The following is a 55,166-nucleotide window of genomic DNA, read 5'->3' on the forward strand; positions in this document are numbered from 1 at the left end:
GCCACCCTGATCAAGTCGGCCGACGACGCCACCGAGAACGACAAGGGCCCCTACTTCAAGGACGCCGACGGCAAGGTCGTACGCACCCTCAGCGGCCTCCAGACGGACGCCAAGGGCCTGCTCACGCTGCCGAAGCTGTACGCGGACGACGTCACCGGCACCTTCCTGCTCCGCATCACCACCACCGGCGGCGCGACGATCACCGTCGAGCTGAACGTAGCCGCGGCCGACGCCTCGGCCAGCCCCTCGCCGAGCCCGTCCGTGACCCCCTGACGGCACGGACTCGACTCAGGGCCACAGGGCGCCTCCTCCGCCTCGGCGGAGGGGGCGCCCTCGTCTGTGTGCGCGACGTGTTCTCATCTCGCGCGCGCGTTGCTACGGTGCCGCACCTGACGATCCATCAGGAACTGTCCGCCGGGAGGCCCCGCATGCGCGCCCTGATCGCCGCCGCGACCGGTCTCGCCCTCGCGCTCGCCCTGGTCCTCGCGATCACCGCCATGGGCGCGCCGACGGGCCGGACATCCCCCAAGCCGCTGCTGACGACGGTGCCCGCGCACCCGTAGCAGCGCCCGTCCGGGAGGGAGGCCGGAATGCGCCGCAAGGCAAGCCTGGTCCTGCTCGCCTGCGCCGTGTTCTTCGCGGCGCTGTCCCCGCTGCTGCGCTGGTACGCCTTCCCGCGCCTGGCCAGGATCCCCGCGAACCAGTACCAGGACATGGTCCTCGAGGCCAGGGACGCGACCCTCCTCGACTACGGCACCATGCGCGCGAAGAAGGTCTCCAAGGTGACCGTCGTGCAGACCCTCAAGGGCGACGTGGAGGCCGCCGAGCAGATCGAGAAGAGCGCGGGGCGGCCCGTCGTCGTCTGGGACGGGCTGTCCTACCTCCAGGGCCCCGACGGCAAGATGATCTCCCGGATCCCGGAGCGCTACATCTTCGACGCCCACAGCCAGGACCCCGTCCACGCCACCGGCGAGTCGGTCGACGGCGACCCGGTCGAGCGGGACGGCATCGAGTTCAAGTGGCCCTTCCTGACCCAGAAGCGCGACTACGAGTACTTCGACGCGCAGACCCGCACCACCAGCCCCATCCACTACAAGGGCACCCAGACCTTCCGCGGTCTGAAGGTCTACTACTTCGAACAGACCATCCCCTGGACCAAGGTCGCCATGCCCAAGACCATGCCGGTCCAGGGCATCACCCCCGAGTCGGTGGCCAAGACCGGCACCACCCGCTGGTACAGCACGGTCCGGAAGTTCTGGGTCGAACCCGTCACCGGAGCGCCCGTCTACGGCGAGGAGCTCCACAAGGAGGAGCTGCGCGGCGGCACTCTGCTCGGCGGCCGCGCCAAGGTGACGGCGTTCGCCGGGGACGTGAAGATGCGCGAGGACTACATCGAGCACACCGTCGCCCTGGTCGACCACAACCGCACCCTGGTCCTGCTGATGACCTCCTACCTGCCCTGGGGCTTCCTCGGCCTCGGCCTGCTGCTCCTCGCGCTCTCCCTCTACCTGGAGGCACGCGGCCGCCGCCCCGAGGACCCGGCACCCGCACAGGCGACGGAACCCGAACCGGTCAGCGCCTGAGCCGCGCGTTGGTGTGCCGGGTGGGCTCGGCGGTCGCCGGGTCCTCGGGCCACGGATGCTTCGGGTAGCGCCCGCGCAGCTCCGCCCGCACGCCCTTGTAGCCGTCCTTCCAGAAGGAGGCGAGGTCGGCCGTGACGGCGGCGGGCCGACCGGCGGGGGAGAGGAGGTGGACGAGCACCGGCACCCCGGCCACCGCCGGGGTCTCCTGCAGCCCGAACATCTCCTGCAGCTTCACCGCGAGGACGGGCCGCTCCGGGTCCCCGTAGTCGATCCGGATTCTGGACCCACTGGGTACGGCGATCCGCTCGGGCGCCAGCTCGTCCAGCCGGACGGCCTCCCCGCTCGCCCACGGCAGCAGCCGCGCGAGTGCCTGTCCGGCGTCGATCCGCCCGAGATCGGTCCGCCTCCGGGCCCGCCCCAGCTCCGGCTCCAACCACTCGTCCACGCGCGCGTGCAGCGCTTCGTCCGACACGTCCGGCCACGGATCCCCGACATGTGCACGCAGAAACGCCAGCCGCTGCCGCAGCACCTCCGCCTCCGGGGACCACCGCAACAGCCCGAACCCCTCCAGCCGGAGCCCTTCCAGGAGGGCGCCGCGCACGAGCCCGGGATCGACGTCCTTCAGGGGCCGTACGGCCAACTCGATGGCCCCGAGCCGTTCGACACGCCGGGCCACGACATCCCCGTCGGCCCAGTGCACCTCGTCCCGCTCCTCCAGCAGTGCCCCGGCCGCCGCTCGCGCCACGTCCTCGTGCACGCCGACTCCGAGCCGTACGCGCGCGTGCCCCTTTCCGCCGGGCCGGTCGGCGACGGCGACGACGATCCAGGGTGCGCCGCGCAGCGCCGACCCCTCGGACAGGTCGGCCCGGGTCCCGGACGCCATGAGATACGAGCCACCGTCGAGCTTGGCGACCCGCTCGGGGAAGGCGAGAGCGGCGACGAGCCCGGCGATCCTGTCGTCACCGGCGCCCGGTCCGGCCTGGGACCCCACTCCCAACCGACGGTCAGGGACGACCGGGTGGGAAGACCCCTCCGATGCGGCCCGCAGCCGCCGTACTTCACCGGTCCACCGCCCCCCATAGGCGTCACCCCCACGCCGAGCACGCCGCAACGCACCCGCAAGATCATCCCCGTAGTCCCGAGGCACCTCTTCGGAGAGCAGAGCGACAACCGGGGCACCCTCGCCGGAGGTGTCCAGCAAGGCCCGCCCCAGCCGAGGGTGCACCCCCAACCGCCCCAGCCGGACACCGACCTCAGTGGCCCGACCGACGGAGTCCACCGCACCCACTGCTGTCAGCGTGGAGCGCGCCGCAGCCATGGCCCCACCCGGCGGCGGGTCCAGCAACGCCAGTCCGGAGGCGTCCGGATCGCCCCAGCAGGCCGCCTGAAGGGCGAACGCGGTCAGGTCGGCCACCTTGATCTCCGGTGCCGGAAAGGCCGGCAGACGGACGTCCTCGGCCTCCGTCCAGCACCGGTACACCGCACCCGGCGCCTCACGTCCGGCCCGCCCCGCCCGCTGCCGCCCGGCCGCCCGGGACGCCCGTACGGTCGCCAGCCGGCTCAACCCGCGCGCGTGGTCCACACGAGGCTCCCGCGCCAGCCCCGAGTCGACCACCACCCGCACCCCGGGCACCGTCAGCGACGACTCCGCGACGGACGTGGCCAGCACCACCCGGCGCCGCCCCCCAGGGGCCAGCACCGCGTCCTGCACGGCCGCCGGCGCCCGCCCGTGCACCTGCAGCACCTCGACCTCACCCGGACGGCCCAGCTGCCCGGCCACCCGCGCGATCTCGCCCACGCCGGGCAGGAAACACAGCACGTCCCCCTCCCGCTCGGCCAGCGCCTGCCGCACCACCGACGCCACATGCCCCAGCAGAGCCGGATCGACCCACATGCCGTGCGGAGGCCGTACCGCACGCGCGGGCGGCGCCCAGACGACGTCCACGGGGTGCGAGACCCCCTCGGCCTCGACCACCGGGGCATCGCCCAGCAGCCGGGCCCAGCCCTGCGCGTCCGTGGTCGCCGACGCGGCCACCAGCCGCAGCTCCGGCCGCAGCGTCTGCCGTACGTCCCACAGGAAGGCGGCCACCGTGTCGGCGTCCAGATGGCGCTCATGGCACTCGTCGAGCACCACCACGTCGACGCCGGCCAGTTCCGGATCCCGTTGCAGCCGCTGCAACAGCACACCGGTCGTCACGACCTCCACGCGCGCGCGGCGCCCCACGACCCGCTCGCCGCGCACCGTGAAGCCGACGCTCTCGCCGGGCTTCTCGCCCAGCAGCCACGCCATCCGCCGGGCCGCCGCCCGCGCCGCGATCCGCCGCGGCTCGGCCACCACGACCCGCCGCGCCGGACCGCCGCCGACCAGCCCCGCCAGCACGAGCGGCACCAGCGTCGTCTTGCCGGTGCCGGGCGGCGCCACGAGCACGGCGGTGCCGTGCCCCTCCAGGGCGTCGCTCAGTGCGGGCAGGGCGGCACGGACGGGCAGCGCGTCCAGGGCGTCGTAACGGATCACGCCCCCAGTGTCGTACGGCGCCGAAAACGCCCCGCACGCGTGCGTGCGGGGCGTCGGTGAGCGAGGCCGCTCAGTCCCGTTCGCAGACGAAGATCGCCGTCCCCGGGATCAGGTTCCCGCGCAGGGGAGACCAGCCGCCCCACTCCGAGGTGTTCCAGGCCGGCCACTCCGGCTCCACCAGGTCCACGAGCCGGAAGCCCGAGACCGCGATGTCCCGGACCCGGTCGCCGAGCGTCCTGTGGTGCTCGACGTACACCGCGCGGCCCTCCTCGTCCTGCTCCACATAGGGCGTGCGGTCGAAGTAGGACGCGGACACCGACAGACCCTCGGGGCCGGGCTCGTCCGGAAAGGCCCAGCGGATCGGGTGCGTCACCGAGAAGACGAACCTGCCACCCGGCCGTAGCACCCGCCGCACCTCGCGCAGCACCAGCCGCGGGTCCGCCACGAACGGCAGCGCCCCGTACGCGGAGCACGCCAGGTCGAAGGAGCCGTCCGCGAAGGGCAGCGCGCCGGCGTCGGCGCAGACAAGGGGAAACGATCCGCCGATGCGCAGGGCGTGCTGGAGCTGGCGGTGCGAGAGGTCCAGGGCCACCGGATGCGCGCCCTGGGCGGCCAGCCAGCGCGCGCACTGCGCCGCGCCCGCTCCTATCTCCAGGACCTCCTTGCCCTTCAGGTCCTCCGGGGCGCCGAGCAGCTCGGCGCCCACCTCGTCCAGGCCCTCCGGGCCCCAGACGAAGCGGTCGTCACCGAGGAACGTGCCGTGCTCGACCTGGTACGCGTCGGCGTTGCGGTCCCACCAGCCACGGTTGGCCCGGGTGCTCTCCGCGACCCCGGAGTCACGTCGGGTGGCTTCCGGCTCGAACCCCTCAGGGTCGAGTGCTTCGGACTCTTGGATGATCGGCTCCCTCGTCGTACTCTTCCGTGCAACCCGCCCGGGCGAGTGCGTCACGGAAGGGGTCCCACGGCCCTGCGTGGCCTCCTGGGACGTTTCTTGTGCCGGGTATGCGGTGATCCGCCCCGGGTGTGCGCCTTCGCGCATTGACCATGTCCGGCTGCCCCCGTATGCTACAAGTTGCGCTGCGGGCCTGCGCACCTCAGACGTAGCAGGCTGCGCTCGCATCTGTTGTATGTCCCCTCGGTTGTCGAGGCGCCATCACCAGTCTCTGGTGGGGCGCTTCCTTGGCTGTCCGGCTTCTTCAGAGCGATACGGGCTCCCGGCGTAGCAGTACCTACGACTCAATGTCCGTACCGGAGCCCTTTCCCACATGACGAGCAGCACCGAGACCACCGCCACCACCCCGCAGGTTGCGGTCAACGACATCGGTAACGAGGAAGCTTTCCTCGCCGCGATCGACGAGACGATCAAGTACTTCAACGACGGCGACATCGTCGACGGCGTCATCGTGAAGGTCGACCGGGACGAGGTCCTGCTCGACATCGGTTACAAGACCGAAGGTGTCATCCCGAGCCGCGAGCTCTCGATCAAGCACGACGTCGACCCGAACGAGGTCGTGGCCGTCGGCGACGAGATCGAGGCCCTGGTCCTCCAGAAGGAGGACAAGGAAGGCCGCCTGATCCTCTCGAAGAAGCGCGCCCAGTACGAGCGTGCCTGGGGCACCATCGAGAAGATCAAGGAAGAGGACGGCATCGTCACCGGTACCGTCATCGAGGTCGTCAAGGGTGGTCTCATCCTCGACATCGGCCTCCGTGGCTTCCTCCCGGCCTCCCTGGTCGAGATGCGCCGCGTTCGCGACCTCCAGCCGTACGTCGGCAAGGAGCTCGAGGCCAAGATCATCGAGCTGGACAAGAACCGCAACAACGTGGTCCTGTCCCGCCGTGCCTGGCTCGAGCAGACCCAGTCCGAGGTCCGCCAGACGTTCCTCACGACCCTCCAGAAGGGTCAGGTCCGCTCCGGCGTCGTCTCCTCGATCGTCAACTTCGGTGCCTTCGTGGACCTGGGTGGCGTCGACGGTCTGGTCCACGTTTCCGAGCTGTCCTGGAAGCACATCGACCACCCGTCCGAGGTTGTCGAGGTCGGCCAGGAGGTCACCGTCGAGGTTCTCGACGTCGACATGGACCGCGAGCGCGTCTCCCTGTCGCTGAAGGCGACCCAGGAAGACCCGTGGCAGCAGTTCGCCCGGACCCACCAGATCGGTCAGGTCGTCCCGGGTAAGGTCACCAAGCTGGTTCCGTTCGGTGCGTTCGTCCGCGTGGACGAGGGCATCGAGGGTCTGGTCCACATCTCCGAGCTGGCCGAGCGCCACGTGGAGATCCCGGAGCAGGTCGTCCAGGTCAACGACGAGATCTTCGTCAAGGTCATCGACATCGACCTCGAGCGTCGTCGCATCAGCCTCTCGCTGAAGCAGGCCAACGAGGCCTTCGGCGCCGACCCGGCCACGGTCGAGTTCGACCCGACCCTGTACGGCATGGCCGCGTCCTACGACGACCAGGGCAACTACATCTACCCCGAGGGCTTCGACCCCGAGACCAACGACTGGCTCGAGGGCTACGAGACCCAGCGCGAGGCGTGGGAGCACCAGTACGCCGAGGCGCAGACCCGCTTCGAGCAGCACCAGCAGCAGGTCATCAAGTCCCGCGAGGCCGACGCTGCCGCTGCCGCCGAGGGTGGCGAGGCTGCCGCTCCGGCCGCGTCGGGTGGCGGTTCGTACTCCTCCGAGGGTGCGGACACCTCCGGTGCCCTGGCCTCGGACGAGGCGCTGGCCGCGCTTCGCGAGAAGCTGGCCGGCGGCCAGAGCTGAACGCTGCCGCTGAGGCTTAGCCGATAGCTGGCTGAGGGGCCGCACCTTTCGAGGTGCGGCCCCTCGGGCGTCTCCTGGAGGCTTGCGGTCACCCATCGCGGGTGCAGGCCGTCCGTGGCTTGTCGCGCCCACGCGGCGGAGCCGCATAGCGATACGGCCCCGCGCCCCTAGGGAGTCACCGTGATGTTGGTCAGGCCCTTGCCGCCCGTCACCGTGTTGCTGCCGTACACCGTCGTCCTGCAGGCGGTGCTGTAGTTCGTCACGTCGACGGCCAGCCGGGTCGAGCCGGTGGCGCCGGTCAGAGCCGACTTGTTGTTCTTGAAGACCGTGCCGCAGCCCCAGCCGGACTGCTGGGTGTGGGTCTGGTAGCCGTCGTTGCTGGTGTTCCGCCCTGTGTTGTCCTGGACGAGGACGTCGTCGCCCTTCACGTCGACCCAGGAGTCGTCGTAGTTGGCGCCGGTCAGCCCGCTGCCGTCGAACGTGTTGCCGACGATCTGTGCGCCGGTCGTGCCCTCCTTGATGTCGACGTTCTCGCCGCCGACGCCGGGGCCGATCGTGTTGTCGAGGATCTGGATGCGGTCGCTCCTGTCGGAGGGCGTGTTCGCGGTCCCCACGTAGACGCCCTCGCCCATGCCTCGGCCGTCGTTCCCGGTGTCGTAGATCCTCGAGTTCCTGATCACGCCGTCCGTGCTGGAGTTGCGGAAGTGCACGCCCTCCATGTCGAGCCCGTGCACGGTGACGCCGTCCACCACGACACCCTTGGCCGAGTCGATCATGATGCCCTTCTGGCCGCCGGTCACGGTCAGCCCGCTGACCGTCCAGTAGGACGCGCCGTTCAGGTGCAGGCCGTAGCCGCCGCTCGCGGTGAGTACGGCCTTCGGTGAGCCGGTGAGGGTGATGCGGGCCGTGGCGCCGGCCGGCGTGGTCGCCTTGAAGTTGCCGGTGTACGTGCCGTCCGCGAGATGGATCGTGTCGCCCGGCTTCGCGCTGCTGAGCGCGGCCTTGAGCTGGGCCGCGGTGCCGACCTCGATGGTCGGGGCGGCCGGGGCCGGACTCGCGGAGAGGAGCAGGCCGCCGGTGGCGGTGGTCGCGGCGAGCAGGGAGGTGAGCAGTGTGCGCGTGCGCATGGGGGGTGCCTTCCTGTCGTACGGGCACTGGATCTCATACATGAACGCTGTGCGTGAATGTGAACTTCGGTCTTCGTGAAGGTACGGACCAGTTGACGGGGCGTCAAGGTGTGCGGAGCGAGGCGCCTGATCAGCGGCCCGACGCGGGAATGCCCATGCCCCAGGGGACGTTGTCGAAGAGGAACACGAGGAGGAGCGGTCACAGTGCTTGATCCGCAGGGTTTGTACGCATGGGAGCCGAAGGGCCTGGCCGTCGTCGACATGGCGCTCGCCCAGGAGTCGGCCGGACTTGTCATGCTCTACCACTTCGACGGATACATCGACGCGGGTGAGACCGGCGACCAGATCGTCGACCGGCTCCTCGACTCACAGCCCCACCAGGTCGTGGCCCGCTTCGACCACGACCGGCTCGTGGACTACCGGGCCCGCCGCCCGCTGCTGACCTTCAAGCGGGACAGCTGGACCGACTACGAGGTGCCCGCCATCGAGCTCCACCTCGTCCAGGACGCCACCGGCGCCCCCTTCCTGCTGCTGTCCGGGCCCGAACCGGACGTGGAGTGGGAGCGGTTCGCGGCCGCCGTACGGCAGATCGTGGAGCGGCTCGGCGTCCGCCTGTCCGTGAACTTCCACGGCATCCCCATGGGCGTCCCGCACACCCGCCCCGTGGGCCTCACCCCGCACGGCAATCGCACCGACCTGGTCCCCGGCCACCGCAGCCCCTTCGAGGAGGCCCAGGTGCCCGGCAGCGCCGAGTCGCTGCTGGAGTACCGCCTCATGGAGGCCGGACACGACGTCCTGGGTGTCGCCGCGCATGTCCCGCACTACATCGCCCGCTCGCCGTACCCGGACGCCGCGCTGACCGTCCTGGAGTCCGTCACCGCCGCCACCGGGCTGGTGCTGCCGGGCATCGCGCACTCCCTGCGCACGGAGGCGCACCGCACGCAGACCGAGATCGACCGGCAGATCCAGGAGGGGGACGAGGAGCTGACCTCCCTCGTCCAGGGCCTGGAGCACCAGTACGACGCGGCCGCGGGCGCCGAGTCCCGGGGCAACATGCTCGCCGAGCCGGTCGAGATTCCGTCCGCGGACGAGATCGGGCTGGAGTTCGAGCGGTTCCTGGCGGAGCGCGAGGGAGAGAGCTAGGCACGGTCCACCGGCCCGGCCGCGGGGCCGACGCCGGGGGTCGCCCTGTCAGCGGCAGGGCCTAAGCTTCCGCTCATGCTGAAAGTGGGCCTGACCGGCGGCATCGGTGCCGGCAAGAGCGAGGTGTCGCGGCTGCTCGTGGAGCACGGGGCCGTGCTGATCGACGCCGACCGCATCGCGCGCGAGGTCGTGGCGCCCGGGACGCCCGGGCTCGCGGCCGTGGTGGAGGCCTTCGGCGAGGAGATCCTCGCCCCGGACGGCAGCCTGGACCGGCCCCGACTCGGCTCCATCGTCTTCGCCGACCCCGAGAAGCTGGCCGTCCTCAACTCGATCGTGCATCCCCTCGTGGGCGCCCGCTCCCTCGAACTGGAGAACGCCGCGGCCGAGGGCGCCGTCGTGATCCACGACGTGCCGCTCCTCACCGAGAACGGCCTGGCGCCGCTGTACGACCTGGTGGTCGTCGTCGACACGAGCCCCGAGACCCAGCTCGAGCGGCTGGTCCGGCTGCGCGGGATGACCGAAATCGACGCACGCGCGCGTATGGCCGCGCAGGCCACCCGTGAGCAGCGCCGGGAGATCGCGGACATCGTGATCGACAACGACGTACCCCTGGACGCGCTGCACAAGCGCGTGGCGGAGGTCTGGGACGACCTCGTGCGCCGGGCGCGCGAGCCCCGGGCGGCATCCGGGGGCGGGCGGCCGCGCGACGGTGGCGCGGAATAGCTGTTCGCGTCGGGGCGTTGAACCGCCGCAGTGAGGGAAGGACTTTGCCGTGCCCGAGACCAGCGGTTCCACCGGACGTACTCCGGAGACGCATGTCATAGACTTCCGCGCCGCCGAGCAGCTGCTCAACGCGCGGGACCCGCGGGGTGCGGTGAAGCTGCTGGACGGAGTCATCGCCGCACATCCCGAGAACACCGCGGCCCGGCTGCTGCGCGCGCGTGCCTTCTTCGCGGCCGCGCAACTGCGGCCCGCCGAACTCGAGTTCACCATCGTGCTGGAGCGTGAGCCGGACAACGCGTTCGCGCACTTCGCGCTCGCCCGCACCTACGAACGCCAGGGCCGCGCCGACCAGGCCAAGCGTCACTTCCGGCTGGCCGCGGCGCTCGACCCCAACCCGCAGTACCTGAAGGCGGCGGGCTTCGAGTCCTGACCGTCGACGGGGCTGCGCCGGGGCGTCTGCGCCGATGGGGCCGAGCCGGGTCCGCCCCGACGGCTCCGCGCTGCGGGCGCGCCGAGGGGCGAGCCCGCGCCGAGGCGTCCGCAGGCCGCCGTCACGGGTGCCGGGGCCGGGGCGGGCGGGTGTAGGGCCGGCTGCTCGGCCGCGGGTAGGGCGGGCCGCTGTCCACCGGCCGGTACGGCGGTACGTCCCGGCCCGGCTGGTAGTGCGGACCCTGCCGGATGTGCCTGAGGATCATGGTCATGTCGACGGTGGCCACCAGCCACAGCACCCCGCAGGCGGCCGCCCAGCCGGGGCGCCCGACGAGCGCGAACACCGCCGTGCCGAAGATCGCCCAGACCAGCCCCCACACACTCAGCCAGAAGCGCGCTCGCAGCGCACTGCGCGCGGTCGCCGGTTCACTGCCCGTACGCATCGGATCACCACTCCTCCTTGCAACGTACTCTTCGTCGGGGACGTTCATCAACGACGTTCGTCGAAGGGGGATACGTCGTGCTGCCGGACGCGGACGACCTGCCCGAAGTGCTCCTCGACCTGGCCGTGCCGCACGAGGAGATCAACGAACTGGTCGCGCTGCGGCGCACGGTGACGGGTGACCCGGGGACGCGCCGCCTCCTGGAGGAGGGCGTCGAGGAGCTGCTCCGGGACCTCGGCGAGACGGGCCGCACACCCGACCTGGCCGAGCTGCTCGCGTCCGCTCCGCCGACGCTGCACGGCACCCTCGCCGTGTACGTCTTCGTCGCCGCGCTCCCGTACACCCTCGCCTACCACCGGGAACGCGGCATCCCGGCCGAGATCTCCCGGCGCACCCTGGCCGACCTGGGCCGTCATCTGGCGGTGCACCGCGGACGGCACGGCAGGGCCGGGGTGCAGTCACCGCGCTGGCTCGCCCTCCACTTCCGCGGGGAGCTGTACCAACTGGGGCGGCTGCAGTTCGAGCGGGCGCGAATCGGGCAGCACAGCGCGCCGGTGATGGCGGCGGCCGGTCTGGACGCGGTCCCGGGCACACCTTGCCTGAACCTGCACATACCCGACTTCCACGGCCCGCTGACGCCGTCCGCCTGCGACCGTTCCCTGGAGCTGGCCCGGGAGTTCTTCGCCCTGCACTTCCCCGGGGAACACGCCGAGGCGGTGCTGTGCCATTCCTGGCTGCTGGACCCCCAGTTGAAGCGGTACCTGCCCGCGCAGTCCAACGTCGTCCGTTTCCAGGAACGCTTCCGCATCGCCCGCGAGGACACGGAACCGGCCGACACCGAGCCCGTCCAGTTCGTCTTCGGGGACCCGGACCTGCCGGTCGACCAGCTGCCGCGGCGCACGTCCGTGGAGCGGGCCGTCGGCGACCATCTGCGGGCCGGCGGGCACTGGTACATCGGGCACGGCTGGTTTCCGCTCCAGGAGTTCCCGCTGCGCGGTGAATGACTCGAACGAGTGAACCGGGGTCGGACGGGAACGGGCGTGCGGAGGCCGCCCGTTGTTCGGGCATGACAGTCGAAATGCGTGAGGGACACGACGGAACCGGACCCGGTGCGATCACTCCGGACGGCTGCGCGGTCGAGCTGTACACGCGGCTGCCGGTGGGCGACGAGCCGGACGTCATCGCCGCGGCGGGGCCCGCAGGGGCGCACATCCTGGAGCTGGGCAGCGGAGTGGGCCGGATGACCCACCCCCTGCTGGAGCGGGGCTTCACGGTCACGGCGGTGGACGAGTCCGCCGAGATGCTCGCCCACGTCCGCGGAGCGCGCACGATATGCGCCCCGATCGAGAAGCTGGACCTGGACGAGAGGTTCGACGTGGTGATGCTCGCGTCGTTCCTCGTGCACAACGGTGACGTCGAGGTGAGACGGGGCATGCTGCGTGCCTGCGCCCGGCATGTGGCGGAGGGCGGCTGCGTGCTCATCCAGCGGGAGGGCGCGGACTACCACACGAACGTGCCCAGGGAGCGGGACGACCCGAGCGGCTTCACCGTGCGGATCGCGTCGTCGGAGCCGGTCGGCCACGGAGTGAACTCGGTGCGCGCCGAGTACGTGTTCCGGGACGCGGTCTGGACCCAGACGTTCCTGGCCCGACCCCTGACGAAGGAGCAGTTCGAGGAGGCACTGGCGGAGGCGGGACTGGAGGTGGACGCCTATCTGACTCCCGACGGGATGTGGGTGAGGGCGGTACCGGCCGCGTAGGAGCGATGAGTTTTTGGACAGTGGGCGGTCTACCTCGGTGACAGCAATCGGGACCGCTTCACCCAGGAGACCCCATGTCCGAGACCACCGCCCCCGCCACTTCCGCCACTTCCGCTCCTTCCGCCGCTTCCGAGACCGCCCGCGGTCGCCTCACCCGGATCGCCCTGCGCGTGGTGCAGGTGCTGCTCGCCCTCTTCTACGGGATCGCGAGCGCCCTGCCCAAGCTGATCGCGCACCCGTCGGCCGTCGAGTCCTTCGACAGGATCGGCTGGGGCAGTGTGGGCATGTACACCATCGGCGCGCTCGAACTGGCCGGTGCGGTCGCGCTGTTGGTGCCGGTGCTGCAGTCGGTGGCGGCGATCGCGCTGAGCGCGCTGATGGTGGGTGCGTTCGTCGTCCAGCTCACCGTCTTCGACGGTCAGTACGCGGCGACCCCGCTGATCCTGATCGTGCCGCTCGTCCTGATCGCCTGGTCCCGGCGCGGGCACAACGCGGAACTGCTGCGGCTGCTGCAGCGGGCGGGGCGACGGGCGTGACCCGTGCGGGACACCGCAGGTGACGTCGGCCGGGGCGCGGGGGCCCGGCCGGCGTCACCGTGTGCGGACACGGTCACCGGTGTGCTGGGACGGTGTGCCGGGACATGGGGATGATGCACACGCGGGCGGCGGCTCACCGGCCTCGGGGCCGCCCGCCCCGCCCGCCGGGCCCTTGCGCCCTGTCCGACCCGTCCGACCCGCCCGGGCCGTCCATCCCGCTCGCTTCGCCTGGTCCACTCGGCCCAACGAGTCCGCCCATGCCACCCAGTCCGCGCAGGCGGTCCATCTCGCGGCGGTCCCGCTTGGTGGGGCGCCCGGCGCCGCGGTCGCGGAGGCCGACGGGGGCCACGGCCTCGCGGGGCGGGGGCGGAGGGGAGTTGTCGATGTAGCACTGGGTGGCCACCGGGGCTCCGACGCGCTTGCGGATCAGCCGCTTGACGATCACGACCCGTTCCCGGCCCTCGTTCCGCAGGCGCACCTCGTCGCCGACGCGCAGGGAGTAGGCGGGCTTCACCCGCTCGCCGTTGACGTGGACGTGCCCGCCACGGCAGGCGGTGGCGCCGAGCGAGCGGGTCTTGATCAGGCGGACGGCCCAGATCCAGCTGTCGATCCGTACGGTCTCGCCGTTCGCCGGCCCGGCGGCCTCGGCGGCAGCCACCGCGGCGGCGATCTTCGGGTCGACCGGCTGGGCACCGGCGGCTCCAGAACCCTCGGCGCCCTGGGCGGGGGCCGCGTCGCCCGATCCGCCGGAGTCACGCTGCACGTTCTCGTCCGCATCCTCGGAAGCCATGTCCTGACCTTAACCCGGTGGGCCGGGCGATCCTGAGGCGTTTTCCGGGGAGCGGCTGTCCCCCGAGGGAGCGCCGAAGCGCGCCACGTGAACCGGGCGGGCCGGGGCGAGTCGGGGCGTTCTCCGGGGCGCCGGGCCCAGTGAGTGCTGAAGGGCGGGTGTCGAAGGGCGAGTGTCGAAGGACGCCCGCCCCCGAGACCCCGGCGGCCCGGAAGCCCCACCCGCCGGCCCGCCCCTCCTGCAGGGGGTCCCACCCGGATCACGCAGCCTCAGCGCCGGCGAGCCGGAGGCGCTGTCCAGGTCCGGGCATACGGTGGCCGTATGGATGACAGCTGTGCCCTTGCGCGGCTCGACCGGCGCGTTGCGGAGTGCCGGGCCTGTCCACGGCTGGTCGAGTGGCGTGAGGAGGTGGCTCGGACGAAACGGGCCGCGTTCGCCGACTGGACGTACTGGGGGCGGCCGGTGCCCGGCTTCGGGCCGGCCGACGCCCGCCTCGTGATCATCGGGCTGGCCCCCGCCGCGCACGGGGGCAACCGCACGGGGCGCATGTTCACCGGGGACCGCTCGGGCGACGCGCTGTACCAGGCGCTGTACGACGTGGGGCTCGCCGCGCAGCCCACCTCCGTGCGCGCCGACGACGGCCTGGAGCTGTACGGCGTGCGTGTCACCGCGCCCGTGCACTGCGCCCCGCCCGCCAACAAGCCCACCCCCACGGAACGCGACACCTGCCGCCCCTGGCTGGTCCAGGAGCTGAAGCTGCTGCGCCCGACGCTCGGGGCCGCCGTGGTGCTCGGCGCCTTCGGCTGGCAGGCGGCACTGCCCGCGTTCGCCGAGGCGGGCTGGCCCGTGCCCCGGCCCCGCCCCGTCTTCGCCCACGGCACCCGAGTCGCCCTGGGCGGCCTGGACGTCTTCGGCTGCTTCCATGTCAGCCAGCGCAACACCTTCACCGGCCGGCTCACCCCCGAGATGCTGCGCGAGGTGCTGCGCACGGCGGCCGACGCGGCCGGACTGCCGTAGTGCAGACTCAGCCGGCTTCGTCCGGCTCGGTTCCGAACAGGTGCCGTACCGTCGAGCGGTAGTTGGCGCGGACGTGGCCGAGTGCGTGGGCGCGAGCGCGGTCCGGGTCGCCGGAAGCGATGGCCTCGTACAACTCGCGGTGTTCATCCAGGAGTTGGGGCCACTCCTCGTTCTGCCGGGTGAGCCAGCGCAGCCGGCCGTCGACCGGTTCCATGACGGAGATCAGCAGGCTGTTGCCGGCCATGGCCAGGATGCGGTCGTGGAAGCGGGTGTTGATGTCCGTGATCGCCTCGCCGTCCCCGTCGTTCGTCGCCGTCGCGGCCTCGGCCAGCAGTCCCCGCAGCTCCGCCAGCGCCTCGGGCGTCACCCGTGCCGCGGCCAGTCCCGCCGCGTACACCTCCAATGCCTCGCGCAGCTCGAAGAGTTCCTGCACATCGGTCGGGGTCAGCCGCCGCACGACCGTACGGCGTGCCGACTCGAACAGGACGAAGCCCTCGGCGACCAGGGCGCGGATCGCCTCCCGCACCGGCACCCGCGAGACGCCGAACCGTTCGGCCAGCTCCCGTTCGACGAGCCGTTCACCGGGCCCGAGACGCCCCGCGATGATGTCCTGCCGCAGGGTCGCGAGGACCCGCTCGCGCACCGCGCCCAGGGGTTCGGTCTTCGTCGTGGTGGGGCTCATGGGGCCATCCTCGCCGACCCGGCGGTGCTTTTACGGAGAAGTAACAGCGATGACATCGGTCCGAACGCTTGACGGCGGGACCATGAGGCAGTTTGGTATACCAAACGAATCGCTCGGCACACCCCCCGCAGTCCGGTACTCCGGACAACCAGCCGTCCTCCTCCGTCCCCTCGCCCATGGAGGCCCCGTGTCCCTCGCCGACCGCGCCGAAGCCACCGGCGCCCCAGCGTTCGTCCCCGACCCACGCCTCACCAACGAGGATCTCGCCCCCGCCGAGCAGCGGAACTGGAAGGTCTTCGACCTGTTCGCCATGTGGATGTCCGACGTCCACAACCTCGGCAACTACACCTTCGCCGCCGGCCTGCTGGTCCTCGGCATGAACGTCTGGCAGGTCTTCACCTCCCTGCTCGTCGGCTTCGTGCTCATCTACGTCGGCATGAACTGGATGGGGAGGATCGGCCAGCGCCACGGCGTCCCCTTCCCCGTCGTCAGCCGCATCAGCTTCGGCGTCTGGGGCGCCAACATCCCGGCCCTGATCCGGGCCGTGATCGCCATCATGTGGTACGGCATCCAGACCTATCTGGCCTCCGTCGCCGTCAACGTGATGCTGCTGGCGGCCTGGCCGGGCCTGGAGTCCCTCACCCACAGCTCCTTCCTCGGCCTGGACGCCCTCGGCTGGATCTCCTTCGTCTCCCTCTGGCTGATCCAGGCGCTGATCATCAGTCAGGGCATGGAATCGGTACGGAAGTTCCAGGACTTCTGCGGTCCGGCGATCTGGCTGGTGATGATCGCGCTGGCGGTCTGGGTCCTGGCCAAGGCCCACTGGAGCATCTCGCTCACCTCCACCCCGCACCCGGTCTCCGTCGGCGAGCAGTGGCGGCAGTGGTTCGGCGCGATCGGCCTGATCCTCGCCACCTACGGCACGCTGATGCTCAACTTCTGCGACTTCTCGCGCTTCGCACCCGACTACAGGACGGTCCGGCGCGGCAACTTCTGGGGCCTGCCCATCAACTCCACCGCCTTCGTCGTCGTCTCCGTCATCGTCACCGCGGGCTCCCTGGAGGTCTGGGGCGAGGCCATCACGGACCCGGCGGAGCTGGTCGCCAAGGTCGGCAACACCTGGGTGCTGGTGCTGGCCGCGCTGATGTTCGCCATCGCCACCATGGGCGTCAACATCGTCGCCAACTTCGTCTCACCGGCGTACGACCTGGCCAACGTCTGGCCTCAGAAGATCACCTTCAAGATCGGCGGCCTGATCAGCACGGTGGCCGCCCTGGTCGTCACCCCCTGGAACCTCTTCTCCAACCCGACCGTGGTCAACTACTTCCTCGGTGGCCTCGGCGCCTTCCTGGGACCGCTGTTCGGCGTGATCATGGTCGACTACTACGCGGTCAAGCGCGGCCGGGTCGACGTGAACCAGCTCTTCGACGCCACCCCCGGCTCCCGCTACTACTACCGCAAGGGCGTCAACCCGAAGGCTCTGTGGGCGTTCCTGCCCTCGGCCGCGGTCGCCGCGGTGCTGGCGCTGGTCAAGGCCTTCAGCGACGTGGCGCCGTACTCCTGGTTCATCGGCACGGCGCTGGCCGCCGGGCTGTACGCGGTGCTGTGCCGCGGCGAGCGGGCCCGGACGGCCGGGGCGGAGGTCTGACGGACGTGCGGATCGTCGTCACCAACTGCAACACCACGCAGGAGATGACCGAGGAGATCGTCCGAGGTGCCCGGGCCGCCGCAGGCCCGGGCACCACCATGGCCGGGCTGACCCCCGCGTGGGGCCCGGCATCGGCCGAGGGCTGGCTCGACAGCTACCTCTCGGCCGCGGCCGTCCTCGACGCACTGCGCACCTACGACGGCCCGTCGTACGACGCCGTCGTGCTGGCCGGGTTCGGGGAGCACGGCCGGGAGGGCGTACGGGAGCTGGTGGACGTGCCCGTCGTGGACATCACCGAGGCCGCGGCCCACCTCGCCTGCCTCCTCGGGCGGCGGTACGGCGTCGTCACCACCCTCGACCGGTCCCGAGGCCAGATCGAGGACAGCCTGGAGACCGCCGGCGTGGCCCGCAACTGCGCCGCCGTGATCGGCACGGGCCTCGGTGTCCTCGACCTCGCCGACGACCCGGCCCGCACCGAGGCCGCCTTCCTTGCCGCCGCCGAACGGGCCCGCGAAGCCGGCGCCGAGGTCCTGGTGCTGGGCTGCGCCGGGATGACGGGACTGCAGCGGGCGGTGGGGGAGAAGCTCGGGCTCCCGGTGGTCGACGGGGTCGGAGCGGCGGTGAAGCTGGCGGAGTCGCTGGTGTCGCTGGGGCTGACGACCAGCCGGGCGGGCACCTATGCGAGGCCACTGCCGAAGGGGAGGACATGGGGAGCACGCCCGAGGAGGTGAGGGACGCCCTTCATGTGGACGTCCTTCACATGGACACCCTTCGCGTGGACGCCCTTCAGGGTCGCCACACGTACCGCACGTCCGGCTCCCGCTCCTCGTTGCCGCGGCCGTCCGTGTGCTCGACGGCGACGAATCCGTGCCGCTCGTAGAAGCGGTGGGCGGGCTCGTTGACCTGGAAGGTCCACAGGCCGAGCCCGCCCGGACTGCGTTCCTTGGCCAGCGCGACGAACCGGTCGCCGAGGCCACGGCCGCGCCAGTCGGGGTCGAGGTACAGCTGGGACAGCTCGTCCCCGGCGAGCACCATCATGCCCACGATCTCGCCGCCTCCCGCCGCGGCGACCCAGGTCTCCCGCGACGGCACCACGACCTCCCGGAAGTAGTCGCGCACCTCGTCGTCGGAGCGCGGCCGCACGACCGTGGGCAACGCGGCGGTGTAGGACCGCAGCCACACGTCGGCGACGGCACGGGCGTCGGCCGCCACCGCCCGGCGAAGGACGATCTCCACCGTCCCCCGGCCCTCCTCCCGCTCCGGCACCACGGCCGTCGCCGTGATCTCCACGAGTTGTCCGGTGTACCCGAGGCAGGCGACACCGAGCAGCGTCGACGAGTGCGGCCCCCGGCTCAGCCCCGAGGCCTCGACGACCTCCCACACCGCGGACAGCACCGACGGCTCGCCGCTCACGACGTACACGTCGGTCGAGACGACATGATCCAAGTCGCTGCCCACCGCGCACAGTTGCTCCCGAAGATTGGCCACCACCTGCTCCGCCTGCCGCACGGGATCCCCGACTCCCACCACCTCCCCCTTCTCGTCGAGCGGCACGGCTCCCGCGAGAAACGCGAGCTTCGTCCCGGCCTCGACGACGGAGGCGTGCGCGTAGGTGGGCGGCGGGAAGAGCCCCGGTACGGTCACTCGGCGAATCATGGCGGCCCCTGGGGTGGTGGGTGGACAACCTGCTGATCATCCGGCGCCCGCCCGGGCCTCCGCACCCGAATTTCCGGCTCGGCAACGGCCCCGGACGGCCGGTCCGACGTTCCGGCGCCCGCCTCCCGTCGTGCCGCCGCGACCCTCGCCGACACCTCCCGCCGTCGGCGCCGTACGGCGGCCCTCACCCCGATGGACCGCCGTACCGCGGCCGCCGCCACGGCCCTGAACTCGGCGCTCTGCTCGGCCGCTTCGACCCGTTCGACGCCGTAGAGCCGGGTCCGTGGGGCCGTCGCCGAGTACGGATTGACGCGCAGCAGGTCGGGCTCGCCCAGCAACCGGCGCACCAGCTCGGCCGTCCACCCGCGAGCCCGCAGCCCGGCGATCGACACATGACCGCGCCGCGCCTTCGCACCGCTCTCCCCAGTCGTCACCATGACCTCCCCCGTCGTGACAATGAGTGACGACTTCCTTGATAGCGCGCCCCACTGACAATCGGGTCGCCGCGCGCCCCACACCCGGCCTACGCTCCCCGCACCGAACCCTCACCCAGCTGGAGCCCCCACCCATGCCCACGCTCCCCGACCCCGACTTCCTCACCACCACGGCCGACCGCCTGGCCACCCTCCCCACAGTCCGAGCCGTGGCCCTCGGTGGCTCCCGAGCCCAGGGGACGCACACCCCCGACAGCGACTGGGACCTCGCCGTCTACTAACGGGGCCCCTTCGACCCCGCCGACCTGCGCGCCCTCGGCTGGGAGGGCGAGGTGTCCGAGATCGGCGGCTGGGGTGGCGGTGTCTTCAACGGCGGGGCCTGGCTGACCATCGACGGACGCCGGGTCGACGTGCACTACCGGGACCTGGACGTGGTCGAGCACGAGCTGGCGGAGGCGGAGGCGGGACGGTTCCGGGTGGAGCCGCTGCTGTTCCATCTGGCGGGGATCCCCAGCTACTTGATCGTGGCCGAACTTGCCGTCAACCGGGTACTGCGCGGCGAACTGCCGCGCCCGGCTGCCTACCCGGAGAAACTGCGCCGGACCGCGGCGGAGCGCTGGTCCGGCACGGCCCGCGCGACCCTGGACTACGCCAAGGCCAACCACGCCCCGCACGCGCGCCTCACCGAGGTCGCCGGTGCGCTGGCCACCGCCGCCCTACAGGCCGGCCACGCGGTGCTGGCGGCACGCGGGGAGTGGGTGACGAACGAGAAGCGGCTGCTGGAGCGGGCCGGGCTGCGGCGGATCGACGACGTGGTGGGCGCGCTGCGGGCGGAGCCGGAAGCGCTGGCGGGTGCGATCGGACAGGCCGAGGAGATCCTCGGGCTCGGCCCCGAGAGGTGAGGGGCGACCGTGGCCCCAGGACCCCGAGCGCATTGCGTTCATAAAGAAACCCCCCACCCCGCCACCTTTCACCTCCCCGAAACGTGAACGTCCCGTTTGCTCGGCGAACGCGATCTACCGTGGGACACACACCAGCAGCCCGGCCGCCGTCGTCCGAAGGCCCACCCCCGCCCTCGAACGAACAGGAGCCCCGTGCACCGCCCCGCCGTACTGTCCCTGCCCCCTTGGCTCGCGCATGCGTTCCGCACCCAGCGCGGGCCCGTCCCCTGGAGCGCGGTGACCCGGGGTGCGCTCGCCGCCGGGCCGCTGCTGCTCGCCGGTGTCGTCGCGGGGCGTGTCTCCGACGGGGTTGTCGCCGCCATCGCCGCGATGCTCGCCGGCATCAACGACCGGCCCGGCAGCAGGCGGGCCTCCGTCCGGCGGCTCGGGGTGCCCGCGCTGGCCGGCGCCCTCGGGCTGCTCGTGGGGACGTACACCGGGCAGCTGCTGTCCGCCGTACCGCTGACGGTCTTCCTCACTCTCCTCGGGCTGGCCGCCGGAGGCATGAGTGCCGTCGGGCCCGTCGCCTCCGCCGCCGGTACCCAACTGCTCGTCGCCGCCGCCATCGGCGCGGGGATGCCGGCGGCCGAGAGCGGCTGGCAGCGGGCCCTCGCCTTCCTCGCCGGCGCCGGCTGGCTGCTCCTGCTGCGGCTGGCGCTGCCCACGCCGGGTTCGCTCGCCGGGGACTTCCGGTTCGACGGCGAACGGGAGGCGGTCGCCGACGTGTACGACGCCGTCGCCGCGCTGCTCGACGCCGTGGGCGGCGACGCCGCCACCGCCCGCCGGGCCGCGCTCACCGCCGCCCTGGACCACGCCCAGGATGCCCTCGCCGGACCCCGGCTGCGCCGGTACGCGGGCTCCGCGGCCGAGCGCAGGCTGCACACCCAGTACGCCGCCGCGCTGCCCCTGGCCGAGGCCGCCACCGCCCTCGCCTGGGCGGGCGAGTCCCTCTCCGCGCGCGCGGTGGAAGGACCCCGGCGGCTCGCCGCCGCCGTCCGTGGCAACACCGACACCGGCCCGCTGCCCGCCCCCACTCGGTCGGCACCCGCCCTGCGCGCCCTCGACGACGCCCTGTTGCGCGCCGCGGAGACCTTCGACCGGACCGCGGACGGCGCACACCGGCCGCTCGCCCGGCGACGCGGCGCCGGGGCCGCCGTCCGGGCCGCGCTCGGCACCGGCGGGCGGGAGTACGGGCTGCGCGTCGCCCTCTGCTTCGGGGCCAGCGCGGCCGTCGCCCAGGCCCTGCACCACACCCGCTGGTACGGGCAGCACCAGCACTGGTACTGGCTGCCCGCCACCGCCGTCTTCCTCGTCAAGCCCGACCTCGGGCCGCTCGCCTCCCGCGTGCTGAGCCGGGCCGCCGGGACCGTGCTCGGTGCCCTGGTGTTCGCCGGGCTCGCCGCGCTGCTGCCGCGCCCGGAGGGGCTGATCGTGCTGGTGGCGCTGTGCGGAGCGCTCGTCCCCGTCGCCACCCGGAACTTCGGCGCCCTCACCACCGTCGTCACCGTTCTCGTCCTGGCCCTGGTGATGGTCGGCGGCGAGCCGCAGGCCTCCGTCAGCCGGATCGGCGAGACCCTGCTGGCCTGCGTGATCGTGCTGATCGTCGGGCATCTGCCGATGCCGGGGGAGCGGGGCGGCGGGGTACGGGCCCGGCTCGCCGCCGCCGCGAGCGCCGCGCACGCCTATCTCGTGCACGTCCTGAGCGAGTCCGGCGACCGCACCGAACGGTGGGCGCTGCGCCGCGAGGCCTACCGCGCCCTCGCCGAGGCCCGTACCGCGATCGCGCTCGCCGCCGCCGAACTGCCCGCGCTCGCCCGGCACACCGAGGGCACGGACGCCGTCGCCGCCGTACTGGAACGCCTCGTCGACACCACCACGGCCTGCGCCGTGCACCTCGACGACACCGGCCGCCTCACCTCCCGGCACACGCGTCAACTGCAGGAACTGCTCGACGAGTTGGAGTGCGGCCGGGAGTGGGTCCGGCCGCCCGCCGCCGCACAGCGCCGGATGGGCGGTTCGGCCCACCTCGCGGTACCGGAGCGTCGTACGTTGGGCCCATGAGCGCCTCTCCCGCCGACCTGGTCGTCACCGGCTGCACCGTCCTCGTGCACGACGAGAAGGAGCGGATCGCCTTCCGCGAGGACGCCGCGATCGTCGTACGCGAAGGCGTGATCGAGGCGGTGACCACCGCGGCCGCCGCGGAGGGCCTGGCGGCCGCGGAGCGGATCGAGGCGCGCGGGCAGGTCGCGATGCCCGGACTCGTCAACTGCCACACGCACGCGCCGATGGTCGCCCTGCGCGGACTCGCCGAGGACCTGCCGACCGAGGAGTGGTTCAACGACGTCGTCTGGCCCGTCGAGTCCAACCTCGCCGAGAAGGACGTCGAGCTGGGTGCCCGGCTCGCCTGCGCCGAGATGATCCGCGGCGGGGTCACCTGCTTCGCCGACCACTACTTCCACATGGACGTGGTCGCCGACGTCGTCACCGAGTGCGGGCTGCGGGCCCACCTCGGCGAGGCCTACTTCTCCTCGCAGGGTCCGCAAGGACGGGAACGGTCACTGGAGTTCGCGCTGGGCCGGCGGGGCGCCGCCGGCGGGCGCATCACCACCGCCCTCGCACCGCACGCCCCCTACACCGTCACGGACGCCGACCTCACCGCCACCGCCGAACTCGCCCGCACCCACGGCCTGCCCGTCCACCTCCACGCCGCCGAGAACCGCGACCAGACCGACACCAGCCTCGCCCGGCACGGCCTCACCCCCGTCGAGGTCCTCGACCGCACCGGACTCCTCGACACCGACCTGCTCATCGCCCACGGCACCGGCATCATCGAGCGCGACCTGCCGCTCCTCGCCCGCACGGGCGGCCGTACGGCGGTGGCGACCGCACCCCGCGGCTACCTCAAGTTCGCGTGGCCCGACACCACCCCGGTACGGGCCCTGCGCGCGATCGGCGTCCCCGTCGGCCTCGCCACGGACGGCGCCGCCTCCAACAACTCCCTCGACGTGTGGGAGTCGATGGCGCTGACCTCCCTGATCCAGAAGTCCACCGAGGGCGACCCGCGCTGGCTGACCTCCCGTCAGGCCCTGCACCACGCCTCGCTGCAGAGCGCCCGGGCGGTCGGCCTCGGCGGCAGCATCGGAACCCTCGCCCCCGGCCGGCGCGCCGACCTCATCCTGGTCGACCTCACCGGCCCGCACACCCAGCCGGTCCACGACCTCGCCGCCACCCTGGTGCACAGCGCCCGTTCCGCCGACGTCCGCACCACTGTCGTGGACGGCCGCGTCCTGATGCGGGACCGCGAGCTGCTCACCCTCGACGTGCCCGCCGTCGTGCGGGAGTTGGACCGGCGCCTGCCCGCTCTGATCGACCGGAGCCACGGACGGCGCATCCAGGAGTACGGCACCTGAGTCCGTCCCGGGACGCGTGGGTCTGCTCCGGGACACGTGAGCCTGCTCCGGGACGTGTGATTCCGCGCCGGGATGCTGAGCGGTGCCGGAAAAGTCTTGGAATCCGGCGCCGTACTCCGATGAGTTCCGCTCCCGCCGGCGGTCACCACCTCGAACCGACCGGCGGACAGGAGAGCTCATGTCGCTTCCGGAGATCGTCTCGCGTGAGCAGTGGCGCGCCGCGCGCGAGGAGTTGCTGTGCAAGGAGGAGGCGGTCAGCAGGGCGCGGGACATGCTGAGCGCCGAGCGGCGGCGGCTGCCCATGGTCGAGGTCGACCCGGAGTACGTCTTCGAGGGCGGCGACGGCAAGGCCACCCTCCTCGATCTCTTCGAGGGCCGGGCCCAGCTCGTCGTCCACCACTTCATGTTCGCGCCGGACTGGGAGGCGGGCTGTCCGTGCTGCGCGTCCTTCCTCGACCAGGTCGGCCACCTCGCCCATCTGCGGGCCCGGAACACCTCGTTCGCGGCCGTCTCCCGGGCGCCGTTCACCCGGCTCCTGCCGTTCAAGGCGCGGATGGGCTGGGCGGTGCCGTGGTACTCGTCCTGCCACAGCGACTTCAACCGGGACTTCGAGGCGACCGTCGAGCGGGGCGGGGAGCTGGTCGAGCGCCCCGGCATCAGCTGCTTCCTGCGGGAGCGCGACCAGGTCTTCCACACCTACTCGGTCCACGACGACGGCCTGGACGGCCTCGGCGTCACCACAGGCCTGCTCGACCTCACCGCGCTCGGCCGCAACCCGACGGGCAGCGACCGGCTCCGGTACCACGACGCGTACGAGGAGTGACACAGAGCGTGGTGAAACTGTCGCCGAATGTGCCGTTCCTGTCGGAAAGTGAAGGGATCCTCACGGTCCGCTCTGACTCGGTGTCAACAATGTCTCAGTCCCGTCACCGAGCGAGCCGTCGGCCTTCTCCAGGGCGTTAACTCCAAGAAGTACGACGCTTTCTGGAGGTGCGAGATGGTGAACGGGCGAACCGTGCTCGAGTGCTTTCCCGCAGGTGGCCCGCGAGGATCTTGGCCGGCGGAGGAGTTCGCGCACGCCCGGCGGCTCGAAGGCCTGCCCGCCGAGGTCGTCATGGACCTCGCGACGGACACCTTCCTGGTCATCGTGCGCGGCGACGCCACGGAGTGAGACGGCTCAGGCCGGCTTCGGGGCCGGCACCTTCGCCGTGAACTGCTCCGCCTGCAGCGCGTACAGCTCCGCGTAGACACCGCCCCTGGCCAGGAGTGCCTCCGGGGTGCCGGACTCCACCAGCCGCCCGTGCTCCAGTACGTGCACCAGATCGGCATGGCGGACCGAGGCCAGCCGGTGGGTGATCAGAACGACCGTCTGACCGCTGCCCGCCAGCGCCCGGATCTTGTCGAAGACCTCCAGCTCGGCCCGCGCGTCCAGCGCCGCCGTCGGCTCGTCCACGATCAGGATGCGCCCGCGCCGGTAGGCCGCCCGGGCGATGCCGAGGCGCTGCCACTGGCCGCCGGACAGCTCGTGGCCGCCGCTGAAGTTCCGCGCCAGCAGCGTGTCCAGACCGCGCGGCAGATCCGCCACCACCTCCTCGGCCCCCGCCTCGGCGATCGACGTGGCCAGGCGATCCTCGGTCAGGGGCGCGGAGGAGCGGCCGACCGCCACATTCACCCGCGCGGTGAACGGCCAGCGCTTGAAGTCCTGGGCCACCATCGCGACGCGCTCGGCGAGCAGCCGCCGGTCGGCGCTCGCGGCGTCGACACCGTCCCACAGGATCCGGCCCCGGTCCGGTGTGTACAGCCCCGCGAGCAGCTTGACCAGGGTGGTCTTGCCCGAGCCGTTCTCGCCGACGAGCGCGATGATCCGGCCGAGGGGGAGCGCGAGGCTCACGTCGTCGAGGGCGGGATGGGCCGCCTCACCCGGATAGCTGAACGTGACGTTCTCGAACCGGATCTCCCGTGGCTCCTCGGGCAGCGGCGTGCCCCCGACCGGGATCGCCCGCTCGGCCGCCTCGGTGTACAGCCGCTGCAGATCGCCCACGAACAGGGCCTCCTCGTGCAGCTCGTTGATCTCCAGCACCAGTGTGTCCAGGCTCGCCGACCCGGTACGGATCGCGATCACCGCCGTACCGGCCACGGACAGGGCCATCGCGCCGCCCAGCAGCAGCGCGCCCAGCGTGGCGTACGTCGCGACGGTCGCGAGCCCCGTCCAGGCGGCCGCGATCAGACCGGTCCGGGCGGCCAGCCGGGACAGCCGGGCCTGCTCCGCCTCGGCGGTCTCCGACATGGAGCGGAAGTGCCGCAGCAGGAACGGGCCGACGCCGTGCACGCGGATCTCCGGTGCCGCGGCGGGCTCGGTGAGCAGGTTGCCGATCAGATGGCCGGCACGGGCGTGCTGCACCCAGGTGTGGAAGGACTCGTAGCGGCGGCGGGCGTTGATCAGGGCGCCCCAGGCGCTGGGCAGGGTCATGGTGACCAGCAGCGGCAGCAGCGCCGGATGCAGCACGGTGAGCACACCGGCCGCGGCGATCAGGGAGATCACCGCGTTGACGACCCGGGCGCCGATGGAGATCATGCCGCGGGCGGACCGGGCGCCGTACTGGGCGGTGTCCAGCAGCTTGTGGAAGGCGTGGTCCTCGATCGCGGCCAGCTCCACATTGGCCGCCCGGTCCAGATACAGCTCGGTCGCCACCCGCTCCACCTTGGGCTCCAGCCGTCCGGTGGCATAGATCGACGCGGCCCGCAGCAGCGCCGCGACCAGCATCACGGCGGCCATGACGGCCAGGGCGGGGGCGGCCGCGCGCAGCCGCAGCGCGATGTCGGGCCCGGCGAGCAGCTTCCCCAGGGCGCTGTTCACGGCCAGCAGGCTCACCGCCTGGGTCACGCCCCGGCCCAGCTCGGTGACCAGCACGATCCGGGCCGCCCGCGGGTCCGCCTGCCGGGCCAGCCGCAGGCTGGACGCCAGCATGCCGGGCAACCGGACCACCATCGCCCGGAAGCTCAGCTCGAGAAAGGCGTCCGCATGCTCGTTCCACCCCATGTCGTACCGCAGCGGTCCCCCGAACAGCAGCTGCTCCGACCCCGAGACCTCGGAGCCACCCGCCTCGCGCTTCTTTCGCACCGCGCCCCTCCACCCCGGCTCATGACCGAACGGCCACTATCGCTGGCGGACCGGCGGTGGGGCAGGGCGCGAGAGGTGGCACCGGGGGCGCGAAGGGGGTGCGGCGGTGGAGGGGTGGCGGGTGTGGGCCGTCGGGCTGTGGGGCCGGCTGAGCGAGGGGCCCGGGCGCGTGGTGGCCGTCGGACCGGGGCAGCCGGGACGCGGGGCAGCCGGGACGCGGGGCAGCCGGGACGCGGGGCAGCCGGGACGCGGGGCAGCCGGGACGCGGGGCTGTCGCGCTGGGCGAGCGAGGAGTACCCACGGCTACGGCGTCCGCCGGGCGAGGAGTACGCACGGCTGCTGCGTCCGCCGGGCAAGGAGGCGCCGGTGACGAGGAGGTGCCGGTCAAGAGTCCCGTACCTCACCCCGCCCTACCGGCCGGGGCCGGCGCAGCCTCACGCCGGGACGGCTCGGGACCAGTCCGGGGTGGTCCCGGTCACCCGGCACAGGGCCAGGTACAGGGGGATCGGCGGGGTGTAGGGGACCGTGCCCTCGGGGCGGTGGATCAGGCGGGCGGTGGCGGGGACCAGGGCGCCGGGGGCGTACTGGGCGGGGGCCGGCCAGGGGAGGGCGTAGTCGGAGTCCGACGGGACGATCCACCACCAGTGCGTGCCGTCGGTGTACACGCAGCCCACCCGCGGCAGCCGCGGGACGATCAGTGGTCCGAGGCGGTCGGGTACGGCCACGGCGTCACAGCCCAACGGTGACGTCATGCCTTCGGGGACCTGCAGGCGACGGACCGTGGCCGGCGTGTGCTGCCGGCGTCCGAGGCGGACCAGGGTGTCCAGGCCGAGCGGCCGGCCGGACTCGTCGGCGCCGCTCACGGCTGCTCCCACGCGCGCCGCTGCTCCGGGGGCCGGTGCCGGGCCTGTGCCTCGTCCTCCTCGCCCGGACCGGGCGGCGGGCCGTCCGGCTTGGGGCGGGCACCCCAGCCCAGGTCGTTGCGTGGTTCCACGGTGCCGCGGGCCGCGTCGGTCTGACGGGCCAGCTCGGCCCAGACCAGCAGCCCCGGCCCGTGTTCCTGCGCACCCCAGGCCTGACACAGTGCATCGACGAGGAGCAACCCCCTCCCGTGCTCCTCGTCGGGGCGCTGCGGGGAGGGGTGGGGCTCGCCGGGCGCACAACCCTCGTCACGCACGGCTATGCGCACCATGTCGTCGTGGTCGTGCAGCTCGCACACGACGCGACTGCTCGCGGTGTGCACGATCGCGTTGGTGACCAGCTCGGATATGACGAGGGCCGCGTTGTCGCAGGTGTCCGCACACACCGACCAGCCGGTCAGCCGGGCACGCGTCAGGCGCCTCGCCTGGGCGGGGGAACCCGGATGTGCGGCCAGCTCGAAGCGGAACCGGCGCTCGGCAGCGCCCCCACCAGGGGCTGCTCCCGTTGCCGTACCTGGACCAAGGCGGTCAGCGGCGGCGTCTGTTCCTAAGGGCGCGGGCGGAATCACGCTTGCCACTATCTCCCCGGCGTGGACACTTGGCAAGTGTCACTCTGAAAATTGCAGAGTGCTGTGTGACTCGGTCAACGGCCGTGGCACACTGCTCGCAACAGCACCTCGAGCGGCGCCAATTGGGACCGTCGTCGATCCGGCCGGATCTTCGAATGAGTCTTCGAACGGCGCCGCAGGGCTGTCGGGATTCTTTTGCCGGAGCGGACTCTTGTGTCGGAGGTGGGAGCGTGAGCGAGCCGCGGTCCGCGCCGACCGTGGGCCAGGTGGTCCTCGGCCGACGCCTGCTGGACCTGCGGGAGCGCGCCGGGTTGAAGCGCGAGGAGGCCGCCCGTGTGCTCCGCGTCGCCCCCGCCACCATCCGCCGTATGGAGATGGCCGAGGTCTCCCTCAAGATCCCGTACCTGCAACTGCTCCTGAAGGCCTACGGAGTTCCCGAAGCCGAGGCCGACCTCTTCGTCCAACTGGCCGAAGAGGCCAACAAGCCCGGCTGGTGGCAGCGGTTCCACGACATCCTGCCGGGCTGGTTCTCGATGTACGTCAGCCTGGAGGGCGCGGCCGGCCTCATCCGCTCCTACGAGCCGCACTTCGTCCCCGGCCTGCTGCAGACCGAGGACTACGCGCGCGGCGTGCTCAAGTCGGGTGCCATCGGCCAGACCAGCCCCGACGACATCGAGCGCCATGTCGCGCTGCGCATGCAACGCCAGGAACTGCTCACTCGTACCGACGCCCCCCGTTTCTGGGCGGTGATGGACGAGACGGCCCTGCGCCGCCCGGTCGGCGGCCCGGAGGTGATGCGTACGCAGATCGAGAAGTTGCTCGAGGCCACGACGCTGCCGAATGTGACGCTCCAGGTCGCCCCGTTCGCCAACGGGCCGCACCCGGGGACGTACGGACCCTTCGTCCTGTTCCGATTCGCCATGCCGGAACTCCCGGACATGGTCTACAGCGAGTACCTGACCGGCGCGGTCTACCTGGACGCGCGCTCCGAGGTGGCGACCCACCTGGAGGTCATGGACCGCATGGCGGCGCAGGCCGCCACGGCACAACGCACGAAGGAGATCCTCCAGGATCTCCGCAAGGAGCTGTGAATGGATCACATAGAGCCGCGCACTCGCGTCTACAACGGCATGCCCGCACGGGAGTTGGGCAGCGAGGGGTGGCACAAGCCCTGGAGCGGCGGCAACGGCGGAAACTGCCTGGAGGCGATGAAGCTCGCCGACGGCCGGATCGCCGTACGGCAGTCGACCGACCCCGACGGACCGGCGTTGATCTACACCACGGACGAGATGACCGCGTTCATCGAGGGCGCCAAGGCGGGGGAGGCCGACTTCCTGCTCTCCTGAACTGCCTGATGGTTATTGCTTCTTGCTCGACTTGCCCATGACTCTCACCCGGGTGGCAGCAGCCCGCACAACGCCTCGAGCGCCGCGCCGTAGGCGTGTTCCGGCGGCGTGGCGTACCCGACCGCCAGGCCGTCGGTCGCCGGCATCCGCGTCTGCGGATGCCGGAACGCGGCCAGTCCGCCCAGGGTGACCCGCTGCCACGCGGCCGCCTTCACCACCGACCGCTCGGTGCCGGGCGGCAGCCTGAGCACGGCGTGCAGCCCGGCCGCGATGCCGGTCACCCCGATGTGCGGCGCGGGCGTCCCCGACGAGGTCTACGCCCAGGCCGCCGCCCGGTCCGGGCGAGGCGGGACCGGCCCAGGTCCTGGCCCTGATGGTCACGATCAACACGTGGGACCGGGTGGCGCCGGCCACCGGGAAGGTGGCGGGGACGGACGAGAGGCGCCGCTGACGCCCACAACTCCCGCTTCCTCACACAGCCATCGGCCGGTCATGCGCGGATATCGGCGCCGGCAGCCGTGAACTCCCCGTCAGGTAACGGTCCACGGCTGCCGCCACCGCCCGCCCCTCCGCGATCGCCCACACGATGAGCGACTGCCCACGCGCCGCGTCCCCGGCGGCGAACACACCGGCGACATTGGTCGCGAAGCCGCCGTCGCGGGCGATCGTGCCTCGCGGCTCCATCAACAACCCCAGCTGGTCGACCAGCCCGTCCTCCCGGTCGGGCCCGGAGAAGCCGAGGGCGAGCAGCACCAGGTCGGCGGGCAGCGTCCGCCCGGTGCCCTGCACCGGCTGCCGCCGCTCGTCCACCTCGACCAGGTGCAGCGACCGTATGTGCCCGCTGTCGTCCCCGACGAAGCGGAGCGTGGACGCCGCGAACAACCGCGCGTCCGCGTCCGCCGCCGGAGCCGTCCGCAGGTCCCGCGCCTCCTCGTGCGCGGCGGACAGCCGGTAGAGCTTCGGGTACGTCGGCCAGGGCTCGGCCTCCTCGTCGCGCTCGGTACCCGGCTGCGCGTAGATGTCCAGCTGGGTCACCGACGCGGCCCCCTCGCGCACCGCGGTCCCCAGACAGTCCGCCCCGGTGTCGCCGCCACCCACGATCACCACATGCTTTCCGGCCGCGGACAGCGGCGAGGCCTCCAGATCCCCCTCGCACACCCGGTTGGACAGCGGCAGGTACTCCATCGCCTGGTGGATCCCGGTCAACTCCCGTCCCGGCACCGGAAGTTCCCGCCATGCCGTCGCACCCGTGGCCACCACCACCGCGTCGTAGCGGGTCCGCAGAACGTCCGCCGGGACATCCCGCCCGACCACCGTCGACGTACGGAACCTCGTCCCCTCGGCCCGCATTTGGGCGAGCCGCCGGTCCAGATGCCGCTTCTCCATCTTGAACTCGGGGATGCCGTACCGCATCAGCCCCCCGATCCGGTCGTCCCGCTCGTACACGGCGACGGTGTGCCCGGCCCTGGTGAGCTGCTGCGCCGCGGCGAGCCCGGTCGGCCCGGATCCGATCACCGCGACGGTCTTCCCCGACAGCCGGTCCGGAGGCCGTGGCGGGGTGAAACCCTCCTCCCATGCCCGGTCGGCGATCGCGCACTCGACGTTCTTGATGGTGACGGCCGGCTGGTTGATCGCCAGCACACACCCGGCCTCGCAGGGCGCCGGACACAGCCTCCCGGTGAACTCGGGGAAGTTGTTCGTCGCGTGCAGCCGGTCGCTCGCCGCGCGCCAGTCCTCGCGGGACACCAGGTCGTTCCACTCGGGGATCAGGTTGCCCAGCGGGCAGGCGTCGTGGCAGAACGGGATGCCGCAGTCCATGCAGCGGTCCGCCTGCTTGCTGATGATCGGCAGCAGCGCTCCCGGGACGTAGACCTCGTCCCAGTCCCGGACCCGTTCCTCGACGGGCCGCCGCGGCCACTCCTGGCGCGGCGTGGTCATGAACCCCTTGGGATCGGCCATGGTCGTCTTCCTCGCGTACGCGTACCGGAGGTACTCGATGTACGACGGGCCGTGCGTCATCGGGCGGCACTCTTTCGGCCACGATACGTCCACCCCGACACTCACGCAGAGTGGCGGACAGCGCTTTCTGAAGGGATTCCCTCGGCGCCCGGCCCGCCGGCTCCCCGATCCCGCACAGGGGAGGCTCAGGCGAGGGCCAGCACGTACACGACGGCGGCCGCGGCGGAGGCGACCGTGCGGACGTGGTTCCAGAACGTCCACTCGCGCACGTACTGCGGCCAGTACGCCGTGGCCTCGGGGCTGCCCGGGGCCATTCGGGCCAGCCTGTCGTTGCGGGGCACGTTCGCGACCATGGTCAGCCCGAAGGAGCCGAACAGGTACAGCGCGCTGCCCAGCAGCAGCTCCACCTTCCCGTCGTCCGGCCACACCACGAACGTCACCACCGCGGTTGTCGCACACAGCACCGCCGAGCCGATGAACACCAGCATGAAGGCGGGCCGCACGGCGGCCACGTTGATCGCCCTCATCGCGGCGACGCCCTGCGCCGGAGGCAGCGCGGCCAGCCCGCGCATCACGAAGGTCGAGAACCCGCAGAACACCCCGGCCACCAGCCCGGTCCCCAGCACACCGAGCACGGCCAGCACGAAGAACGGCCCATCGATCACGGTCACACCCCACTTCGAGCTCGTCCCGAGCCGAGACCCGGCTTCAGTGCTCCCTTCCAGTGAAGGGGCAGGGCGCCGAGGCGACCATGGCCGAGGGACGCGGGGGCATACGCGAGCGTCCAGCCCCCGCCCTGCCGCCGGCGTCCTCAGCCGACGTCGGCCTCCGCTGCCCACCCCCGCAGCACGCTCTCCACGGCCGCGGCGATCCGCCGCCGCGCCTCGAACCTCGACGCCCCACTCATCAGCAGCTGGTCGTACGGCGTGTCCACATGCCGTACGGCCGCCACGACCGCCGAGATCACCGCCCCCTCCGACAACGCCCGCCCGGCCGCACCGCGCCCGACCCGCCCGCTGCCCCGCACCGACGCGTGCGCCGCGATCGCCCGGGCCCGCTCGGCAGGGCACCCCGGAAACAGCCGCAGGATCTCCGCCGCGAACGCCGCCACGAACTGCTCGTCCTCGGCCGCCCTGCGCCGGGCGTCCCGGGCCCGACGCCGACGCCGCACCTCCCCGTCCGCCAGGCACCGCGCCTCGGCCCGGGCCAGCGCCGCCTCCTCCACGAGAACGCCCTGCCGCTCGTATCGACTCCGGCGCCGGTTGAACCGCACGACCACCACCGACAGCGTGCTCTCCTCCCTCGCCCGGCGGGTCAGCGCGGTGTCGCCGCGCGGCAGGAACACCAGGTGCCCCAGGTCGGCGCAGTGCAGGCAGCGCGGCGCCCCGTCCTCCAGCACGAGCAGCGAGAGCGGCCCGCGCCGGCACCCCGCGCAGCGCTTGCTCCGCAGCGGCTGGACGGCGACAAGTCCACTGGGGACCCGGGGAGTTGAAGAAGGTGCCATACGCGCTTCTTTCCCCGTCTCCGCCCACCGCTCCCACACCCGACCTGCCGCACCCACACCTCCCTCCCGGAAGCCGAACACCGACACCCGCGCCCGGTGCCGCACCGGCGTGGCGACCTCCTCCACCCCGGCCACCACGAGGTCCGCGTACGACGGCCAGGACTCACCGCCCGAGCCCGGCTCTCCGCCCACCCGCGTCACCGGCCGGTCCGCACCCCGCCGTGCTCCACGTGCCCAGCGGGCGTGAGCATCGCCCGGCCGGCTGTCCCGCCACCGCGTTCCGGCAACTGTCGGAGTTCGGTGGTGTGCGCCGGCGCCGCCCCTGGGCGTGGGGCCGGTCGACTGTCCCGGTGGCCGTCGTCCGCCCTGCCGCCTCGCCTCCGGGTTTCGGCATCCGTCGGCGACCGGGGTGGTGTGGGCCGGCGACCTGGGTCTGGGGTCGGACGGCGGTCCCAGTGGCCGTCGCCGTCCCTGCCGACCCCGCCCGCCGGCCCCTCCCGGCATCATGGGGCTGTGCGACTCGAAGCGATCACCTGGGACCGGCTCGCCGAGCTGCTCGCCGACCGGCTGCTCGAGCTGGAACCGGCGGACGGGGGTGCCTGGCCGCGCGTCGGCTTCGACGGGGCGCCGGCCGCCCGTCCGGTGGACCTCGCCGAGCGAGTCGCCGAGGCGCTGCGCGTACGCGGTCGGCCGTCACTCGTCGTCGGCGCCGAGGGCTTTCTGCGCCCTGCGTCTCTCCGTCTGGAACACGGGCGACGGGACGCGGAGTCGTACTACGGCGGCTGGTTCGACACGGGTGCGCTGTGGCGCGAGGTCTTCGGCCCACTCGACCCCGGTGGCAGCGGCCGCGTCCTGCCCGACCTGTGGGACCCGGTCACCGACCGTGCCACCCGCAGCCCGTACGTCCAACTCCCGCCCGGCGGGATCCTGTTGCTCCACGGCCCCCTTCTCCTGCGGCACTGGTTCCCCTTCGACCTGACCGTCCACGTCCTCCTCTCCCAGGGCGCCCTGCGCCGCCGTACCCCGGAGGCCGACCACTGGACGCTCCCCGCCTTCGAGCGTTACGAGGGCGAGACCGACCCGGCCGGCACCGCCGACGTCCTCGTGCGCGCCGACGATCCTCGCCACCCTGCCTGGAGCGGCTGATCCCAGCGGTCTGTCCAACCGACGAGGTCCGCGTGATCATCGAGGTCGTCCCGCGGAAGGTCGTGGCCTTCTCGGCGTGAGAGGTCACAGCCAGCCGTTGCGCCTGAAACCCCGGTAGAGGACGAGACAGGCCGCCGCCATCACGCCCATCACGAGCGGATAGCCGAACCGCCAGTGCAGCTCCGGCATGTGGTCGAAGTTCATGCCGTAAACCCCGCACACCATCGTCGGTACGGCGATCACCGCGGCCCAGGCCGTGATCTTCCGCATGTCCTCGTTCTGCGCGACCGTCACCTGTGCGAGATGCGCCTGCAGGATGGAGTTGAGCAGTTCGTCGAACGCGGCTATCTGCTCCTTGGCCCGCATCAGGTGGTCGAACACGTCCCGGAAGTACGCCTGTATCTCCGGGTCGATCACCCGGATCGGCCGGGTCGCCAGATCCTCCACCGGGCGACCCAACGGCACCACCGCCCGCTTCAGCTCGAGGAGTTCACGCTTCAGCTGGTAGATGCGCCCCGGGTCGGCCCGTGCGCCGTTCTCCGAGAACACGTCCGTCTCGACCTGGTCGATGTCGGCCTGCACCGCGTCCGTGACGGTCAGATAGTCGTCCACGACGTGGTCGGCGATCGCGTGCAGCACCGCCGCCGGCCCCTTGGCGAGCTGCCGCGGATCCGCCTCCAACTCCTCGCGCAGCGGGCCGAGTGAGCCGTGCCGCCCGTGCCGTACCGTGATGACGAAGTCCTCGCCGACGAACACCATGATCTCGCCGGTGTCGACCACCTCGCTCGTCGCCGTCAGCTGCTCGTGCTCCACGTAGCAGACGGTCTTGAACACGGCGAAGAGCGTTTCCCCGTACCGCTCCAGCTTCGGGCGCTGATGGGCCTCCACCGCGTCCTCCACCGCCAGCGGGTGCAGGTCGAACAGCTCGGCGATGCCCGCGAACTCGCTGTCCGTCGGCTCGTGCAGCCCCAGCCAGACGAACCCCTCGCGACTCTTGCGCACCATCTCCACGGCATGCACCAGGTCGGTGCACCCCGGCACCCGGGTGCCGTCCTGGTACGTCACGCAGTTCACCACGGAGGAACCCAGCGGTGACCGGGCGGGGTGGCTCAGGTCCACGCGCGGCCGCCGCCGGGCCAGCCGCGCCACCTTGCGCAGGCTGCCGACCCTGCCCAGCCCCGTGACCTTCCGCAGATTCCCTGCCATGGACATCTGGATCTCCTCGCGTGGATCTCCTCGCACAACGCCTTCGCGCCTTGCCCGGCAAGTGTGCCAGCCCGGTGCAAAGTGCGGGTAAGCCTGTGGGAACAGTCCGTTCCGCTTTGTTCCCGCCTGTGGACGGAGCGTCGGCCGGTGCAATCGGTTCGGGCCAACCGGGCGACTGGGATGATCGCGCTATGACGCCATCCGACGGGTATCTCCTGAACAACCGGCAGAACGAGGCGGGGGAACGCTTCGACGCCTTCGCCTCCCTCTTCGATCCGGTGACGTTCCGGCACCTCGAAGGACTCGGGATCGGGCCCGGCCGGCGCTGCTGGGAGGTAGGGGCCGGCGGCACCTCCGTGGTGTCCTGGCTCGCCCAGCGGGTCGGACCCACCGGCCAGGTCGTGGCGACCGACATCGACACCACGCGGCTCGCCGCCGCGGCCCGCCCTCCGGTCGAGGTCCGCGTCCACGACGTGGGTACGGAGGAGCCGCCGGGGGACGGCTTCGATCTGGTGCACGCCCGGCTGGTCCTCGTCCATGTCCCGGACCGGGAAAGGGCGTTGCGCTCCATGATCAGTGCACTGCGGCCCGGCGGAATGCTGCTGATCGAGGATGCCGACCCGGCTCTTCAACCCCTGATCTGCCCCGACGAGCACGGCCCCGAGCAGCGGCTCGCCAACCGCCTGCGGCAGGGCTTCCGCAAACTGCTCGCCGACCGCGGTGCCGACCTGTCGTACGGCCGCAAGCTCCCGCGTCTGCTCCGTGAGGCCGGGTTGCACGACGTGGCTGCCGACGCGTACTTTCCCGTCACCTCGCCCGCCTGCACAGCCCTGGAGTCCGCCACGGTCCGCCAGATCCGCGGCCGGCTCGTCGCCGCCGGCCTTGCCACCGACGAGGACATCGACCGCCACCTGGCCAATGTGGAGGCGGGCGGCATGGACCTGGCCACCGCACCGATGATCTCCACTTGGGGACGTAAGGGCTGATCTCTGACATGACGTAAGGGCTGATCACTGACATATGGGTCAGAAACTGATGTCCGAGTCATAAGGTGCCTTCTTGGTCAGGTCGGCCAGAAGGCACCCCACTAGCCGCCGTTGCCCCGGTGCGGTGGCCTGCCGCCCACCCGTTCCACCGCTCGTGCTCCCGCCCGGCAACCCTGTGCCGCCGCCTCCTCCGGATCCGCGCCCGCGAGCAGGGCGGCCAGGAACCCTCCGGTGAAGGCGTCGCCGGCGCCCGTGGTGTCCAGCGGGTTCGCCGACACGGCCGGAACCCGAGCGACCACGGCCCCGGAACGGGCCACCAGCGCCCCGGCCACACCCGACTTGGCCACCACCAGCGGGACGAGCCGGCTCAACTTGGCCGCCGCGTCCGCCGGTTCGGGCAGTCCGGTCAGCAGACACGCCTCGTCCCGGCTGGGCAGCAGGACGTCCAGCCCCTCCGCGAACGCCAGGAAACGGTCCACGCCGAAGTCCATCAGGAAGCCCGCCGACGCCGGGTCCAGACTGACCGGCACCCCACGCCCGCGTGCTGCGGCGAGGGCCACTGCGGCGAGCGCCCGGCTCGGCTCGGAGAACAACAGATAGCCGGACAGGTGCAGCCGGGCGACCCCGTCGAGCAATGCGTCGGACCAGTCGGCGGGTTCGAGCCGCAGGGACGCCCCGCTGTCCGTGAGAAATGTGCGCTCGGCCGAGGCGCCGGTGTCGACGAGGCAGATCACCGTCCCGGTCGTCGCCTCCCGGTCGACCACCAGCCGGGGCTGCACCCCGGCCGCCATCAGCTCCCGCTCGTGCCACTCCACCGCGTCCGCGCCCACCCGCCCGAGCAGCCGTACGTCCGCACAGCCGGCATGGGCCGCCCAGCAGGCCACGTTGGCGCCCGCGCCGCCCGGCAGGGTCCGGATCGCGGCGGCCGTGTCGGTGCCGGTCGCGAGCGGCCCCCGGTGCCGGGCGACGACATCGGTGACGACGTCCCCGACGACCAGCAGCGCCCCGTCCCCGGGTGCGGGCACTACCTGGTCCACGCCGTTGCGACCCGCGCCGCCAGCCGTACATTGCCGCGCACCGCCGCCAGGTTGGCGTCCAGCGAGGCCCCGTCCGTGTGCCGGACCAGGAAGTCGAGCAGGAACGGCGTGACCGCCTGGCCGGTGACACCCTCCTCGTCGCAGGCGCGCAGCGCGTCGGCGAGCACGCGCGCGTGCAGCCCCGGATCGAGCTGCTGCTCCTCCGGGACGGGGTTGGCGACGATCAGCGCCGACTCCGGCGCGTCCAGCGCGTCCTGCGCCCGCATGACCTCGGCGACCTCTTCCGGACTCTGCAGCGTCCAGTCGACCGGATGCCCGGAGTCGGACAGATAGAACCCGGGGAACCGGTCGGTGCGGTACCCGGCGACGGCCACGCCCAGCGTCTCCAGTCGCTGCAGGGTCGCCGGCACGTCGAGGATCGACTTCACGCCCGCGCACACCACCGTGATCCGGGTCCGTGCCAGCAGGCCCAGGTCGGCCGACTCGTCCTGGGTCACCGTCCATTCCCGGTGCACACCGCCCAGCCCGCCCGTGGCGAACACCCGGACGCCCGCCAGAGCCGCCAGTTGCGCCGTCGCCGACACGGTCGTCGCTCCGCTCGCCCCCGCCGCCACGGCCAGCGGCAGGTCTCGGTGGCCCAGCTTGCGGATGCGGTCCTCGTTCGCGACCCGCTCCAGCTGCTCCTTGTCCAGGCCGACGTGCGGGCGCCCGTCCAGGACGGCGACGGTCGCGGGGACGGCGCCCTCCTGCCGCACCACGTGCTCCAGCTCCAGCGCCACCTGGAGATTGCGCGGACGCGGCAGCCCGTGCGCGATGATCGTGGACTCCAGGGCCACCACCGGCCGCCGCGCGTCGAGCGCTTCCCGGACTTCTTCCGACACCACCAGCACCACGTGCCCGCCTCCTGTCAGTCGGTCCTTCCTCATCTCTGGCGGGCGCCACATCCCGCTAAACGCTTGCCGTCTGTGGGGGACACCACCAGCCTGGACCGCATGACTGACCACACCACGCGTCTCGACCACGTCGTCCTGTGGGTGGCCGATCCGGTCGCTGCCGCAGGTTTCTACGAGAACGCCGTCGGCCTGGAGCCGCTGAAGGTCGCCGAGTACACCGAGGGAAAGGTGTCGTTCGTCTCCGTACGCGTCAACGAGGAGACGATCCTGGACCTCGCGCCGCACAGCCTCGTGGAGCGCATGAACATGCTTCCCGGCTCCGTCGAGAGCGCGGGCCATCCCGTCAACCACGTCTGCCTGGCCCTGTCGTCCGCCGGCTTCGACACCCTGCGCGCCCGCCTGGCCGAACACGACGTCCCGATGTCCGACATCGGCCACGACTCCTCCGGCGCCCGTGGGAACGCCACGCGGAACTTCTACTTCCGGGACCCGGACGGCAACGTCTTCGAGGCCCGGCACTACGCGTAACCGTAGTCGGGGCGTGCGGACCCGCCGCCGTCAGAACAGCGGCTCGGGCAGCACGCCCTCCAGGGCGAGCAGCTTCCGCTTGGTCTCCAGACCTCCACCGAAGCCGCCGATGCCGCCGTCGCTCTCCACCACCCGGTGGCACGGCACGACGACCGGCAGCGGATTGGCGCCCATCGCCGCACCCACCGCCTGCGCCCCGCCCGGCTGCCCGACCCGGCCGGCCAGATCGCCGTACCCCACCACCGTGCCGTACGGGACCCCGGAGGCCAGCTCGCGCAGCACCTGCCGGTTGAAGCCCGAGATGAGCGACCAGTCCAGGGGCAGGTCGAAGTCGTGACGCTCGCCCGCGAAGTACGCCTGGAGCTGCCGTATCGCCTCGGTCAGCAGCGGCGAGTCCGGGTCCTCTACAGGGGCGGTGCCCAGCCGGGCCGCCAGTCGCTCCAGGGTCCGCTCGCGCACGACGTCCGTGGCGTGGAAGACCACGTTGACCAGTCCCTCGCGGGTCGCCGCCAGCATCAGCGGGCCGATGCCGCTGCCCACGACGGCCCACACGACCCGCTGCTCGTCCTGCCCATGGCTGTCCATGCGCCAACCGTACGACCCGCCACTGACAACGCCCGCCGCACTACGGTCCCGGCTCAGCCCGTGCTCAGCGCCGTCCGGACCACGTCGGGCTTGTTGCTGATGAGCCCGTCGACGCCGTAGCCCGCTGCCTTCCAGGCGGTGGCCGCGTCGTCCACCGTCCAGGCGAACACCCCGAGCCGCCTGCCGTGCGGCCCGGTGACGGCATGCACCGCGGAGACGTACTGGGCGGAGATCGACCCGTACGAGGGATTGATCAGGTCGCTGAAACGCGCGTACTGGCGCAGCTGCGCCACGGGCGGTGTGCCGAGGTAGGCGATGGTGAGCGCCGGCTTCAGCTTGTGCACGGTACGCACACTGTCCGCGTCGAAACTCTGCACGATCAGCCGCCCGAGGTGCCGCCGGTCCAGCCAGCCCTCCTCGCCGAGCAGCCGCACGGTCTGCTGCTCGATGCCGGGGTACAGCTCCGGGTTCTTGACCTCCAGGAGCAGCTTCTCGTGGTTGTGCTCGACCCGGCGCATGTACTGCTTCAGGGTGGGCACCCGCGTGCCCGCGTACGCGGGGGAGAACCAGTTGCCCGCGTCCAGCCGGGCGATCTCGGCGGCGGTGAAGTCCTTCACCTTCCAGGGCGCCCGGCCCGGGAAGACGTCCTCGACGTTCGTGGTGCGCTGCAGGCTGTCGTCGTGGATGACGACCAGTTGGCCGTCCTTGGTGCGCTGGACGTCGTTCTCTACCCAGGAGAAGCCCAGCTGTGCGGCCTTGTCGATGGAGGCCAGGGTGTTCTCGGGAGCGTAGGCGGAGGCGCCGCGGTGGGCGATCAGCGTGGGCTCGCCGACCTCGCCCGCCAGGGCGTCGGAGGTGGGGCTCAGCAGGGCTGCCGTCCCCAGGATCGCGGTTGCCGTGGCGGCGACTGCGCGCGCGTACATGCGGACTCCTCGCGTCGAGCGATTACCGACAGCATCAGCTTGACAGCAGAGAGTCAACGGCACGCGAGTGCAGGACGCCCACACGATGAACGGCGTCGCCCAAGTCCGCTCACGAGTGCCGCACAAGTGGGGCAAGGGCGTGTTTCTTTGCCGGAAAATCGTTCGACCATTCCGGTGCGGGTCATACTCTCTGCGTCAACCCTGACCGCCGGCGCGGTCCTGGGACGGGGGCGCATTTCAGGAATTCCGGGACGCAACAGGGCGGAAGGGCAGCCGCGCATGCAGGGCACGGTCGACGGATTCAGCTACGGGGTCGTCACCCCGTTGGTGGCCTTTCTGATGGCCTGCCTCGGTGGCGCCCTCGGCCTGCGCTGCACCACCCGATCCCTGCTGGTCACGCACTCCTGGCGGCCCGCCTGGCTGGCGCTCGGCTCGGCCGCGATCGGCTCCGGCATATGGACCATGCACTTCGTCGCCATGATGGGTTTCACCATCGAAGAGACGCCGATCCACTACGACAAGCCGATCACCTACGCGAGCCTCGGCCTCGCCATCGTCATGGTGGGCGTCGGGATCTTCATCGTCGGGTACCGGGGCGCCACCGGCGCCGCACTGTTCACCGGCGGCACGATCACCGGTCTGGGTGTCGCCTCGATGCACTACCTCGGCATGGCGGGCATGCACTTCGACGGGCGGTTCTCGTACAACACGCTCACCGTCGCCGCCTCCGTCGCCATAGCGGTCGTGGCCGCCACGGCCGCCCTGTGGGCGGCCGGACGTGTGCGGGGCTTCCTGTGGAGCGTCGGGGCCAGCATGGTGATGGGCCTCGCCGTCACCGGCATGCACTACACCGGTATGGCCGCCCTCGACGTCCACCTCCACAACACCCCCGGCTCCGCCACCAGCGGTTCACCGACCACGGTGCTCGCACCGATGCTGATCGGCCCGCTCGCCTTCCTGCTCCTCGCCGGCGTCGTCGTGATGTTCGACCCGCTGATGGTGATGGGCAGGCCCACCCGGCGGGACGTCGAGGACAAGCCGGGCGTCCCGGCCGCCGCCGTGCCCTCCCACCAGCACCGCGCCCCGGCGCTCCACGCCGGCCACCGGCCGGTCCACGACTCCCGGCACCACGGCTCCCGCACCCCGCAGAACCGCTGACCGGGACCCGTTGTCAGTGCGGGGTCGTACGGTGGATCCCATGCGGCCCGTTTCCCACATCGAACGCACGGTGGCGCCCTTCGAGGTCGTCAGCCCGTACCAGCCCAGCGGAGACCAGCCGGCGGCCATCGCCGAGCTGGCCAAGCGCATCGAGGCCGGTGAGAAGGACGTCGTCCTGCTCGGCGCGACCGGCACCGGCAAGTCCGCCACCACCGCGTGGATGATCGAGAAGCTCCAGCGCCCCACCCTCGTGATGGCGCCGAACAAGACGCTGGCCGCCCAGCTGGCCAACGAGTTCCGCGAGCTCCTCCCGAACAACGCGGTCGAGTACTTCGTCTCGTACTACGACTACTACCAGCCCGAGGCCTACGTCCCGCAGTCGGACACCTACATCGAGAAGGACTCCTCGATCAACGAGGAGGTCGAGCGCCTGCGCCACTCGGCGACGAACTCGCTGCTCACCCGCCGCGACGTCATCGTGGTCGCCTCGGTGTCCTGCATCTACGGCCTCGGTACTCCGCAGGAGTACGTGGACCGAATGGTCCCCCTCCGGGTCGGCGACGAGATGGACCGCGACGAACTGCTGCGCCGCTTCGTCGACATCCAGTACACGCGCAACGACATGGCCTTCAGCCGCGGCACCTTCCGGGTCCGCGGCGACACCATCGAGATCTTCCCGGTCTACGAGGAGCTGGCCGTCCGCATCGAGATGTTCGGCGACGAGATCGAGGCGCTGTCCACGCTGCACCCGCTCACCGGCGAGATCATCAGCGACGACCAGCAGTTGTACGTCTTCCCCGCCTCCCACTACGTCGCCGGCCCCGAGCGCATGGAGCGGGCCGTCAACGACATCGAGAAGGAGCTGGGGGAGCGCCTGTCCGAGCTGGAGAAGCAGGGCAAGCTGCTGGAGGCCCAGCGCCTGCGGATGCGCACCACGTACGACATCGAGATGCTCCGCCAGATCGGCAGCTGCTCCGGCGTGGAGAACTACTCGATGCACTTCGACGGCCGCGCGCCCGGCTCCCCGCCCAACACCCTGCTGGACTACTTCCCGGACGACTTCCTGCTCGTCATCGACGAGTCGCACGTCACCGTCCCGCAGATCGGCGCCATGTACGAGGGCGACGCCTCCCGTAAGCGGACCCTGGTCGAGCACGGATTCCGGCTGCCCTCCGCCCTGGACAACCGCCCCCTGAAGTGGGAGGAGTTCCAGAAGCGCATCGGCCAGACGGTCTATCTGTCGGCGACCCCGGGCACCTACGAACTGTCCCGCGGCGACGGCGTCGTCGAGCAGATCATCCGCCCCACCGGCCTCGTCGACCCGGAGGTCGTGGTCAAGCCCACCGAGGGGCAGATCGACGATCTGGTGCACGAGATCCGCCGGCGCACCGAGAAGGACGAGCGCGTCCTCGTCACCACGCTCACCAAGAAGATGGCCGAGGACCTCACGGACTACTTCCTGGAGCTCGGCATCCAGGTGCGCTATCTGCACAGCGACGTCGACACCCTGCGCCGCGTCGAGCTGCTGCGCGAGCTGCGCTCCGGCGAGTTCGACGTCCTGGTCGGCATCAACCTGCTCCGTGAGGGTCTCGACCTGCCCGAGGTGTCCCTGGTGGCGATCCTCGACGCGGACAAGGAGGGCTTCCTGCGCTCCGGCACCTCGCTGATCCAGACCATCGGCCGCGCGGCGCGCAACGTCTCCGGCCAGGTCCACATGTACGCCGACAAGATCACCCCGGCGATGGAGAAGGCCATCGATGAGACCAACCGCCGCCGGGAGAAGCAGGTCGCCTACAACAAGGCCAACGGCATCGACCCGCAGCCGCTGCGCAAGAAGATCAACGACATCGTCGCGCAGATCGCCCGCGAGGAGGTCGACACCGAACAGCTGCTCGGCTCCGGCTACCGCAAGCAGAAGGACGGCAAGGCCGCCAAGGCCCCTGTCCCGTCGCTCGGCGACAAGGCGGCCAAGGGTGCGAAGGGCGGCAAGGCCGCCAAGAGCAAGGCGGGGGCCGCAGTGCCCACGGACCGCCCGGCGGCCGAACTCGCCGAGCAGATCGAGGAGATGACGGAGCGCATGCGCGCGGCCGCCGCCGAGCTGCAGTTCGAGATCGCCGCCCGGCTGCGCGACGAGGTCTCCGAGATGAAGAAGGAACTGCGCCAGATGCGGGAGGCGGGCCTCGCCTGACCCTCGTGACCCTGCCGGACCTCGGCATACGCGCCTCGTGTTGCAACACCGACACAAAGCGCGAGCCGGGGTTCGGCACTGTCAGTGCCCCTGCGTAGGGTTCTGGACAGCCGCCCACTGTGCGGCAACAGGGGACCATCGAGAGGGGAATCAGCCGTGACCGTCAACTTGACCAAGGGTCAGGCCATCAGCCTGGAGAAGAAGGACGGGGCCACCCTGACCGCGGTCCGCATGGGTCTCGGCTGGCAGGCGGCGAAGCGGCGCGGGCTGTTCGGCTCGCGCACTCGCGAGATCGACCTGGACGCCTCCGCGGTTCTCTTCGCCGAGAAGGAGCCGGTCGACGTCGTCTTCTTCCGCCACCTGGTGAGCGACGACGGCTCCGTGCGCCACACCGGCGACAACCTCGTCGGCGGCGTCGGCCAGGGCGGTGACGACGAGGCCATCCTCGTGGACCTGCAGCGCGTCCCGGTCCACGTCGACCAGATCGTCTTCACCGTGAACTCCTTCACGGGCCAGACCTTCCAGGAGGTGGAGAACGCGTTCTGCCGCCTCGTGGACGAGACCAACGGCCAGGAGTTGGCCCGATACACACTGGCGGGCGGTGGCGAGTACACCGCCCAGATCATGGCCAAGGTGCAGCGCGTGGGCGCGGGTTGGACGATGACCGCCCTGGGCGAGCCGGCCAGGGGCCGCACCTTCCAGGACCTGATGCCGGAGATCCGGTCGTACCTGTAGGACCGCCCGACGCGGCGCACGACAACACGACACAGGGGGCGACGGCGATGACGGCCGAGCTGGTGCGGGGACAGAATCACCCGCTGTCGCAGGTCCGGCTGGAGATCCGGATCTCTGCCGGGGTGCCGGTCCTGGCGGGAGCCACGCTCGGCGACGAGCACGGCACCGTGCACGGCGCCGAGTGGGTCGCCCACCCCGGCGCCCCCACGCTGCCCGGGATCGAGGTCTCAGGGCAGGCCGCCGCCGACCACCGGCTCGCCGTCGACCTGGCCGCCCTGCCCGAGGCGGTCCATCGCGTCACCGTGCTGCTGGCCCTGCCCACGCAGCCGGGAGGCGCGCTCCGGTTCGGTGCGGTCGCCGCACCGCGTACTGCGGTCACCGGTCTCGACGGCGCCGAGATCGTCCGCTTCGCCCTCACCGGCCTGGACGCCGAGTCGGCCGTCGTCGCCCTGGAGCTGTACCGCCGGCAGGAGGCCTGGAAGGTCCGCGCGGTCGGCCAGGGCTACGCCGGTGGTCTCGCCGCACTCTTCACCGACCAGGGCCTGCCCCAGCCCGGAGCACTCGCGGCGGGTATCCAGGAAGCGGTGTCCCGAAGCCTCGCCCGCGCAATACCGGTGCCACAGCCTCAGGACACCGCCGGCTCTTCGGCACCACGGCCGACACAGCCGTACGACGCGCACGATGCGCGGGGCGCGCACGATGCTCGGACATCGGGCGGGCCGATCGACTACACCCACCCCGGCCGCCGTACCCCCGCAGCCCCGCCGCCCCCCGTCCCGGACGGGCAGCCTGCCCAGCCCGTGGCCGGTGATGCGGTGGGCTGGTCGATGGAGGAGCGGCTGTACAACCAGGTCTGGGGCATGTTCGAGGACCTGGCCCGCACCACGGCCGCGTACCGCAGCGCCGTCGACTTCGCCGGTGCCCGGCTGGAGAAGGAACTCGACCAGGTCCTCGCCGATCCGCGCAGCCGGCTGGGCGCGGCGGGCCGGACCACGCGCGAGGCGGCCCACGCCCGGCACTCCCAGCTGGTCGATCAGGCACGGGCTGTGTTCGACCGGGACCTCGCCCAGCTCACGGCCGAGTCCGAGGTCGTCGAGCCCGCGCTGCCGCCGGCGTACGCCCGATGGGACAACCCCGTCTGGCACGGCTACCGCGTGCCGGACGAGCCGCCGATGGCCGTGCGGCTCGGCGATCTCCATCTGCCCGAGAGCGTGCCGCTGCGCATTCCCATGCTGGTCAGGCTGCCGCTGGAGCGGGGGCTGTGGATCGACAGCGGCCCGGTCGAAGGACCCGATGACACCTTCCTGGACCCCGCTGAGGCGCGTCGGCTGGCCATGGATGCCGCGGTGGCGCTCGCGGTCCGGCTGCTCGCCGTCCACCCGGTGGGGGAGTTCGCCGTGCAGGTCCTCGACCCGGCCGGTGCCGGGGCCCAGGCGCTTCTGCCGTTGACACGGGCGGGGGCTGTGGCGGTGCCGCCTACGAGTGGCGCGGCGGGCGTGGCGGACATGCTGGGACGGCTCACCCGCCGTGTCGACCTGACACAGATGGCGGTGCGCGGCGGCGCGGCCGAAGCGCTGCCACCCGACGTCGACACCGCCCAGCAGCTGCTGATCGTCAACGACTTCCCGCACGGCTTCGACGACCGGGCGGTGACCCAGCTGCGCTATCTCGCCGACGAGGGCCCGGCCGTCGGCGTGCATCTGCTGATGGTCGCGGACCGTGCGGACTCCGAGTCCTACGGCCCGTTGCTCGACCCGCTGTGGCGTTCGCTGATGCGACTCACCCCCGTACCCGACGATCATCTCGCCGACCCCTGGGTCGGCCACGCCTGGACCTACGAGCCCTCGCTCGTGCCGCCCGGCAGCGGGATCCTCCAGCAGGTGCTCACCGAGGTGACGGAGGACCGTACCAAGCATCGGTAAAGGACCGCTGAGCAGCGAACTTGCTTCTTTCTTTACTAATGACTTTACCTTTCCTTGGTGATTGGGGTACTGTCTTCCCAGCGGAGGGGAGTACTCCTGACTGCGACGCACCCGTCAGTACGGATCGATGTGGATCCCGGGGCGTCGGCCCATCGAGGGTGGAAGAGACCTCCGGCAGCGACAGCGCTGACAGTGTTTGCCGTTACGAAATGCCGGAGGTGCAGTGGAAGTCTCCGTGACCCTGTGGGTCCTGACCATCGTGGGTCTCGCCGCCCTGATCGCGGTCGATTTCTTCATCGGGCGCAAGCCCCATGACGTGTCGATCAAGGAAGCCGGTATCTGGACCGCCGTCTGGATCGCCCTGGCCGGGCTCTTCGGCCTCGGTCTGCTCGTCTTCGGCGGTGGCCGGCCCGCCGGCGAGTTCTTCGCGGGCTTCATCACCGAGAAGTCGCTGAGCGTCGACAACCTCTTCGTCTTCGTCCTGATCATGGCGAAGTTCGCGGTGCCCTCGCAGTACCAGCAGCGGGTCCTGCTCGTCGGCGTCCTCATAGCCCTGGTCCTGCGGGCCGCTTTCATCGCGGCCGGAGCCGCGATCATCGCCAGCTTCTCCTGGGTCTTCTTCCTCTTCGGCGCCTTCCTGATCTGGACCGCCTGGAAGCTCGTCCAGGAGGCCCGTGCCGACGAGGAGGACGAGGAGTACGAGGAGAACAAGCTGCTGAAGGCCGCGGAGCGCCGGTTCGGCGTGGCCGACCGTTACCACGGCACCAAGCTCTGGATCCAGGAGAACGGCAAGCGGGTCATGACCCCGATGCTGGTCGTGATGCTCGCCATCGGCACCACCGACGTGCTGTTCGCGCTGGACTCCATCCCCGCGATCTTCGGCCTGACCCAGGACCCGTACATCGTCTTCACCGCCAACGCCTTCGCCCTGATGGGGCTGCGCCAGCTGTACTTCCTCATCGGCGGCCTGCTCAAGAAGCTGGTCCACCTGTCGTACGGACTGTCGATCATCCTCGGCTTCATCGGCGTCAAGCTGGTGCTGCACGCGCTGCACGAGTCCGGGGTCCACGTCCCCGAGATCAGCATCCCGGTCTCGCTCGGCGTGATCTGTGCGGTCCTCGCCGTCACCACCATCACCAGCCTCATGGCCACCAGAAAGCAGGCGGCCGCCGAGGCGGTGCACGGCGAGAGCGAGGGTGCCGCGAAGGACAGCGTCGACGCCTGACGGCAGAGGCTGACGCCGGACGGCACGGGGCGCCAGAACCATCGATCGACCTGCGGGGTGCCAGCCGTATCGGCACTGGTGCCCGCACCGAAAGGATGACCAGGGATCCGAAAAGAACGGAATGCGAACCCTGTGCGTGTCTGCCACGATCGCTTCATGATCACTCGGCTCAGGTCGCTCACCACCCAGTGGACGCTCCTCGTGCCGGTGCTCGCGGTCGTCCTCCTGATCTTCACCTGGGGCCGTGAACTGCCCGGCGCGGTCGTCGCGCTGGTGACCCTGGTCCTCGCGGGGTCCGTCCTCGCGGCGGTGCACCACGCCGAGGTGGTCGCCCACCGTGTCGGTGAACCCTTCGGCTCCCTGGTGCTCGCCGTCGCCGTCACCGTCATCGAGGTGGCCCTGATCGTCACCCTCATGGCCGACGGCGGCGACAAGAGTGCCACCCTGGCCCGGGACACCGTCTTCGCCGCCGTGATGATCACCTGCAACGGCATCGTCGGACTCTGTCTCCTCGTCGCCTCCCTGCGCCACGGGACCGCGGTCTTCAACCCCGAGGGCACCGGCGCCGCCCTGGCGACCGTCGCGACGCTGGCCACGCTCAGCCTGGTGCTGCCGACCTTCACCACCAGCAAGCCCGGCCCAGAGTTCTCCACCGTGCAGCTGACGTTCGCCGCGCTGTCCTCACTGATCCTCTACGGCCTGTTCGTGGCCACCCAGACCGTGCGGCACCGCGACTACTTCCTGCCGATCACCCGGCAGGGCGAGGTCATCACCGGCGACGACCACGCCGTGCCCCCCTCCGCGCGCGCGGCCTGGACCAGCCTCGGCCTGCTCGGCCTCGCCCTGATCGGCGTGGTGGGCCTGGCCAAGGGTGTGTCGCCCGCCATCGAGTCCGGCGTGGAGGCGGCCGGCCTCAACCAAGCGGTCGTCGGCGTGATCATCGCCCTGCTCGTGCTGCTGCCCGAGACGATCGCCGCGCTGCGCTCCGCCCGGCGTGACCGCGTGCAGACCAGCCTCAACCTCGCCCTCGGCTCGGCCATGGCCAGCATCGGCCTGACCATCCCCGCCGTCGCCCTCGCCTCCGTCTGGCTGTCCGGACCGCTCGTCCTCGGTCTCGGATCGAAGGACATGCTGCTGCTCGCGCTGACCGTGATCGTCAGTTCCCTGACGGTGGTGCCGGGCCGGGCCACACCCCTGCAGGGTGGCGTGCACCTGGTGGTGTTCGCGGCCTACCTGGAGCTGGCGATCAACCCGTAGCGCGGCTGTCCCGGTCAGCCCGCGACCGGCTCCACCGCCGGCACGGGCACGGGCCGCGTCTCCGGAAGCAGCGCGAAGCAGGCCAGGCTCAGCAGGGCGATGCCCGTCAGATACAAGCCCACGCCCCACGGAACGCGCCCGCCGTTTTCCGCCAGGGCCGTGGCGACGATCGGGGTGAGCGCGCCGCCCAGGACCCCGCCCAGGTTGTAACCGACCGCGGCCCCCGTGCAGCGCACCCGCGCCTCGTACAGCTCCGGCAGATATGCGGCGATCACCGAGAACATGATGACGAAGGCGATCAGCGCGCCCAGGATGCCGAGGAACATCAGCAGCGGCTCGCCCGTCGCCAGCAGGGCGACCATCGGCAGCATCCACAGGGCGCATGCCGTGCACCCCACCAGGCACATCGGCCGGCGTCCGTAGCGGTCGCCCAGCAGCGCCATCAGGGGCGTGAGCGCGCCCTTCACCACCACGGCGGCCATGACACACGTCAGCATGACGGTGCGGCTCACCCCGAGCCGCTCGGTCGCGTACGCCAGCGACCACGTCGTCACCGCGTAGAACACGGCGTACCCGACGGCCAGCGCCCCGGCCGTCAGCAGCACCAGCCGCCCGTGGTGCCGTACGACCTCGACGAGCGGCACGCGCGCGTGGTCGTCGATCTCCAGGAACCCGGGCGTCTCGGCGAGCGACGAGCGCAGCCACAGCCCGGCCAGAGCCAGCACACCGGCCGCCCAGAACGGAACCCGCCAGCCCCACTGCGCGAACTGCGCGTCGGACAGCGCCGCCGACAGCGCGAGCATCACCCCGTTGGCGAGCACGAAGCCGAACGCGGGCCCCACCTGGGGGAAGCTCGACCACAGGGCGCGCCGTTCCGCGGGCGCGTGCTCGGCGGTCAGCAGCACCGCCCCGCCCCACTCACCGCCGAGCCCGAGCCCTTGGAGGAAGCGCAGGACGAGCAGCAGCACGGGGGCGGCCATGCCGATGGACCCGTACGTCGGCACGCACCCGACCGCGACCGTTGAAGCGCCGGTCAGCAGCAGGGAGATGACGAGCACCGGCCGCCGTCCGCGCCGGTCGCCGAGGTGCCCGAACAGCACCGAGCCCAGCGGCCGGGCCACGAACCCCACCCCGAACGTCACGAACGCCGCCAGCGTCCCCGCCACGGGCGAGAACGTCGGGAAGAACAGGGGGCCCAGGACCAAGGCCGCCGCTGTCCCGTAGACGAAGAAGTCGTAGAACTCGATCGCGGTCCCGGCGAGCGAGGCGGCCGCGAGCCGCGGCATGGAAGGGGCCCTTACGGCCCGTACATCGTGCACACTGCGTCAACTACCCACCGTGATCAAGGGTTACGGGGGCGCGCGGAGGTGATCAACAAGCCGCGGCGCGCGCCGAGGCGGCCGGAGCGGGCGCCCCTCGCCCGCGCCACGTGCCGTGATAGACCGGGTTCGAGCGAGCGGTCGCAGAAGCCGCCCCGAACGGACCGGAGGAACCGTGCCCCGCACCCTGGCCAACGCCCCGATCATGATCCTCAACGGGCCCAACCTGAACCTCCTCGGCCAGCGCCAGCCCGAGATCTACGGCAAGGACACGCTCGCCGACGTCGAGGCGATGTGCGCCAAGGCGGCGGCGGCACACGGCGGCACGGTGGACTTCCGGCAGTCCAACCACGAGGGCGAGCTGGTCGACTGGATCCACGAGGCGCGGCTCACCCACTGCGGGATCGTCATCAACCCCGGCGCCTACTCGCACACCTCGGTCGCGATCCTGGACGCGCTCAACACCTGCGACGGCCTGCCCGTGCTGGAGGTGCACATCTCCAACATCCACCAGCGCGAGTCGTTTCGGCACCACTCGTACGTCTCGCTGCGCGCCGACGGCGTGATCGCGGGCTGCGGCGTGCAGGGCTACGTGTTCGGCGTGGAGCGGGTCGCCGCCCTGGTGGAGGCGGCGCAGGCCGACGCGTAGCCTCCGCCGGCCCTACAGGCGACCGGACTCCACGATCCGCCGCAGGAAGCGTCGCGTGCGCTCCTGCTGCGGTTCGCCGAAGACCTGCTCGGCCGTGCCGCGCTCCAGCACGACCCCTCCGTCCAGAAAACAAACCTGGTCGGCGACGTCCCGGGCGAAGCCCATCTCGTGCGTCGCCAGCACCATGGTCATGCCCTCGTCCTTCAGACCACGGACCACTTCCAGGACCTCGCCGACGAGTTCGGGGTCCAGAGCGGCGGTGATCTCGTCGAGCAGCAGCAGCCGGGGCCGTGCGGCGAGGGCCCGTACGATCGCCACACGCTGCTGCTGGCCGCCGCTCAGCCGATCCGGGTAGGCAGCCGCCTTGTCGCCCAGTCCGAGGCGCTCCAGCAGTTCCCTGGCCCGCTCCTCGGCCTCCGCGCGAGAGGCGCCGTGCACCCGGCGCGGGGCGAGCGTGATGTTGTCCAGCACGGTCATGTGCGGGAAGAGGTTGTACGCCTGGAAGACCACGCCGATACGGCGGCGTACCGCGTCCTGGTCGACGCGCGGGTCGGTGATCTCCTCGCCGTCCAGCCAGATCGCGCCGTCGTCGACCTCCTCCAGGAGGTTGGCGCAGCGCAGCAGCGTGGACTTGCCCGAGCCAGAGGCGCCGATCAGCGCTGTCACCGTGTGCGGGGCGACCTCCAGGTCGACGTCCCGCAGTACGACGGAACTCCCGAAGGTCTTGCGGACGGACTCCATCCGCAGCACCGGGGAGCCCTCCTGGGGTGCCGTACTCATATCGATCCTCCCTGGGCCCGCTGCCGGTCCGTCCTGGCCGTCACCCAGTCCGTGAAACGCGTCATCGGGATGGTCAGCGCGACGAAGACCAGGCCCGCGACGATGTACGGCGTGTAGTTGAGGCTGCGGCCCACGATGATGTCGGCGGCCCGTACGGCGTCCACCGCGCCGCCGATCGACACCAGGCCGGTGTCCTTCTGCAGCGACACCAGGTCGTTGAGCAGCGGTGGCACCTGACGGCGCACCGCCTGGGGCAGCACGACGTAGCGCAGGGCCTGCCGGTTGGTGAGGCCCAGCGAACGGGCCGCGGCGCGCTGCGAGGGGTGGATCGACTCGATGCCGGCCCGGAACACCTCGGCCACGTACGCCGAGTACGTCAGCGTCAGCGCCGTACCGCCGAGCAGCACCGGATCCACCGTCACGCCCTGCAGCCGCAGCGCGGGCACGCCCAGCACCACGATCATCAAGTTGATGATGAGCGGCAGACCGCGGAAGAAGTCCGTGTACGCCGCCGCCAGCACACGCAGCGGGAAGAACACCGGGCCGCGCAGGGTGCGGGCCACGGCGATGAGCATGCCGAGGACCAGTACGGCGGCACCACAGATGATCAGGAGGCGGACGTTCAGCCACAATCCTTCGAGGACCTTGGGGAACGCCTCGCGCGCGTACTGCGCGCTGAAGAACGTCTCCTTGGTGCGCGGCCAGCCCGGCGCGTTGACGACGACCAGGTAGAGCACGACGGCCGTGACCAGGGTGGAGAGCGCCGCGACGGCCGTGGCGCGGCGGGCCCGCGCCCGCTTGTGGCGCTCGCGCTCCAGCCGCCGCTCGGAGGGCACGTAGCCGTCATCGGCGCCGGGCACCGCGCCCCCGGCGCCACCGGTCATGTCACCCTTGTCGTCCGCCCCCTCCGCCGCGGACTCACCCTTGGTGACCGTCACTTGAGCACCGGAGCGTCGACGGCGTCGGAGAGCCACTGCTTCTCGACGCGCGCCAGTGTGCCGTCCTTGCGCAGCGCGTCGACGGCGCCGGTCACGCACGAGGTCAGCGCGCTGCCCTTGTCGAGCACGAGCCCGAACTGCTCGGGCGTGCCGCCCTGGTTCTCGAACTGGCCGACGATCTTCGCGTTCGGCACCTCGGCCGCGGTGATGTAGAAGGCGGTCGGCAGGTCCGTGACGACGGCGTCGACCTGACCGTTCTTCAACGCGGACTTGGCCTGGTCGTTCTTCGCGTACACGGCGGCCTGCTGCTTCGGCTTCACCACGTCGGTGATGTAGTCGAGGCTCGTGGTGCCCACCTGGGCGCCCAGCTTGAGGTTCTTCAGGTCCGCGACGCTCGTCGCCTCGGCGGCCTTGCTGCCCTTGAGCGCGATGACGGCCTGACGCACGTCGTAGTAACCGGAGGAGAAGTCCACGGCCTTCTTGCGCTCCGTGCTGATCGACACCTGGTTGATGTCGAAGTCGAAGGTCTTCACGCCGGGCGCGAACGCCTTGTTGAAGGGCACGCTCTGCCAGACCACGGCGCTCTTGTCGTAGCCCAGCTGCTGCGCCACGGCGTAGGCCACCGCCGACTCGAAGCCCTTGCCGTTCGCGGGCTTGTCGTCCTTGAACCACGGCTCGTACGCGGGCTCGTCCGTCGCGATCGTCAGCTTTCCGGACGTCTTGGTGGCCAACTTGCCCTTGGCGCAGCTCTTCTCGGCGGACCCGGACGACGCCTTGTCCTCCGGCTGCGGAGCACAGCCGACAGCGGTGGCGAGCAGGGCTATGGTGGCGGCGGCTACCGCGCGGCGCAGTGCGCGAGGGGCAGGGTGCATGGCGGGAGATTGGCAGCGAACCCCATGTTTGTCCAGGTCACGGCGTTCATTGTCCGCATACTGGGAACGGGTGTTGCGGTCGTGTGAACGCTGCCACCCGAGGTGGCCCTGGCCTGGGCCGCCGGCCGAGGGCGGGGTTGGAAGACCGGCGGCCCATACCGCGCAGGAGCCGTCATCCTGTGCGGGGCTGCCACCAGTTGACTGCGTGACACGGCGCGAGGGGAGCGCGCATGCGCCCCCGGCGCGTGCGAACAGTTCACACGGGGCGCGCGCCCGGCGCGAACTCGCCGACTGCTCGAGCCGCGTCCGCTTCACCAAGGGGCGCGGGGCCGTAGCTACATGCAGTTCCGCCGCGCGGGAGCAAAAGGCCACCACGCACCCGCAGCCGCACATGAACCAGGCGCGCCGAGCGATCAGGCGCCGGGCACATCACCACCCGCGCGCGTGCCACTCCGGCAGATGCGGCCGCTCCGCCCCCAGCGTGGTGTCGTTGCCGTGCCCCGGGTACACCCAGGTCTCGTCCGGCAGCACATCGAAGATCTTCGTCTCCACGTCGCGGATCAGACTCGCGAACGCCTCAGGGTCCTTGCGCGTGTTGCCGACGCCGCCCGGGAAGAGGCAGTCCCCGGTAAAGACGTGCGGGTGGCCGTGCGGGTCGTCGTAGACCAGCGCGATGGAGCCCGGAGTGTGCCCCACGAGGTGGCGTGCGGTGAGTTCCACGCGCCCCACCCTGATGACGTCACCGTCGTCGACCAGGACGTCGGTGGGCACCGGGATGCCCGGGGCGTCCTCCCGGCCGGCGTACGTACGGGCACCCGTGGCGGCGGCGACCTCGGCGAGCGCCTGCCAGTGGTCGCCGTGCTGATGTGTGGTGACGACGGACGCGATGCCGTCGTCGCCGATCATGGCCAGCAGGGTCTGTGCCTCGTTGGCGGCGTCGATCAGGAGTTGCTCGTCGGTGGCCCGGCAGCGCAGCAGATAGGCGTTGTTGTCCATCGGGCCGACCGCGATCTTCGTGATCATCAGGTCTTTCAGCTCGTGCACGTCCGCCGGGCCGCCGACCTTGACCTCTCCGCTGTACGTCATGGTGATCAGCCTATAGCGGGGGAGTGTCCGGCGGGCCGTCGTCGCGCTACAGCGGAGGCAGCTTCGGGAGCGCGCCGCCCGTCGCCTCCAGCGCGGCGCCCTCGCGGCGTCCGGCGAGCCAGCCCAGCAGGTCCGCCGGAGACCCGGTGACCGTGATCTCCGGCTCGGCGGCCTCGCGTCCCGTGCTCCACGCGCGCGTGCCGTCCGTGACGCGGGTCGCCGGGACGTCGGGGTGCCCCGAGAACCGCTGTGCCAGGAACTCGATCTCCCGCTCGGTGAACTCCGCCGGCAGGTCCTCCAGCTCGTACCCGGTCCCGAGGTCCACATGGTGCAGGTCGACCTCGACCCAGCGCCGGAACGGCACCCGGGACGCGGAGTCGGTGACCCCGTTGCGCAGCTCCACCGTGCGCGTCCAGTCCGCCGGCGCGGCCCCCGTCTCCTGGAAGCGGGCCCCGCTCTCGCGCACATCGGCGAGCTGGTCGTCCAGGGGGCGCGGGGCGTCCCGCTCGATGTCGGCGTCCCGGGCCTCGGCGCTCGCGTACATGGGACGGCCCTCGAGGACGTTCACGAGCGCGTCCGCGTTGCGGGCGAGGTGGGCGAGGACGTGACCGCGGGTCCAGCCGGGCAGGCGTGACGGCTCGGCGAGAGACGCGTTGTCCAGCTTGGCGACAGCGGTGAGGAGCCGCTCGGTCGCTTCGCGTACACAGGCCAGGTCATGA

The 55,166-nt window shown here is 71.6% G+C and carries 54 protein-coding genes and 4 pseudogenes (2 of these 58 only partly in view); 31 read left to right on the plus strand and 27 right to left on the minus strand.

Going from position 1 to position 55,166, the window contains the following annotated elements; all coding sequences use genetic code 11:
• The 3 genes from ACIRVH_RS20535 to ACIRVH_RS20545 form a co-directional block, all read left to right on the plus strand.
• A protein-coding gene (locus tag ACIRVH_RS20535) for a lytic transglycosylase domain-containing protein (RefSeq protein WP_403955207.1) crosses the window boundary here: on the plus strand, positions 1–273 show its 3' end. 1,419 nt of this gene lie to the left of the window's left edge; the window shows 273 of its 1,692 coding nt (coding positions 1,420–1,692); its start codon lies off the left edge, out of view; its stop codon occupies positions 271–273.
• Positions 274–428: 155 nt separating this feature from the next.
• On the plus strand, positions 429–563 hold the full coding sequence (locus ACIRVH_RS20540; protein ID WP_316753571.1) for an SPW_0924 family protein: 135 nt from the start codon (positions 429–431) through the stop codon (positions 561–563).
• Positions 564–590: 27 nt separating this feature from the next.
• The gene (locus tag ACIRVH_RS20545; protein ID WP_403955211.1) at positions 591–1,583 is read left to right on the plus strand and encodes a DUF3068 domain-containing protein; all 993 of its coding nucleotides are present in this window, start codon (positions 591–593) and stop codon (positions 1,581–1,583) included.
• On the opposite strand, the gene hrpB is transcribed toward ACIRVH_RS20545, so the two are convergent.
• Both hrpB and ACIRVH_RS20555 read right to left on the minus strand, forming a co-directional pair.
• Positions 1,573–4,098, minus strand: a complete 2,526-nt coding sequence (gene hrpB, locus ACIRVH_RS20550) for an ATP-dependent helicase HrpB (protein WP_403955214.1) — start codon at positions 4,096–4,098, stop codon at positions 1,573–1,575. The genes ACIRVH_RS20545 and hrpB overlap by 11 nt on opposite strands.
• A gap of 70 nt (positions 4,099–4,168) precedes the next feature.
• The gene (locus tag ACIRVH_RS20555; RefSeq protein WP_403955217.1) at positions 4,169–5,137 is read right to left on the minus strand and encodes a class I SAM-dependent methyltransferase; all 969 of its coding nucleotides are present in this window, start codon (positions 5,135–5,137) and stop codon (positions 4,169–4,171) included.
• A gap of 226 nt (positions 5,138–5,363) precedes the next feature.
• Here ACIRVH_RS20555 and rpsA point away from each other — a divergent pair, with 226 nt between their 5' ends.
• Positions 5,364–6,857, plus strand: a complete 1,494-nt coding sequence (rpsA, locus tag ACIRVH_RS20560; RefSeq protein ID WP_030791486.1) for a 30S ribosomal protein S1 — start codon at positions 5,364–5,366, stop codon at positions 6,855–6,857.
• 167 nt (positions 6,858–7,024) lie between these two features.
• Here rpsA and ACIRVH_RS20565 read toward each other — a convergent pair whose 3' ends face one another.
• Positions 7,025–7,984: a nitrous oxide reductase family maturation protein NosD gene (locus tag ACIRVH_RS20565; RefSeq protein WP_403955220.1), complete on the minus strand. Its 960-nt coding sequence runs from the start codon at positions 7,982–7,984 to the stop codon at positions 7,025–7,027.
• A gap of 204 nt (positions 7,985–8,188) precedes the next feature.
• On the opposite strand from ACIRVH_RS20565, the gene ACIRVH_RS20570 reads away from it, so the two are divergent.
• From ACIRVH_RS20570 to ACIRVH_RS20580, 3 genes are all read left to right on the plus strand, one after another.
• Positions 8,189–9,127, plus strand: a complete 939-nt coding sequence (locus ACIRVH_RS20570; RefSeq protein WP_403955222.1) for a PAC2 family protein — start codon at positions 8,189–8,191, stop codon at positions 9,125–9,127.
• A gap of 75 nt (positions 9,128–9,202) precedes the next feature.
• Positions 9,203–9,850, plus strand: coding sequence for a dephospho-CoA kinase (coaE, locus tag ACIRVH_RS20575; RefSeq protein WP_403955224.1), 648 nt, complete (start codon positions 9,203–9,205; stop codon positions 9,848–9,850).
• A gap of 49 nt (positions 9,851–9,899) precedes the next feature.
• Entirely contained in the window at positions 9,900–10,280 is a 381-nt protein-coding gene (locus ACIRVH_RS20580; protein ID WP_145875039.1) for a tetratricopeptide repeat protein, read from the plus strand.
• A gap of 121 nt (positions 10,281–10,401) precedes the next feature.
• Here ACIRVH_RS20580 and ACIRVH_RS20585 read toward each other — a convergent pair whose 3' ends face one another.
• Positions 10,402–10,722 carry a DUF6343 family protein gene (locus ACIRVH_RS20585; protein WP_403955226.1) on the minus strand — a complete coding sequence of 107 codons (321 nt, stop codon included), beginning with the start codon at positions 10,720–10,722 and terminating at the stop codon, positions 10,402–10,404.
• A 77-nt stretch (positions 10,723–10,799) separates the two neighbouring features.
• Between ACIRVH_RS20585 and ACIRVH_RS20590 the strand changes: the two genes are divergently transcribed.
• The 3 genes from ACIRVH_RS20590 to ACIRVH_RS20600 all read left to right on the plus strand — a co-directional run bounded on the left by ACIRVH_RS20590 (position 10,800) and on the right by ACIRVH_RS20600 (position 13,017).
• Positions 10,800–11,726, plus strand: a complete 927-nt coding sequence (locus ACIRVH_RS20590; protein WP_403955228.1) for an acyltransferase domain-containing protein — start codon at positions 10,800–10,802, stop codon at positions 11,724–11,726.
• Between the two features lie 74 nt (positions 11,727–11,800).
• On the plus strand, positions 11,801–12,481 hold the full coding sequence (locus ACIRVH_RS20595) for a class I SAM-dependent methyltransferase (protein WP_403955230.1): 681 nt from the start codon (positions 11,801–11,803) through the stop codon (positions 12,479–12,481).
• A 74-nt stretch (positions 12,482–12,555) separates the two neighbouring features.
• Positions 12,556–13,017 carry a DoxX family protein gene (locus tag ACIRVH_RS20600; RefSeq protein WP_403955232.1) on the plus strand — a complete coding sequence of 154 codons (462 nt, stop codon included), beginning with the start codon at positions 12,556–12,558 and terminating at the stop codon, positions 13,015–13,017.
• Positions 13,018–13,150: 133 nt separating this feature from the next.
• On the opposite strand, the gene ACIRVH_RS20605 is transcribed toward ACIRVH_RS20600, so the two are convergent.
• Positions 13,151–13,807, minus strand: a complete 657-nt coding sequence (locus ACIRVH_RS20605; RefSeq protein ID WP_403955235.1) for an RNA-binding S4 domain-containing protein — start codon at positions 13,805–13,807, stop codon at positions 13,151–13,153.
• A gap of 321 nt (positions 13,808–14,128) precedes the next feature.
• Between ACIRVH_RS20605 and ACIRVH_RS20610 the strand changes: the two genes are divergently transcribed.
• A complete protein-coding gene (locus ACIRVH_RS20610; RefSeq protein WP_403955238.1) occupies positions 14,129–14,824 on the plus strand; it encodes a uracil-DNA glycosylase in 696 nt (231 codons plus the stop codon).
• Between the two features lie 7 nt (positions 14,825–14,831).
• Here ACIRVH_RS20610 and ACIRVH_RS20615 read toward each other — a convergent pair whose 3' ends face one another.
• Positions 14,832–15,506, minus strand: coding sequence for a GntR family transcriptional regulator (locus tag ACIRVH_RS20615; protein ID WP_403955241.1), 675 nt, complete (start codon positions 15,504–15,506; stop codon positions 14,832–14,834).
• 187 nt (positions 15,507–15,693) lie between these two features.
• Here ACIRVH_RS20615 and ACIRVH_RS20620 point away from each other — a divergent pair, with 187 nt between their 5' ends.
• Positions 15,694–17,154, plus strand: coding sequence for an NCS1 family nucleobase:cation symporter-1 (locus tag ACIRVH_RS20620; protein WP_403955244.1), 1,461 nt, complete (start codon positions 15,694–15,696; stop codon positions 17,152–17,154).
• Between the two features lie 5 nt (positions 17,155–17,159).
• The gene (locus ACIRVH_RS20625; protein ID WP_403955246.1) at positions 17,160–17,885 is read left to right on the plus strand and encodes an aspartate/glutamate racemase family protein; all 726 of its coding nucleotides are present in this window, start codon (positions 17,160–17,162) and stop codon (positions 17,883–17,885) included.
• Between the two features lie 55 nt (positions 17,886–17,940).
• Here ACIRVH_RS20625 and ACIRVH_RS20630 read toward each other — a convergent pair whose 3' ends face one another.
• The 3 genes and pseudogenes from ACIRVH_RS20630 to ACIRVH_RS20640 all read right to left on the minus strand — a co-directional run bounded on the left by ACIRVH_RS20630 (position 17,941) and on the right by ACIRVH_RS20640 (position 19,247).
• On the minus strand, positions 17,941–18,390 hold the full coding sequence (locus ACIRVH_RS20630) for a GNAT family N-acetyltransferase (RefSeq protein ID WP_403955752.1): 450 nt from the start codon (positions 18,388–18,390) through the stop codon (positions 17,941–17,943).
• 87 nt (positions 18,391–18,477) lie between these two features.
• Positions 18,478–18,810 (minus strand): annotated as a pseudogene (locus ACIRVH_RS20635) (RidA family protein); the annotation flags it as partial.
• Positions 18,807–19,247 (minus strand): hypothetical protein, encoded by a 441-nt coding sequence (locus ACIRVH_RS20640; protein WP_403955249.1) that lies wholly within the window; start codon positions 19,245–19,247, stop codon positions 18,807–18,809. The gene ACIRVH_RS20640 and the pseudogene ACIRVH_RS20635, both read right to left, overlap by 4 nt.
• Before the next feature lie 131 nt (positions 19,248–19,378).
• Here ACIRVH_RS20640 and ACIRVH_RS20645 point away from each other — a divergent pair.
• The 5 genes and pseudogenes from ACIRVH_RS20645 to ACIRVH_RS20665 all read left to right on the plus strand — a co-directional run bounded on the left by ACIRVH_RS20645 (position 19,379) and on the right by ACIRVH_RS20665 (position 24,766).
• Positions 19,379–20,146, plus strand: a pseudogene (locus ACIRVH_RS20645) (nucleotidyltransferase domain-containing protein).
• A 192-nt stretch (positions 20,147–20,338) separates the two neighbouring features.
• Complete coding sequence (locus ACIRVH_RS20650; RefSeq protein ID WP_403955252.1) at positions 20,339–22,246, plus strand: FUSC family protein; 1,908 nt, start codon at positions 20,339–20,341, stop codon at positions 22,244–22,246.
• Complete coding sequence (locus tag ACIRVH_RS20655) at positions 22,243–23,595, plus strand: amidohydrolase (RefSeq protein ID WP_403955254.1); 1,353 nt, start codon at positions 22,243–22,245, stop codon at positions 23,593–23,595. Before ACIRVH_RS20650 ends, ACIRVH_RS20655 begins: the two co-directional genes overlap by 4 nt.
• A 178-nt stretch (positions 23,596–23,773) precedes the next feature.
• Positions 23,774–24,418, plus strand: a complete 645-nt coding sequence (locus tag ACIRVH_RS20660) for a DUF899 domain-containing protein (RefSeq protein ID WP_403955256.1) — start codon at positions 23,774–23,776, stop codon at positions 24,416–24,418.
• Between the two features lie 174 nt (positions 24,419–24,592).
• The gene (locus tag ACIRVH_RS20665; protein WP_186581274.1) at positions 24,593–24,766 is read left to right on the plus strand and encodes a hypothetical protein; all 174 of its coding nucleotides are present in this window, start codon (positions 24,593–24,595) and stop codon (positions 24,764–24,766) included.
• A gap of 6 nt (positions 24,767–24,772) precedes the next feature.
• Here the strand turns inward: ACIRVH_RS20665 and ACIRVH_RS20670 are convergent, their stop codons facing one another.
• The 3 genes from ACIRVH_RS20670 to ACIRVH_RS20680 form a co-directional block, all read right to left on the minus strand.
• Positions 24,773–26,716, minus strand: a complete 1,944-nt coding sequence (locus ACIRVH_RS20670) for an ABC transporter ATP-binding protein (protein WP_403955259.1) — start codon at positions 26,714–26,716, stop codon at positions 24,773–24,775.
• 434 nt (positions 26,717–27,150) lie between these two features.
• Positions 27,151–27,579, minus strand: coding sequence for a hypothetical protein (locus tag ACIRVH_RS20675; RefSeq protein ID WP_403955262.1), 429 nt, complete (start codon positions 27,577–27,579; stop codon positions 27,151–27,153).
• Complete coding sequence (locus ACIRVH_RS20680) at positions 27,576–28,214, minus strand: ATP-binding protein (RefSeq protein WP_403955265.1); 639 nt, start codon at positions 28,212–28,214, stop codon at positions 27,576–27,578. The genes ACIRVH_RS20675 and ACIRVH_RS20680 overlap by 4 nt, the downstream gene beginning before the upstream one ends.
• Before the next feature lie 221 nt (positions 28,215–28,435).
• On the opposite strand from ACIRVH_RS20680, the gene ACIRVH_RS20685 reads away from it, so the two are divergent.
• Entirely contained in the window at positions 28,436–29,296 is an 861-nt protein-coding gene (locus ACIRVH_RS20685) for a helix-turn-helix domain-containing protein (RefSeq protein ID WP_403955267.1), read from the plus strand.
• Complete coding sequence (locus ACIRVH_RS20690) at positions 29,297–29,551, plus strand: DUF397 domain-containing protein (protein ID WP_145875008.1); 255 nt, start codon at positions 29,297–29,299, stop codon at positions 29,549–29,551. It begins immediately after the preceding gene.
• 44 nt (positions 29,552–29,595) lie between these two features.
• Here the strand turns inward: ACIRVH_RS20690 and ACIRVH_RS20695 are convergent.
• Positions 29,596–29,847 (minus strand): annotated as a pseudogene (locus tag ACIRVH_RS20695) (PLP-dependent aminotransferase family protein); the annotation flags it as partial.
• Between ACIRVH_RS20695 and ACIRVH_RS20700 the strand changes: the two are divergent.
• A pseudogene (locus tag ACIRVH_RS20700) lies at positions 29,840–30,002 on the plus strand (carboxymuconolactone decarboxylase family protein); the annotation flags it as partial. The pseudogenes ACIRVH_RS20695 and ACIRVH_RS20700 sit on opposite strands and share 8 nt — an antisense overlap.
• A 20-nt stretch (positions 30,003–30,022) precedes the next feature.
• On the opposite strand, the gene ACIRVH_RS20705 reads toward ACIRVH_RS20700, so the two are convergent.
• The 3 genes from ACIRVH_RS20705 to ACIRVH_RS20715 all read right to left on the minus strand — a co-directional run bounded on the left by ACIRVH_RS20705 (position 30,023) and on the right by ACIRVH_RS20715 (position 33,014).
• Positions 30,023–31,510 (minus strand): glutamate synthase subunit beta, encoded by a 1,488-nt coding sequence (locus tag ACIRVH_RS20705; RefSeq protein WP_403955754.1) that lies wholly within the window; start codon positions 31,508–31,510, stop codon positions 30,023–30,025.
• A 185-nt stretch (positions 31,511–31,695) separates the two neighbouring features.
• Entirely contained in the window at positions 31,696–32,175 is a 480-nt protein-coding gene (locus tag ACIRVH_RS20710; protein ID WP_403955270.1) for a DUF1772 domain-containing protein, read from the minus strand.
• A 146-nt stretch (positions 32,176–32,321) separates the two neighbouring features.
• Positions 32,322–33,014 (minus strand): DUF2293 domain-containing protein, encoded by a 693-nt coding sequence (locus tag ACIRVH_RS20715; RefSeq protein WP_403955756.1) that lies wholly within the window; start codon positions 33,012–33,014, stop codon positions 32,322–32,324.
• Positions 33,015–33,527: 513 nt separating this feature from the next.
• Here ACIRVH_RS20715 and ACIRVH_RS20720 point away from each other — a divergent pair.
• Positions 33,528–34,160, plus strand: coding sequence for a uridine kinase (locus ACIRVH_RS20720; RefSeq protein ID WP_403955272.1), 633 nt, complete (start codon positions 33,528–33,530; stop codon positions 34,158–34,160).
• 84 nt (positions 34,161–34,244) lie between these two features.
• Here the strand turns inward: ACIRVH_RS20720 and corA are convergent, their stop codons facing one another.
• Complete coding sequence (corA, locus tag ACIRVH_RS20725; RefSeq protein ID WP_403955275.1) at positions 34,245–35,372, minus strand: magnesium/cobalt transporter CorA; 1,128 nt, start codon at positions 35,370–35,372, stop codon at positions 34,245–34,247.
• A gap of 185 nt (positions 35,373–35,557) precedes the next feature.
• Between corA and ACIRVH_RS20730 the strand changes: the two genes are divergently transcribed.
• Positions 35,558–36,352: a methyltransferase domain-containing protein gene (locus ACIRVH_RS20730; RefSeq protein WP_403955277.1), complete on the plus strand. Its 795-nt coding sequence runs from the start codon at positions 35,558–35,560 to the stop codon at positions 36,350–36,352.
• 101 nt (positions 36,353–36,453) lie between these two features.
• Here the strand turns inward: ACIRVH_RS20730 and ACIRVH_RS20735 are convergent, their stop codons facing one another.
• Positions 36,454–37,389: a carbohydrate kinase family protein gene (locus ACIRVH_RS20735; protein WP_403955279.1), complete on the minus strand. Its 936-nt coding sequence runs from the start codon at positions 37,387–37,389 to the stop codon at positions 36,454–36,456.
• On the minus strand, positions 37,377–38,279 hold the full coding sequence (locus ACIRVH_RS20740; protein ID WP_403955758.1) for a pseudouridine-5'-phosphate glycosidase: 903 nt from the start codon (positions 38,277–38,279) through the stop codon (positions 37,377–37,379). Before ACIRVH_RS20740 ends, ACIRVH_RS20735 begins: the two co-directional genes overlap by 13 nt.
• Before the next feature lie 102 nt (positions 38,280–38,381).
• Between ACIRVH_RS20740 and ACIRVH_RS20745 the strand changes: the two genes are divergently transcribed.
• The gene (locus ACIRVH_RS20745; protein ID WP_403955282.1) at positions 38,382–38,810 is read left to right on the plus strand and encodes a VOC family protein; all 429 of its coding nucleotides are present in this window, start codon (positions 38,382–38,384) and stop codon (positions 38,808–38,810) included.
• 30 nt (positions 38,811–38,840) lie between these two features.
• On the opposite strand, the gene ACIRVH_RS20750 is transcribed toward ACIRVH_RS20745, so the two are convergent.
• Together ACIRVH_RS20750 and ACIRVH_RS20755 are read right to left on the minus strand one after the other, a co-directional pair.
• On the minus strand, positions 38,841–39,395 hold the full coding sequence (locus ACIRVH_RS20750) for a methylated-DNA--[protein]-cysteine S-methyltransferase (RefSeq protein WP_403955284.1): 555 nt from the start codon (positions 39,393–39,395) through the stop codon (positions 38,841–38,843).
• A 53-nt stretch (positions 39,396–39,448) separates the two neighbouring features.
• Complete coding sequence (locus ACIRVH_RS20755; protein WP_403955287.1) at positions 39,449–40,318, minus strand: glycerophosphodiester phosphodiesterase; 870 nt, start codon at positions 40,316–40,318, stop codon at positions 39,449–39,451.
• A gap of 279 nt (positions 40,319–40,597) precedes the next feature.
• Here ACIRVH_RS20755 and ACIRVH_RS20760 point away from each other — a divergent pair, with 279 nt between their 5' ends.
• The 6 genes from ACIRVH_RS20760 (at position 40,598) to ACIRVH_RS20785 (ending at position 48,803) form a co-directional block, all read left to right on the plus strand.
• A complete protein-coding gene (locus ACIRVH_RS20760; RefSeq protein ID WP_403955288.1) occupies positions 40,598–41,476 on the plus strand; it encodes an MHYT domain-containing protein in 879 nt (292 codons plus the stop codon).
• A gap of 40 nt (positions 41,477–41,516) precedes the next feature.
• Positions 41,517–43,664 carry an excinuclease ABC subunit UvrB gene (gene uvrB, locus ACIRVH_RS20765; protein WP_403955290.1) on the plus strand — a complete coding sequence of 716 codons (2,148 nt, stop codon included), beginning with the start codon at positions 41,517–41,519 and terminating at the stop codon, positions 43,662–43,664.
• 156 nt (positions 43,665–43,820) lie between these two features.
• Positions 43,821–44,399, plus strand: coding sequence for a TerD family protein (locus ACIRVH_RS20770; RefSeq protein WP_403955292.1), 579 nt, complete (start codon positions 43,821–43,823; stop codon positions 44,397–44,399).
• A gap of 47 nt (positions 44,400–44,446) precedes the next feature.
• The gene (locus ACIRVH_RS20775) at positions 44,447–46,321 is read left to right on the plus strand and encodes a TerD family protein (RefSeq protein ID WP_403955294.1); all 1,875 of its coding nucleotides are present in this window, start codon (positions 44,447–44,449) and stop codon (positions 46,319–46,321) included.
• Between the two features lie 223 nt (positions 46,322–46,544).
• A complete protein-coding gene (locus ACIRVH_RS20780) occupies positions 46,545–47,546 on the plus strand; it encodes a TerC/Alx family metal homeostasis membrane protein (protein ID WP_403955296.1) in 1,002 nt (333 codons plus the stop codon).
• A 156-nt stretch (positions 47,547–47,702) separates the two neighbouring features.
• Positions 47,703–48,803 carry a calcium:proton antiporter gene (locus ACIRVH_RS20785; protein WP_403955299.1) on the plus strand — a complete coding sequence of 367 codons (1,101 nt, stop codon included), beginning with the start codon at positions 47,703–47,705 and terminating at the stop codon, positions 48,801–48,803.
• 14 nt (positions 48,804–48,817) lie between these two features.
• Here ACIRVH_RS20785 and ACIRVH_RS20790 read toward each other — a convergent pair whose 3' ends face one another.
• The gene (locus ACIRVH_RS20790; protein ID WP_403955302.1) at positions 48,818–50,089 is read right to left on the minus strand and encodes an MFS transporter; all 1,272 of its coding nucleotides are present in this window, start codon (positions 50,087–50,089) and stop codon (positions 48,818–48,820) included.
• A 208-nt stretch (positions 50,090–50,297) separates the two neighbouring features.
• Between ACIRVH_RS20790 and aroQ the strand changes: the two genes are divergently transcribed.
• Entirely contained in the window at positions 50,298–50,771 is a 474-nt protein-coding gene (aroQ, locus tag ACIRVH_RS20795; protein ID WP_403955305.1) for a type II 3-dehydroquinate dehydratase, read from the plus strand.
• 12 nt (positions 50,772–50,783) lie between these two features.
• Here the strand turns inward: aroQ and ACIRVH_RS20800 are convergent, their stop codons facing one another.
• The 5 genes from ACIRVH_RS20800 to ACIRVH_RS20820 form a co-directional block, all read right to left on the minus strand.
• Complete coding sequence (locus ACIRVH_RS20800) at positions 50,784–51,551, minus strand: amino acid ABC transporter ATP-binding protein (protein ID WP_403955307.1); 768 nt, start codon at positions 51,549–51,551, stop codon at positions 50,784–50,786.
• The gene (locus ACIRVH_RS20805; RefSeq protein ID WP_403955309.1) at positions 51,548–52,489 is read right to left on the minus strand and encodes an amino acid ABC transporter permease; all 942 of its coding nucleotides are present in this window, start codon (positions 52,487–52,489) and stop codon (positions 51,548–51,550) included. The genes ACIRVH_RS20800 and ACIRVH_RS20805 overlap by 4 nt, the downstream gene beginning before the upstream one ends.
• Entirely contained in the window at positions 52,486–53,361 is an 876-nt protein-coding gene (locus tag ACIRVH_RS20810) for an ABC transporter substrate-binding protein (protein ID WP_403955312.1), read from the minus strand. The genes ACIRVH_RS20805 and ACIRVH_RS20810 overlap by 4 nt, the downstream gene beginning before the upstream one ends.
• Before the next feature lie 429 nt (positions 53,362–53,790).
• Entirely contained in the window at positions 53,791–54,447 is a 657-nt protein-coding gene (locus tag ACIRVH_RS20815) for an MBL fold metallo-hydrolase (RefSeq protein WP_145874967.1), read from the minus strand.
• A 46-nt stretch (positions 54,448–54,493) separates the two neighbouring features.
• On the minus strand, positions 54,494–55,166 hold the 3' portion of the coding sequence (locus ACIRVH_RS20820; protein ID WP_403955316.1) for a maleylpyruvate isomerase family mycothiol-dependent enzyme. The gene runs 14 nt beyond the window's last position; 673 of the gene's 687 nt are visible here — the last part of the coding sequence; the start codon falls outside the window, past its right edge — the gene reads right to left on this strand; its stop codon occupies positions 54,494–54,496.

This window comes from Streptomyces sp. NPDC101165 (assembly GCF_044768135.1).
GTDB lineage: Bacteria > Actinomycetota > Actinomycetes > Streptomycetales > Streptomycetaceae > Streptomyces.

Excerpts from the sequence above, each read along its gene's own strand:
- ACIRVH_RS20785 (WP_403955299.1), top strand. The coding sequence starts at position 47,703 with ATGATCACTCGGCTCAGGTCGCTCACCACCCAGTGGACGCTCCTCGTG.
- ACIRVH_RS20760 (WP_403955288.1), top strand. The coding sequence starts at position 40,598 with ATGCAGGGCACGGTCGACGGATTCAGCTACGGGGTCGTCACCCCGTTG.
- ACIRVH_RS20615 (WP_403955241.1), bottom strand. The coding sequence starts at position 15,506 with ATGAGCCCCACCACGACGAAGACCGAACCCCTGGGCGCGGTGCGCGAG.
- ACIRVH_RS20715 (WP_403955756.1), bottom strand. The coding sequence starts at position 33,014 with ATGGCACCTTCTTCAACTCCCCGGGTCCCCAGTGGACTTGTCGCCGTC.
- ACIRVH_RS20610 (WP_403955238.1), top strand. The coding sequence starts at position 14,129 with ATGGATGACAGCTGTGCCCTTGCGCGGCTCGACCGGCGCGTTGCGGAG.
- ACIRVH_RS20705 (WP_403955754.1), bottom strand. The coding sequence starts at position 31,510 with ATGGCCGATCCCAAGGGGTTCATGACCACGCCGCGCCAGGAGTGGCCG.
- ACIRVH_RS20565 (WP_403955220.1), bottom strand. The coding sequence starts at position 7,984 with ATGCGCACGCGCACACTGCTCACCTCCCTGCTCGCCGCGACCACCGCC.
- ACIRVH_RS20775 (WP_403955294.1), top strand. The coding sequence starts at position 44,447 with ATGACGGCCGAGCTGGTGCGGGGACAGAATCACCCGCTGTCGCAGGTC.
- ACIRVH_RS20755 (WP_403955287.1), bottom strand. The coding sequence starts at position 40,318 with ATGTACGCGCGCGCAGTCGCCGCCACGGCAACCGCGATCCTGGGGACG.
- ACIRVH_RS20730 (WP_403955277.1), top strand. The coding sequence starts at position 35,558 with ATGACGCCATCCGACGGGTATCTCCTGAACAACCGGCAGAACGAGGCG.
- ACIRVH_RS20595 (WP_403955230.1), top strand. The coding sequence starts at position 11,801 with ATGCGTGAGGGACACGACGGAACCGGACCCGGTGCGATCACTCCGGAC.
- ACIRVH_RS20750 (WP_403955284.1), bottom strand. The coding sequence starts at position 39,395 with ATGGACAGCCATGGGCAGGACGAGCAGCGGGTCGTGTGGGCCGTCGTG.
- ACIRVH_RS20690 (WP_145875008.1), top strand. The coding sequence starts at position 29,297 with ATGGATCACATAGAGCCGCGCACTCGCGTCTACAACGGCATGCCCGCA.
- ACIRVH_RS20555 (WP_403955217.1), bottom strand. The coding sequence starts at position 5,137 with ATGCGCGAAGGCGCACACCCGGGGCGGATCACCGCATACCCGGCACAA.
- uvrB (WP_403955290.1), top strand. The coding sequence starts at position 41,517 with ATGCGGCCCGTTTCCCACATCGAACGCACGGTGGCGCCCTTCGAGGTC.
- coaE (WP_403955224.1), top strand. The coding sequence starts at position 9,203 with ATGCTGAAAGTGGGCCTGACCGGCGGCATCGGTGCCGGCAAGAGCGAG.
- ACIRVH_RS20800 (WP_403955307.1), bottom strand. The coding sequence starts at position 51,551 with ATGAGTACGGCACCCCAGGAGGGCTCCCCGGTGCTGCGGATGGAGTCC.
- ACIRVH_RS20585 (WP_403955226.1), bottom strand. The coding sequence starts at position 10,722 with ATGCGTACGGGCAGTGAACCGGCGACCGCGCGCAGTGCGCTGCGAGCG.
- ACIRVH_RS20655 (WP_403955254.1), top strand. The coding sequence starts at position 22,243 with ATGAGCGCCTCTCCCGCCGACCTGGTCGTCACCGGCTGCACCGTCCTC.
- ACIRVH_RS20660 (WP_403955256.1), top strand. The coding sequence starts at position 23,774 with ATGTCGCTTCCGGAGATCGTCTCGCGTGAGCAGTGGCGCGCCGCGCGC.
- ACIRVH_RS20540 (WP_316753571.1), top strand. The coding sequence starts at position 429 with ATGCGCGCCCTGATCGCCGCCGCGACCGGTCTCGCCCTCGCGCTCGCC.
- ACIRVH_RS20600 (WP_403955232.1), top strand. The coding sequence starts at position 12,556 with ATGTCCGAGACCACCGCCCCCGCCACTTCCGCCACTTCCGCTCCTTCC.
- ACIRVH_RS20810 (WP_403955312.1), bottom strand. The coding sequence starts at position 53,361 with ATGCACCCTGCCCCTCGCGCACTGCGCCGCGCGGTAGCCGCCGCCACC.
- ACIRVH_RS20665 (WP_186581274.1), top strand. The coding sequence starts at position 24,593 with ATGGTGAACGGGCGAACCGTGCTCGAGTGCTTTCCCGCAGGTGGCCCG.
- ACIRVH_RS20790 (WP_403955302.1), bottom strand. The coding sequence starts at position 50,089 with ATGCCGCGGCTCGCGGCCGCCTCGCTCGCCGGGACCGCGATCGAGTTC.
- rpsA (WP_030791486.1), top strand. The coding sequence starts at position 5,364 with ATGACGAGCAGCACCGAGACCACCGCCACCACCCCGCAGGTTGCGGTC.
- ACIRVH_RS20640 (WP_403955249.1), bottom strand. The coding sequence starts at position 19,247 with ATGGTGACGACTGGGGAGAGCGGTGCGAAGGCGCGGCGCGGTCATGTG.
- ACIRVH_RS20745 (WP_403955282.1), top strand. The coding sequence starts at position 38,382 with ATGACTGACCACACCACGCGTCTCGACCACGTCGTCCTGTGGGTGGCC.
- ACIRVH_RS20605 (WP_403955235.1), bottom strand. The coding sequence starts at position 13,807 with ATGGCTTCCGAGGATGCGGACGAGAACGTGCAGCGTGACTCCGGCGGA.
- ACIRVH_RS20545 (WP_403955211.1), top strand. The coding sequence starts at position 591 with ATGCGCCGCAAGGCAAGCCTGGTCCTGCTCGCCTGCGCCGTGTTCTTC.
- ACIRVH_RS20815 (WP_145874967.1), bottom strand. The coding sequence starts at position 54,447 with ATGACGTACAGCGGAGAGGTCAAGGTCGGCGGCCCGGCGGACGTGCAC.
- corA (WP_403955275.1), bottom strand. The coding sequence starts at position 35,372 with ATGTCCATGGCAGGGAATCTGCGGAAGGTCACGGGGCTGGGCAGGGTC.